Here is a 57,671-nt window from a genome sequence, read left to right as displayed (position 1 = left end):
CGGGCATTGTGCTCGCCGATGCCGGGTACGGCGACGAAACCGCTTTCCGTGAAAGCGTAACTGAACTGGGTTTGTTGTATGCGGTAGGGATCCGGCCGGGCACCTCTGTGTGGGCACCCGGTACGGCGCCGCTTCCGCCCAAGCCCTGGAGCGGGCGCGGCAAACCCCCGACATTGTTACGCCGCGCGCCCGGCCATGAACCGCTCGCAGTGAAGGACCTGGCCATGCAATTACCCGCAAGCGCATGGCAGACCGTAACCTGGCGGGAAGGTAGCAATGCGGCACTTTCCTCACGCTTTGCCGCCGTGCGGGTTCGTCCCGCCCATCGCGACACTTGGCGAAGTACCGTTCGCGACGAAGAATGGCTGCTACTTGAATGGCCTGATGGCGATACGGAGCCGCTCAAATACTTTTTCACTACCGCCCCCGAAGAGGCGACCCTCGAGCAGCTTGTGTTCGTGACCAAAATGCGCTGGCGCATCGAGCGCGACTATCAGGACCTGAAGCAGGAGTTCGGGCTCGGTCACTATGAAGGGCGAGGCTGGCGTGGCTTTCACCATCACGCCACACTGAGTATCGCTGCGTATGGGTTTCTGATGGCTCAGCGACTCAGAATGCAATCAGACGGACGTGGTAAAAAAAACTTCCTTGAATGCGCGCTGCCTGCCCTTCCCTCGGATTACATCCCCCGGGGCAGTCCAGCGCGCTCAACGTCACGTTCCTGATTCCATTACTACGTTGCGCATCCTGCTTGGACAAAGGCTCATGCAACGGTGGCTCTCTTCCTGTACGGCAATAGACTGCGCAACTACTTTTGTGACACAGTAGTACTAGTGGTCTGCGTCAAACGGATTGCATCTTATTCAGCTTGGCGCGGGCGCGCGTGACTTTCGCCAGGATGTCGGAAGCTTTAGCGGTCCAGATGAACGGTTTCGGATGACGATTGTGCTTTTCGATGTACTGCTCGATCGTGCTGACCAAATCGGGTACCGAGCGCAAGGCCGCGCGTCGCAACTGGTTCTCTGACAGGTCACGGAAGAAGCGTTCGACCATGTTTAGCCATGAGGCGCTGGTGGGCGTGAAATGCATGTGGAATCGCGGGTGCTTGGCCAGCCACGCCTTCACCTCGGGGTGCTTGTGGGTGGCATAGTTATCAGCGATCAAATGAAGCTCCTTGTCCTTAGGCGTGCTTCGATCGATCCTGCGCAAGAAACTCAGCCACTCCTGATGACGATGTTGTGTCTGGCACTGGCCAATGACACTGCCATCGAGCGTGTTCAGCGCTGCAAACAATGTCGTCACACCATGGCGCTTGTAGTCGTGGGTCATCGTCTGACAGCGACCTCGCTTCAGCGGCAGTCCCGGCTGGGTCCGGTCAAGCGCCTGGATCTGGGACTTCTCATCGCAGCACAAGACCAATGCGTGTTCCGGCGGATCGAGATACAGCCCGACGATGTCTTCCAACTTCTGCGTGAAGTGTTTGTCGTTCGACACCTTGAAGCTCACCACCCGATGCGGCTTGAGCCCGTGCGCCTGCCAGATCCGCCGCACGCTCGCCGCACTTACGCCGGCCGCCGCCGCCATGCTGCGCGTGCTCCAATGCGTCGCGTTGTCCGGACGCTGCTGCGTCGTCAGCGCCACGATGGCCTTGACCTTGCGAGCGGAGATCTTCGGCGTGCGCCCGGGACGCGTCTCATCCCGCTCGATCCCCGTCACACCGTCCGCAATAAAGCGAGCTCGCCAGCGCGCCACTGTGCCGCGCCAGATACCCAGGTCCGCACCGATCTCTTTGTCCGTCTTGCCCTGCGCGGCAAGCAAAATCATCTTCGCACGCTCGGCCAGTCGAACCGCAGTCGTGCGGCCAGCAGCCCACGTCTCTAACTGTTTGCGCTGGGTTTCGCTTAACTCAACTTTCGCCGCGATTCTCATGGATTCTCCCTCCCTGCAAAGGAGACTCGCGAATCGCAATTAAGTTCCATTATTTGTGACGCACTACACTAGCTTGTTTGTAGCAGGTCTCGCCAGCCTGTCCGCTTTGGGTCCCTCGTGCCCGACATAGGCAGATGGATGGGGAGAGACTTTAAGATTCGAGAGGACCGGGTGCGGCCATGAGCGGTCGTTCGACAGCAAGACCTAGATCGTCAACAATCGACGAGCCGAGACGATGGTCTTGACGCAGTTTCCTTTCCGCCAGGCAGGAGACGTCAATTATGAAATTGCCGGCCGGCCGTGGACAACCCGCGATTCAACCCTATCGGGAGGTGCCACACCGCATTAGACTCAACTGCAAATCCATCCGTCGAACCGGGTCAACCTCAGGGTACAGCACACATCCGAGGCAGCGAACCAGGTTTGACCGCCTCAATTCAGGGACATCAGACGGATGCGGGCGTGAACCCGGCAGCGTAGATGGACGTCTGGCGCTGCCGGGTCATCCCGCTACGCGACGAAACGGCACTCTGACGCTGGTGTCCGTGTATCCATGTTCCTTCCGCGGTTCATATGGTCGTCGATTTCAGCCGCGCAACCGAGCATGCGCGGGTAAAGAAAGATGGTGAAGGCGGCCGTCTCCAATGCGTTGGGCGAATATGTTCCGTCGCGATACGGCTGCCAGAGCATCTTGAGCAGCAACGCGGCAATCACCGCGTCGACGTTGACGCAGTAGACGTTTCGCGAAACCCCGGCGTCGAACAGGCTTTGCACCAGCGTCCGGTAAAAGTCGTGGAAGATGTTGTATTCGTCGCGCGCGGCAAACAACTGCCGAACGAACACTTCACGCGGATCGTGGTTGACCGGCTTATCCTTAAACACCGGATGATTCACGCCAGGAATCTTTTGAATGTCGAGGCTGCCGCTCGTTTTCTTGCTCGATTTGTATTTGGCATAACTTTGCACGTACATCATCGCCAGTGCTTTCAGATCGAGCCCGTGAGCCGGGTCGCCCGGGTCAGTCAGTCCACTATCCCTGAACTGGTCGAGCAAAAATGCAATTCCCTCAAATCCATTTCCGCCGTGTGTATAACCGCTATGCGTCAGGAAGCCGATTAACGCCTTGTTGAGCTGGACGCGCTCGGGGTCTTCTGGACCATCGGCAGAGACCGCACCTTTTGCACCCTGCGCGGAAATCGTCCCGGGCCCATTCGACAGCAGCAGACCGACCAGCAGCTGGAAGGAAAACAGATCACTGGCGCCTGGCGACAGTCCGAACAATGCGCTGAAGGCGGTTTCGCCAAGCGAACGCTGCTCCAGGATTGCTTTCGTTTCGACGCCGCAGAAGCTGTCCGGACCGTGCTGATCCGACGGCACCGACGCTCCGATTAACGAACCGAACAGCTGCATCCACCAGGGAAGGCTCTCGGCCGAAAGGCGCGAAATGCGTTTGCGCATTAGCGGTCCCCATGCAAGCGTCGCGCAAATGGCCGCTATTACTCCGTCGGCAGTCGGCTCGCCAGGGAGGCTTTCGATATATCGCACGAACGTCGACTTCACGTCGCGAGCTTTGAGCCCAGCCAGGATTGCGCGAGCCCGCAAATCGGGTTCGCTGCCGACGAACAGGCTCAGGTCACTGACTTCGGCGCGAGAAAAGTTGAAGTTTTCGTCCGTCGCGTTCTCGAGCCTCACCGCAGCGAAGGCGTCGATGAGAGCGCGGACCGCCTGGCGGGGCGCGACCTGCCCACGCGGCCCGATAATGCTCGCCGCCGCGGCGAGGACAGTGTTAGGCGCGTTCCCGGCATCCCGCGCAGCTTGCGCAGCCGCTAGCGCGGGATGGCCATACAGGTTCAGGAATGCGCTCACAGCGACATTGATGAGCGCACGGTCGCTAACTCCGCCAGGCTCGTGGAGCAGCGCGAGGCTAACGTTCGTCTCGAGGGGAAACTGCGTCGCATCGAGCATCGAAACACTATACAGACTGGTGACCTGTGACTTGGGGTCCATCTGCGACGCGCCAGAGGCATCTTTCATCGATTGTCGCGGTGGAACCGCTCCGACCTGTTTGTCGAGCGCAGCAATCTGGGCATCGTATGGGCCGGTGGCTTGCACAACAGGCAAATCAAGCGCCTTAGGCAGGCTCAATCCACGATGACTGCTGAACCACGGCTTCAATGCGAGGTTACCTTCCGGTTCGAAGTCTGGCCTACAGGCGTTTTCACGCATCACTGCAGTGAGAGCGGCGGGTATGTGCGCGATGTTCGTGACAAGCGCGCCCTTTGCCGACACGACCGGATTGTCCGGTGTGAACATGCTTGACACCCCGAATTTATCGAGGAACCACTGTTCTTTCGATGCAGCGTCGTCCGCGCCTCCAGACATCGCACCTGCGTGTCCCACTGCGCGGGTCAGCTTCGCCTTCCAGCGTCCCACGACACACGCAACCACCGGCTTCGTGAAGTTAGCGTCGAGCTCATAGTAGCCACCCGGTTCGACATAAAGAACGGCCGCCTTGCTTCGCGCGTCGTTTGCCAGCGCTGCAGCAAATTCGGGCGCCGCGAACTGTATATAGACGTCTTTGCCACTGGAGATGGCCGTAGTCGTGCCCCATCCGGCCATGCGCAGGTAGGTCGCGATGGTAGTCGTGAAGTTGCCCGAGTTTGAATACAAGGCAATCGAGCCCCGCCGCAACGCCTCTTCCGGGTGGTCGCCGCCCAGCGCTCCCCCGATACGCACCTGATTCCAGGCGTCGGCCACGCCGAGACTGTTACCGCCAAAAATGTCGACGCCGTTAGCCTGGCCCATCGCGCGGATTTCGCGGGAGTCACTGACAGCCAGCTTTTCGGTGACGATGAAAATTTTCTTCAGTTCCGGGTTGACGCGGATAAGCTCAGCCACGCCGTCTCGTGCTGCCGAAGGAGGCAGGTAAATGACGCCGCAGTTGAACCTATGGCCATCGTTCAGTCCTTCGAGAACGTTGTTGTAGACCGGCACGCTTCCCAGTGCCGTTTCCAGTACCTGGCCGCGCTTTCCCGGAGCCGTGCCAAACACCACATTGCCACCGGAATAGGCATGACCGACCGGGGTAATGTCGCTTGACTCACCACCCAGGATGTTGAGCACACAAACGCGGTCATCCCTTGTGGCAACCTGGGATAACGAACTAACTCCAACGAAGTATTTAAACTCTCCGATGCCCTGCTTGTACATAGTGATTCTCCTCAATCGATCAGACGCTCAGGCAGCCTGTTTGACCGCAATCCCCAGATTCGCGGCAATCTGCTCACGGCCGCCCGCTTTCATCCACTGGTCCACCTGCTTCGCGTGCAGGACCACTTCGCTCATGTCCGAGTCAAAGCCGAAGAAGGTGTACGGCAAGCCCAGCGAATCAAGCGTGTCGCGTAATGCTCCCATTCCACGAACCAGATTCGGGCCGCCACGGCCGACCACGACATAGAGGGGCGTTGAGCCATGCTGACTAAAGTGCTCGCGTAGCGCGTCCGCCATTGCGCGAAAGGTTTCAAAAATATCTGTGTTGTTCGACTTTCCACCAATGATGAACAGCACATTGGTCTGCTCAATCCAGTGCTTGAAACAGATGCGGGCCACTTCCTTCATCTTTTCGTAGGGCGGGTTACCGCCGAAATCTGAAGAGATAATGGCGTCGTCTCCGAGCATTTGCGTGACAAGGGAGTTTGCACCGCCGCCGAAGGTCGGAGCCAATATGCTGCCTTTCGCGTTAATGACGTAGACGTCACTCTGTCCTTGATACGTGCGGAGTTGGTTAATTTCCTGTTCGAAGTCTGAATAATCGACCGCGAAGAGATGCGCTGGCAGGTCAAGGCGTTGCCAGCGCGGGTCGTCACGGTCAAAGCCACACTTGAAGTCACAGGCAATGGGCGTCAGCCGTCCCTTGCTATCCTCGCGCATCCGGATTGGATTGAGTTCGAGGGTCGTCATTCCGAACCCGTGATAGAGCTCCCACAACTTGGGTAGGTGCTGCACAAGCGGCGAGATAATCTGTTTTGGCGCGCCCAGCGTCGAAAGCGCATTGGCCACGACGAACGCCTTGAGGCCCGTAAGTGGGTCGAACGGAATCTGCACAACTTGCGATTTGTCTAGCTCCTCGATGTCGACGCCACCGTGATGTGTGAGCGTCATGGTCGGCGCGCGGAAATGTGTCGAGTCGGTAATCGAGAAATAGACCTCGTACTCGGCAGGCACACCGGCCTCAAAGGTCACGCCGTTGGCTTTTGAAATCGTGTTGGCGACCTGATGTTCAACGAAGTAAAGACGCTCCTTTTCCTTCAACGCGGTCGTCAGGTCAGTCGCGCGACCAATGAGACCTGCCTCGCCCTTCTTGCCGACACCGCCTTTGAAGACCGGCTTAACAAAAATCATGCCGTGCTTTTTCAGCATCGCTCGAATCTGCTCCTCGCTGGCGTCCGGGCCCAAAACCTCGGTCGTCGGAAAGCCCACGAACTGGAGCAGTCTGGCGCCGTGCAACATACCGGTGACTTGCATGATGACCTCAGGAAGTGAGTTGAGAAATGGGTGTCGTCGGGACGATGTCGCTTGCGGGGTCTTTGTCGAATCCGTAAAACGAGTGCGGTGTTGAGCACAGGATTGCATCGACGTGCGAGGGCGCAAGATGTAAGTCCAGAAAAGCGGAAAGCGTCTGACCATAGTCCACAGCGTCTTCAAATTGCGTGTGTGGCCAGTCACTGCCCCACATCAGGCGTTCGGCGCCAAATGCGTTGATGAGCTGGTTGGTGGCATCGCGCATAAAGTCTGACCCGGGCTTCGCGCAGCGGTAAGCGCCCGAAATCTTGACCCACACGCGACCCGATGGGCCAAGATCTAGCAACGTCTTAAAGCCTTGGTCGCCTGTTCCGCTGTCCGGGTCGGGGCGACCAAAATGGTCAACCACGACAGGCAATCCCACATCCAGCAGAGAATGGATGAGCGGCGCCAGATCCGATGCCTCCCTGTGCAACTCAACATGCCAGCCGAGGTTCGACAGCCGTTGCCAGAGCGTCATATATGGTGCTGCGCTGATGTCGGGGAGCGCCTGCCCTACAAGGTTGAGGCGCACTCCGGTAATACCTCGGTCGTTCAGTCGCACAAGGTCGTCTTCCGAAATATCGGGAGAAACGACTGCCACACCCCGCAGCCGGGTTCGGTCCCTGGCCAGTGCTTGCAGGAGATAGCTGTTGTCGGTGCCGAGAAAGCTTGGCTGAACCAGGACGGCATTTCCAATCTCGTTTCCGTCCAGAAGCTTGCGGTAGGCGTCCAGAGTCGCGTCGTAGTCGGGCGCATAACGCCGTTCGTTCGCGAGCGGCAGTGTTCTTGAAAACACGTGTGCGTGTGTGTCGACGCGCGGCGACCATGGCCGCGCAATGGGAGACGCCTGAGTCATCGTTGGCTCCGGGGATGGTCGAGCGCAAATCCGGCGTCGGCGACCGGTTGCGAAGCCTCCTCGACGCCAGTCGGCCGCAACCGCTTGCCACGAGTTTCGGGAAGGAGCAACACGGCACCCATCGCCAGACCATAGGCAATTGCCGCATCTATGCCGATCGCTGCCCCAAGCGACATCGAATGACTCATGTACCCGACCAGCACAGGAAAACCTGCCGAGGCGATGCGGCCAAAGTTGTAGCAAAAGCCGACGCCTGTCCCTCGCATGTCGGCGGGGTAGAGTTCACTGAAAAGTGCGCCCAGACTGGCTGGAATACCTGCGGCAAAGAAGCCGAGCGGGAAGCCCAGGATGAGCATTTCCGTATTGCTCAAGGGCAGCATGACGTAGGCGAGGACAGTGACGATGCATGCGAATGCGAAGAAAGCGATGTTGCGCCGACGACCAATACGGTCGAGCAGGTAGGCGCTCGCAATGCAGCCGCACCAGAAGGCGACGATAACGACCGCAAGATATCCACCCGTGTTCAGGACCGACAGATGTCTCTCCCTGGAAAGGAACGTCGGCAGCCAGGTCATGATGGCGTAATACCCACCGTGGGCACCCGTTCCCAGAATCGCGCCGATGATGGTGGTCTTGATAACGCGCGGCTGGAATACCTGTGCGATTTGTCCCCACACAGAAACAGTCGGTTCAGCACGAGAAGGGGCGACGCGTGCTGGTTCGCGAAGATTGCGGCGGACGTAAAGGACGAGAATCGCAGGCAACAGGCCAAAACCGAACATGACCCTCCACGCCGTGTCTGATGGCAGCCATGAAAAGGCTGCTGCGTACAAAAGCACCGCACCGGCCCAACCGACGGCCCAAGCACTCTGCACGGCACCCATGGCCTTGCCGCGGTGGTCCGTGCGGATAGTCTCTGCCATCAGCACCGCGCCCGCCGCCCACTCTCCACCGAACCCGAAACCCTGTAGGGCCTTCAGGACCAGAAGTTGAGGAAAATTTTGGGCGAATGCACAGAGGAAAGTGAATCCTGCAAACCAGAGAATCGTGATTTGCAGCGTCCGCACACGACCAACCCTGTCCGACAAGGCGCCAGCCAACCAGCCGCCCATCGCCGATGACACCAATGTCACGCCGCTGATTGCGCCTGCCTGTGCAAGGCCGATGCCATAGGCTGCAATGATGGCTGGGATTGCCAACGTGAACATCTGCACGTCAAGGGCATCAAGGCCCCAACCGGCGAAACATCCCCAGAAGGTGTTGCGTTCGAGAGGTGTCCCTTGTTTGTACCAGGTAAACATCGTTGTCTCCACGAGGAATATTCATATATTCATGTATATGACTATATGTTAAGTTTAGGCTCATCCGGAAGGCTGTCATTGCGGATTTACCCTTGTGCGCGGCAGATGTTGTACAGTGACTATTCCTGTGAACAACTATATGAATCATGGATATGCAATCGTTCTCGGGCAAGCCAGACGGTCGATTGCCCCGATACCAGCAGCTGCGCGACGACCTGGTGCGTCGCATCGCGGAGGGCGAGTGGGCGCCTGAAAAGGCCATCGCCACGGAGGCTGAGCTCAGTCAGTTCTATAACGTATCAACGGGGACCCTTCGGAAAGCCATTGATCTACTGGTAGCCGACGGGGTGCTCACCCGCACCCAGGGAAAGGGGACGTTCGTCCGGCGTCCGCGTTTTGATTCGTCCTTGTTCCGCTTCTTCCGCTTCAAGTCGATTGACGGCAAACCGGTCCAGCCGACGGCGAAGGTGCTCAGCCGCGAGGTCGTGAAGCCGAACGAGGCAATTCGTTCATCCCTGCAAATGAAGGCGAGCGAGAAGACCGTTCATCTTTCCCGGGTCCGGTTGATTGAAGGCCAACCGGTTTTGTCGGAAGAAATATGGCTTCCCCGAAGCCGTTTCGAAGCGATGGCGACTCTGCCGCTCGGTGACTTCGAAGATTTGCTGTATCCGCTCTACGAGCGGCTTTGTCGCCAGATCGTGGCGTCTGCCACCGAGATTCTGAACGTCCAACAGGCAACGGAAGCTGATGCAGCGCTGTTGCGTATCGATGTTGGCAGCCCGGTCATCCTTGTGCACCGTGTGGCAGCGGATTTTGCCGGAACACCTATTGAATGGCGCACCACCCGTGGTGCTGCCGCAGCGTTCCAGTATCAGGTCGAGATTCGCTGACAACGCGAGTTCCTCGTCGCGGCTGGTGCTGTCACCCCCCACCAACGAATACAGAGCTACGAGCCCGGTGCCACAGTAGCGCGGTTCCGTGCTCGTTCGGGTTATACCTCATTGCAGCTCGGCCTCAAACATACAAACATATATATAACTATATCAATTTGCTTGTTCTCGTCTGACTGACCGTTTGCGAAAAACCAGTCGAGCGGTAGCGGGCATGGACCTTGGAGTGAACATGTCTACGTCCATAACACGCGAGCAGCAGGTAATGAAGAAGATGGCATGGCGGCTGATGCCCCTGCTGATTGTCATGTTCCTCATCGCGTTTATCGACCGGCAGAATGTCGGCTTCGCGAAACTGGAAATGGTGCAGGCGCTCGGGATGACGGAAGCTGCATACGGCCTCGGCGCATCGCTGTTTTTCATAGGCTACCTGCTGTTCGAGGTGCCCAGCACACTGGCACTACACCGTTTTGGCGCCCGTACGTGGCTTGCTCGCATCATGATTACCTGGGGCATCATTACCGTGCTCATGGCGTTCACGCGGTCACTGCCAGTTTTTTACTCGTTCCGGTTTGCACTTGGCGTTGCTGAAGCGGGGTTTTATCCAGGCGTCATTTACTACCTGACGCAATGGTTTCCTCAAAGCTACCGGACACGTGTGCTCGGTCTCTTTACGCTCGGCAGTTCGCTGGCAAACATGCTTGGTGCGCTGGTTGGAGGCCTGCTGCTTTCATTAGGTGGGACGTTGGGGCTGGCGGGTTGGCAATGGGTCTTCCTCGCCACCGGCATTCCGGCAATACTGATTGCGTTCGTAGCGCTTAAATTCTTGCCAAGCTCGGTCAAGGAAGCGAACTTTCTCTCGAACGAGGAAAAGTACATTGTGGTCGCAGCGCTCGAGCGCGAAGCTTCCCCTGAAGCGAAAGAATCCCGGCCGTGGGGTGCATTGCTTGACCCGAAGGTCCTGATGTTTGCTGCAACCTACATGCTGATGTCGACGTCGCTCTACGGTGTTACGTACTGGATGCCGACGCTGGTTAAAAGCTGGGGCGTTTCGTCGAGCACCAACGGCTTGCTTAACATGGTTCCGTGGGCGCTCGCGACAGTGCTCCTACTGTGGCTACCAGGCAAGCTCAAACGCGAACAGGTGGTGTTGAAAGCAATGGTCGTGGTCGCAGGCATCGGTGTGGTGTGCTTTGCGTCCAGCCTGGTATTGCCGACTGTCTCGTTGCGCTTCATTGCCCTGTGCGTGGGTGGCGCCTGTATTCCTCTGCTGTACCCTTGCTTCTGGTCGCTTCCCCCGCGCTTTTTTTCCGGCGCTCGAGCCGCGGCAAGTGTCGCCGCCATCAACTGCATCGGCAATCTCGGAGGGTTCTTCGCACAAAACCTGATGCCGTACGTCGGCAAAGTTAGTAATAGCCACGTCGCACCAATGCTTGTTCCGACTGCATGCCTGTTAGCTCTCGCAATCGGGACCGCCATTGCGTGGACATTCGGTGGGCATCGCAAGGCGGAACTTGCATCATCAACGGTTCCGCTTTGATGAGAGCGACGACGCTCCTGGGCTCTTTGTCCAGAAGCAATGTGCATTCATTCGAGCCGCATTTTCTGGGTAGTTGCTGACTGGGTGCGGTTCGACATCCCGAAGGGTTAAAGCCATCCGGGGCGGGCTGGCTGGGGGCCGTTCCGGTGCCATGCTCAAATCGAGCGTCATCGCCCTTTTTGCTTCTTCGGATAAAGCGGGTTGTGCGCGTGTAACCGCATCGCTTGTACGCGCTGAATGACCGCTTAGGAGAAGGCTGAATGTCTCTTCGGGGTCGCAAGCGGCTATTCAACGACAGTGCGATTTCTATGCGGCATTACGCGTTTCTGACTAGTGAAGACGAATTCGACCAGGTCTTCTCTCGTATTCGTGACCGATGGCTTATGTACTGGGCCGATCCCGGCAAACAACGTGCCGGCGAACCTATCTGCACAACGATGGCCGGAGAGTGTATTTCGACGATCCCGATGGTCGTTTGCCTGAGGTCATGACCCGCCCTTATAACTTGGCGCCTAAAGGTTTGGCGCCTAAGGGTGCACAAGCGCATTGCTCCTCTAAAGCGATGCAAATCGTTTCGTCGCGACCGCCACATGAAGCGGCGCATCAATGTGGCCTCTCGAGCGGGCTGGCGCGTCGCTCATCGCGCGCCGGCGACGGCGTTTGTCGATGAAACGGCATGGCCAAGCGACAGGTAGCTCCGGTGCAGTAGCGATTCGATGGTTGCCCAATCGGCGTCGGTGACGCTGCCCGCTTCTTCACGGGCGTCGCGAAGCAGCATCGCTTGCGCGCGCAACTGGCCGTGTTCGAGTGTCGAGACCGCGGGCACCCTATACAGCGATGCGGCAGCTTCAGCACACGCGCTGCCCAACGCGCCGGGCGGATAACGTTCACGCTGCCGGTGCACGATCCACCATTCCAGTTCGAGCGAGGTGGTGCGCGAGACATCGAAGTCGCGGTTCCCCGTGTTGCGGATCAGGCTGAAATAGGTTTGCAGCGCCGGCAACGCTTTTTCGTAATCGCGGCGTTCCTTGCCCTCCTTGAAGGTGAATGCGGCTGATGCGCCGTAGTAAGCGCCGACGTACGATCTTAGCCACGGAAAGTGGTATTGCGTGCGCAGGGTTTGCGCCAGTTCAAGAAAGAGCGCCACGTGCTGGCGGTCATAGTAGGAGCGCCATATTTTCGTTTCGAGTGTCCCCGTCGCGATGGGATCGAAGCGGCTCAGGTCACGGTGCAACGGCCAGAAGAGATCGGCGGCGGCATAGCCGATCAGCACGACAAGCAGGGCCAGGATCGTCCGTCGCCAGCGTCCTGGTCCGGCTGCAAGGATCACGCGGTGCCGCAGGCCGTGGCTGCGGGCGCGCCCGGTTGTGTTCATGTCGAATAGCGTCGATATCGAACGTGCGTTGAACCCTCTATTTCACTACGCGCGCCAGCACCTCGCTCAGCTCGGCGTCGTCAAGCACTGGGACGATGTCCAGCTCCATCAGATCGCTCCACTGATAGGCGAACTCGGTGAGTTTCTTCATATCATCTGTTTCGAGCAGATCGAACCCTGCGCCCAGATCGGCTCGCGTCCACCGGCCCACCAACCGGACGCCGTCAGGCGGGAGCCCGCCGGTTCGCTGAAAGCGCGCGATGGCTTCGGCACGCTGTTGGGTATCCGGCGCCCAGTGGAAGGTCATCATGAATTTCATGGCTGTGTCTCCTGACGGTGGCTCGTCCACCTGCTTCAATTTATACGCTCGATGGCGGCATACGGATGCAATTGGGCGTGTGCACTGCAACGCAAGTCGACACAGGGAGCAGATCGGGACGAACGCTTACATCGGCAGGGAAACCGGCGGTCATTCTGTTTGCATGCGTCGCCTCTAAATACCCCTTGCCGCGTATTCCGCCCGTCATAGTGCCGTCATGTTGCTCACGACCGACAGCAGTCGGCCACAAACCGCCGTTCACATGCGTCGTCGGTCGGACGTTCAAGCGTCGGTTCCATGCCGTAAAGGGCGAACGCTCGTTCACAGGCTAAAGCCGTCAAAGTCGGGGGATTTTTTGAGCAGGTTGTGTCGCAGCATACGCTTGCCCCGCCGAACCGCCTATCCTTTGCAGACGTATCGGACCTTGGTCCGATAGAACGAACACGTCCAGCGCGCTAATTTAGAAGTGGCGCCGTGCTTCAATCGAAATAAGTCCCGAATGGCCACCGGGGAGTTCGTAATGAAACGTCATCCTCTCTTAACTGCACGGGCCGTTTCCCTTGCAACGCGGCACCGCTATCCCGTGTGGGCGGTATCAGCTGAGCATCGGGGCGAGGTTACGCGGCGGGCGTTGCCCACGCGACGCGCCCTGGTGGCCGTGGCTTCCGCGATGCTGCTCGGCGGCTGTGGCGGCGGTAATAACAATGCAACTACAACATCCGCACAACCGGTTTCGGTGCCGTTGCAGGCCGCTTTTGCCAATCAGGTCGATAACGGCGACACCGCGAGCTTCTCCGTCTCTGGCACGATAGACAGCGTTCCTGTCACCGGATCGGGGACGCTGACGGACTCCGCACCTGTTGTGGCTACGTTTAATGATGCTGCTGTCCTTGAAACCAAGGAAACCATCACCGACATCGTGCTGGAAAACGGTACGCCCATTACGGTTACAGAGACAAAAGAGATCTTCACCAATCCCGAGACGTCTGCTGAAGTCGGTCAGATCAATGATGACGGGTCGGTCGATGTCATCACTCAAATCGATCCCATTCCAATCTCTGCACCGGTGGGGAGTTCCGGTGTGCTTGGCGAAGGCATAGAGTACTCAAACTCGAGCGAACAGACGATGGTTGGCACTGTCGAGGAAACCTATACCGTGGAATCGGGTGCAGCAAGCTCTGGAGGATCCAGTATGGGGAGCTCTGGAGGGTCCAACACCGGGAGCTCTTTGGGATTCAGCACTGCGAACTGTGATGTGGTGGACGTTGTGAAGGAAGTTAAGGACAAAAACAAGAACCGGATCAGGAAGTCGGACAAGAAAACCTGCGTCGACGATAAAGGAAACTCCAAGTTCGTGTCGGGGGAAGAGCACGACCGCAACAACGGGCACGACGACGATTTCGACGAAAACGAACAATAGGCTGCGAATACAGCAGGGACAAACGATCCGCTAAGATGAATGGCCGATTCCCGATGGTTCCTGTCACCGGTTGCGCTTCAGGTTAAAGGACTGCTTCGGATCGGCTTCGGCCAACCGCATCGGGCAGTAGTCGGCCAAAGCTGCTGACGTTCGGTGTAGCACTCAGGCGGCCATTCAAGCGGCCGCTCCGCCCCTGTACGGACCTTCGTGCGCGGACCATGTCGGTCGCGTCGTCGGCCGGCACGGCCGTTCGCGTTGGTTTCGTTTGCGGGTTTCGGTAGCTTGCCGGCAACGTAAAAGCGAGCTGGGCCCATCGCACGATCAATATACCGCAGGCATGCCCGGTGGACGATGCTTGAAGCGTCGATGCACCCAGTAATACTGGGCTGGGAATTTCAGTATCTGGGTCTCGAGAAACGCATTCATGCGACACGCATCATTCGTGTCGCTTCCCGATGGGAAATCGCTGAGCGGCGCAAAGACGGTCAACCGATACCCTTTGAAATCCGGCAGTACTTCCGTGACGAACGGTACAACGCGCGCGCGCCCCATTCTCGCAAGTCGCGAAACAGAAGTCAGAGTGCACGCAGGGACGCCGAAAAAAGGCACAAAAACAGAGTTTTCGATGCCATGGTCCATGTCCGCAGCAAGCATGACCGGTTTGCCCTCGTGAAGGACTCTCACGATCTTTCTGGCGCTTGTCGAACGTTCGATCATCTCAGCGCCGAATCGGCCGCGCTGCCGTTTGGCGAGGTCGCAAAGACGCGTGTTCGACATGTGCGTGTACAAGGAAGCGGCCGGCATTTTTAGCGAGTAGAGTATGCACCCGATCTCGACTCCTACGAAATGAAACCCCATAAAAATGGTAGGCGGAGCATTCCTGTCTTCGAGATCAATGGCGCTTTCGATCTGGACGAGATTTCTTATCCTTTGCGCGCTACCGAACCATTGAACGCCTCGTTCGAGATAGCTGCGGATGACATGCCGGAAGTGTTCCCTCGCAAGCTCATCGTACTCACGTACCGACTTTTCCGGAAAGCAGAGGCGCAGGTTGACAAGGACTATATGTTTGCGGCGGCTAGGAAGCGTATACAGGGCCGCGCCGAGCGCGCTGCCAAGCCTCGCAACCAATGGGTACGGCAGTATTGAGAGCGCGCGAAGTAAACCTACGACGAGCAAATGACCGAGTTGATCCAAGACCGGCTCCTGTGTGGCGGTCGGCTGTGCCAGGTGGAGAACTTCTGCCAACACCCACTTTGCGACGACTTCGTATTCTTGCCGTACTCGGCAAACTTGACTTCGTTTTCGAAATGGACAACGACCGATCAATACTGCCACTTTTACCGCAAATGGAACAAGTTACTTAACAAGGCGACGAACGTCAACGCACGGGAAGAGTGAGACTTATCAACATGTGACGCAAGCACCGGTCAGCGGACCCGCGGCGCGGACGACCGTTCGCCCCTCAAAGCCGCCAGTAGGCTGGGGCGACGCCGACGGCCGGAGCGGGTCGCGTGCTGCCGTCCGCGGAGCATCCGAGGATCACGCCGAGTATGTGAATCGCATGAGGCAGTGACCGGCCATGATCTGCCGTTCGCTATCTCCGTCACGCGGTCATTCGAGCGGCGGCTACGCTCAAACAGCGGACCTTCACCGTCGGATGGCACCAGGCCAGTCATCTGCCTGTGCCGACGCTCACGTGTCGGCGGGGGGCGCCGCTCCAGTTTCATGATGTCCTCTTCTCTTCGAACAAACGACACGGCACGGCCGGAGGGCTAACGGCCAACGAGCAATGCGATACAGAGGGCCACCCCGAACGCGTAGGTTCCCAACGCCCCGATAGCACGGGCCGGATTGGGCTTCGACATGGTGGGCCAGGCAAGTAGCGAAACCACCAGGAGCAAGCGGCAGGCCGTTGCACCTGCCATGCACCAGAGCTGCCAGTGAGGCGGATTCTGAGAGCCGAGATACAGAAATAGCACCGCAAAGAACGGCGCGTACTCGGCGGTATTGCCGTGAGCGCGAACCAGTTTGGTTAGCAGCTGGTCAGGTTCAGGCGCGTAGCCGCTCAGCAGCCCGACGCGAGTGCGCACGACCGTGATGGTGAGTCCAAGTACGAACAGAAGCAAACCGAGGACACCGGTGCAGGCCAGTGCGATGCTGTTCATTCCATACCCCTTGCTTGACAGTCGAAATCAGTGATTCGGGGACGCCTTGCGGGCGATGGTGAGTGACAGTGCGGACACTCTTCCTTGCTCTTGGTGCTCTTGGGGAGGATGGCGGCACCCGAAAATATATCTCAAAACCGACACCGCACGATACGCGCACTGAACGCCGGTCGCACGGCGTCGTCCGCACGTTTGATATCAGCGCAGCGACCGGAAGCTCGCGCGAACCTCGTTCAAGAACGCTTGTGGCTGCTCCTAGGCGGCGATGTGTCCGCCTTTGGGGAGGCAGTTATAGTGTGAAGGTGGGACATGAGGCTCTTCTCGCGCCAAAGGTGGGACTCAGCCGAACGTAAACGCGTAAGCCAGCACGCCAGGGTCGAGAAACGTGATTTCGAAGGTGCGTTCGCCGCTACCATTGGCCTGCCGCACGAGCTGATAGAGGCGCTGCCCGGTGACCGTGCCGTTGCCATCCGCATCAATGTCCGTGCCGCGGTCGGCGCCCGGCGCCTTGCCGTCGATCAGCACGCGAAAGCGCACGGGCTTGCCGTCGCGACCGGGCCCCAGCACCAGGTGCAGGTCGCGGCCACGGAAGCGATAGACGATACGTCCGTTGGGGCTGTCGAGCCGCGCATTTTCGTCGCCCACCGACCAGCGCCCGTCGAGCGCCCACTGGTTGGCGATCAGTGTCGGGGGCGCATGATACGTCGAGGTCGCGTCCTGCGCCATCTGGCCGCCGGCGAAGTTCTGCGCGTGTGCGTAGCCGACGTAGGTTTCCGGCGAACGATTGGAATCGCCTGAGCCGGCGGCGGCCTGCGCGCCCTGTACGTTCGGTTGCACGTAGCCGCCAGGCAGGTCCTTCCGGCCGGCCTCGGCGAGCAGTCGGCGGATCACGTCCTCGTTTTGCTTGTAGTCGCCTTCGCCAAAGTGGTGGTGACGAATATGCCCCTGCGGATCAATGAAGTAATGCGCAGGCCAGTACTCGTTGCTGAAGGCCTTCCAGATGGTGTAACCGTTGTCGAGTGCGACCGGGTAGTCTAGGCCCAGGTCCTTCACGGCGTGGGCGACGTTGCCCGGATCCTTCTCGAACGCGAACTCGGGCGCGTGCACGCCGATCACCACCAGTCCGTAATCCTTGTACTTGTCAGCCCAGCCCCGCACGTAGGGCAGCGAGCGGATGCAGTTGATGCAGGAGTAGGTCCAGAAATCGACCAGCACCACCTTGCCGCGCAGCGACTGCGCCGTGAGCGGCGGGCTGTTGAGCCACTGGGTGGCGCCATCGAGCGCGGGCAGATCGCCTTCCACCGGCAGCGTGTCGCCGGCCTTCACAGCGAGCCGCACGAGAGGCGAAGGACGCACCGCGTCGATCAGCTTCTGTTCGATGCCGCCCGTGCTGGCCAGCGACACACGTGTCAGCAGTCCGGTATCCAGGCCCTGCGCGATGGCGGCCACACCTGCCAGCACCAGCACGCCCAGGGCGCGGCGCACCCATTCGCCCGCGCCCAGCGAGCGTTTCATCAAGGCGAAGACGCGTCCGCCAATCAGCAGCGCCAGCGCGAGCGATGTCGCCGCGCCCGCCGCGTAGGTGAGCAGCAACAACGTTGTCTGTACGCTGGCGCCGTTTAGGGCCGCACCCGTGAGCAGCAGGCCCAGGATCGGGCCTGCGCAGGGCGCCCACAGCAGCCCCGTGGCCACGCCCAGCCCAGCCGCCGAGAGCACCGAATCATCCTGGCTCCCGGTGTGCTCGGTGAGCTTGTTGCCAAGCGCGACGAACGGACGGGTGATCCATTCGGCGACGCGCTCCGAGAGCAAGGTCAGGCCAAGCACGGCGAGCACGGCCAAGGCGACGAAGCGGCCGTACTGGTTTGCGCGCACGGCCCAGCCGCCGCCGACGGCGGCCAGCGTGGCGACCACGGCGAAGGTCAGCGCCATGCCCGCCAGCATCGGCAGTCCATTGCGTGCGAACGGGCGGTCGGCTCGCGAAAATACGAACGGCAGCACCGGCAGGATGCACGGACTGAGGATGGTCAGTGCACCGCCGAGGTAGGCAAGGATCAGTAGTAGCATGGTGGCAACATCCGTGAAGGTTATGGTTATGTCCCGAACTGAGTGGCATACACCCGCGATTGCCGTGATTTGACAACCAACGTGGATATCTGCGATGGGGGCGGCCCGACTGGCGACGGTGTCGCCCGTCGGCGCCAAGCCGACAGGTGACCCATCGAGACGATTACCGGTCAGTTCGTCGACTTCGCGGCAACCTCGATCACTCGCGCGACCGCGGCCGGCTGAGAGATAAAGACAGCGTGGCTTGCGCTCACCTCTGTCACCTTGGCACCCGAGCGTTGATACATCCAGCGCTGAAGCTGCGGGCTCACCATATGATCCTGGGTGGTCAGGATGGCGTAGCTGGGCTTGGTTCGCCATGCCGCCACAGAGACGGGTGCGCCCAACGCTTTCTCAGCGAGTTGATCCTGCGAATCCGCCAGGAATTGCGCCTCCGGGGGCGAGACGTCCGCTGCAAAGTTCTCACGGAATTTCGCCGGCGGGAGGAAGAAATACTTGTCCGGCGTCGCTCGCATCGCATCGTTGGGCGCGGCGAATTTCTGCAACAGCTGACCGCTGGCTTCGCCAGCGTCGGGTTGCAGTGCGGCCACATAGACGAGCGAGCCGACCTTCGGGTCCGCACCTGCCTCCGTGATCACGGAGCCGCCGTAGCTGTGACCGACCAGCACCACCGGGCCCTGTTGCTGATCAATGACGCGCCTGGCGGCATCGACGTCCTCGGCAAGGCCCGTGAGCGGCTCTTGCACGATCGTCACATGATAGCCATCCTTGACCAGGATGTCGTGGACGGCCCGCCAGCCGGAGCCATCCACCAGTGCGCCGTGGACAATGACCACATCTTTCGCAGCCGCCTTTGCCTCGGCGTGAGCCATCGTGGCGCCCAGGGCAATCAGGGCGGCAATGGCCAGTTTATTTCGCAGTGCAAACATTTTACTCTCCAGAATCGACTGTAGTTGCCCGTCGTTTCGCGCAAGCACGCTTGACGGGCGAGGATTGATCGGTGATAGATAACTGGGAATCAGCCCAGCCTGTTCTTCATGGCCAGGACGTCGATCGGCTCGACCGACGGCGGGCTGGCAAGCATCTCGTCGACCCGCGCCATCAGGGCACCAGCCATACTTCCGTGCAGGTGTGCCTGGCGGTCCTCTTCACGCGCAAAGGCGTCGAAGACGCCGAACGTCGTCGGCGACAGCCTGAGGGCGAACCAGATCGGTGTGGTCGTCTCGCGATTCGTCATTTCCAGGCCGGCGTCGAGGAAGTCTGCTACCGCCTGCTCCTTTCCCGGCTTGGCTTCAAGTCGGACGAATAGTGCTTTCTTGATCATCTTTGCTCTCCAGTTTGCGCGCGACGGGTTCACGCGTTGGTCCAGACTTTACAAACAGAGTGCCCTTGGAGATACTGTCGCAATCGACAATTTTGGTATCGATCCTGCCATGCGGATTTTTGTCCTGGCGCTCGAGGGGGTGTTCGACACCGGCCTCACCACCGTGCTCGATGCGTTGACGACGGCCAACGAACTTGCGCGCGCGACGGGGATGGCCACACCGGGCTTCGAAATCACCGTTGTGGGGATGCGGCCAGAGGTGCGCACCGCGCTTGGGTTGCAGGTTCCCGTCCGCGACACATCAGACGCCCTGGTCCCGGACTGGGTCGTCGTACCGGCGCTCAACAGGACGACGACGGAGCTGCTCGTGCCTTCGCTCGGCCGGGCGGACGTGGTCGATGCGCTCGGTGCATTGCGCTCGTGGCACAGTGCCGGCGCCCGTATCGGAGCCGCTTGTACGGGCACCTTTGTGCTGGCCGAAAGCGGCTTGCTCGATGGGCGCGAAGCCACGACCACCTGGTGGCTTTCCCCGATGTTCCGGCAGCGTTACCCTCGAGTGCACCTGGACGCCCATCGCATTGTCGTGCCCAGCGGCAGCACGGTAACTGCAGGAGCGGCCCTGAGCCATCTCGACCTTGCGCTCTGGTTGATCCGCAACAACAGCCCGGAGCTTGCGGCGCTCGTGGGCAAGTACCTCGTATTCGATTCGCGGCCGTCGCAGTCTGCCTTTGCGATCTCCGATCACCTGGCCCATTCGGACCCGCTCGTCGAGCGTTTCGACCGCTGGGTGCGCGAACACCTCGACACGGCCATCGCGCTCGACGACGCCGCCGAAGAATTGGCGACCAGCAAGCGAACGTTGACGCGACGTCTAAACGAGGTGCTCGGTAAAACGCCCGTCGAGTACATTCAGGATCTGCGGGTCGAGCGCGCCGTTCATCTGCTGAAAACGAGCAAGCTTAGCGTGGATCGCATCGCCGAGCAGGTCGGTTACGCGGACGGCGTGACGCTGCGCACGCTGCTGCGGCGGCGGATAGGTAAGGGGGTCCGTGAGGTGCGGGCGTCGTGAGCCTTATCGACTATTGGAGTATGCCGGCGGCCGTGCTCGACTGATCGCGCGGGAGGACTTGCCAGCTGAAGCGAGGGGGCGAATGACGGCCTCACGCGGGAAACGGCCGCCAAGCCGACGTAAGCAGGGAAGACCGCTTCGCGTCGGGTACTGACGGTGGTGATAGACACCTTAGAGTGCGACTGACTCCTGGCACCACTCAACAGATAGCGAGGTACAGCACAGCGCCCGCGACGTGCTTCCGGGAGCGACCGCGGAATCGCAGTGGTGCGCTACAGGTCAGTGGCAGACAGCGGTATACGTGCACCCATGCCGTGGACTGCTTTCGCCTCCGCAGCCTCCAACAGTCGGCGCTTGCCAAGCTCGAAGGCCAGCATCAATTGCCTTGGGGTACGGTTCGCAGCGCCGAGTTTTTCGCAAACGACTTCACAAGGTAGCGCAAAGGCGCAGTACCCCCAACCGAAGCCGTAGACCGAAAACAAGACTGTAGAGTCGCCGCAGAGGATGGGCGCAGTCAAATTCGTGCCGGGTTGGTCCATTGCTCCTCGCGCTCCTGTCCGATGGCACTGTTCCCGGATTCTTGCACGGGGACCTTACAAAAGTCCACGGAATCGGTTGACGCTCGTCACACCGGTTGCATGCGGCGGCGGACGGCCACGTGGTGTCATTCGCGTGTTCGATCGAGCGGCTGATTAGCCGTCGGTTCCGCACGGGAAACGGTCACTGGCGCGCAAAGCCTCCGCTGTTCAATGATCCTCGTTTGCGATCGGCCTACCCCCTGTTCGTCGCTGGCGTGACCGCTTCGGGATCGGTTACAGTTCATCTATCCCGCTGGCACGGCCGATCGGACCTGCCTCGACGCGATCACTACTCTGGTTGCGTCATCCTGACTATGCCTGCAATGTGATTTCAAGATCGTTCTGCCTGCATGCCAGATTGGCTGCCAGGAGGCCAGATGAACCCTGGGGAAATGCCCGAAAGCGAAACTCGTGACGAAACTGCCGAAACGGCGTTTGCCGGGCTGGCGGTGCCGCTGGTCCAGGAGGCCCTGAAGCAGGCCGAAGGGATTGTCAATGAACCTTCCGCGGAAGGTCTCCATCAGTTGCGCGTGGCACTTCGCCGGATGCGTTCGCTGTGGTGGGCGTATCGCCCCCTGCTCGATAGGGGAGAAAATACGCGGCAGCGTGCGCTCTTCAAGTTCCTGGCCGATGCGGCAGGCAAGACGCGCGACTACGACATCCTCATCGAACTGCTGGCGACGCGGTCCAAGGCCGACGTGCCTGCGGACTTTGCCAAGGCCCGCCAGCGTGCGCTTGAAGTGAGCAGGGAAACACTCTCCAACGCAGATATGAAGACGCTGCTTCACAATGTGCTCGCAGAGACGTCGCGAGCACTGAAGGCAACGGAAAGGCGCCGGCCGTTACACGCGTTCAGTGACGGTCGGGTGGCAGTGTCCGAGAAGGATCTGACCAGGCGAATCCGCCGGGCGGCCAAGGCCAGACGGTCAGACTACACAGCAATTCACGACGTCCGAAAAGCGGGCAAGAGAGTACGGTATCTCCTTGAGCTATTCGGCCCGGTGCTGAGTGGGCAGCATCAGAAGACGCTCAAGCGTCTGAAAAGAATCCAGACGCTCCTGGGCGAGTTGAACGACGTGGTCGCAAGCGAGGCGCTGCTGCGTGAGAACGTCGACTTGCTCAACGCCGTGGGTGATCCCGAACAGACACTGGCGTGGTTTCGCAAGGAGCGAAAGCGTCGCATGCGCGCCGCAGCAACATTGTTACGCAACGGATAAGGCAGGCGCTCGAAGGGTGATTGTCGATGCCTACCTGAGCGACTTCTTGCCCTTTGTGGCATCAAGCGTCCGACAGATGTCCGTGAGCAGCCAGCGTGCGACAACCTCGCTGGCCAAAGGAGGGATGCCTTCACGCGCGGAGGTCAGCGACGCGGCGATCGGCAGCCGTGCCGAGTGCGTGATGCTCAACAAGGGACCATACATTCCTGAAACGTTAGCTATCCTTATGAATGTGCTGGTGCGGATCGAGGAGCACCAGCACAAGAAAACCGCCCGGCTGCGCAAGTTGCGAGTGGCCGGCATCGGCAGCTAGTGTAGTGCGTCACAAATAATGGAACTTAATTGCGATTCGCGAGTCTCCTTTGCAGGGAGGGAGAATCCATGAGAATCGCGGCGAAAGTTGAGTTAAGCGAAACCCAGCGCAAACAGTTAGAGACGTGGGCTGCTGGCCGCACGACTGCGGTTCGACTGGCCGAGCGTGCGAAGATGATTTTGCTTGCCGCGCAGGGCAAGACGGACAAAGAGATCGGTGCGGACCTGGGTATCTGGCGCGGCACAGTGGCGCGCTGGCGAGCTCGCTTTATTGCGGACGGTGTGACGGGGATCGAGCGGGATGAGACGCGTCCCGGGCGCACGCCGAAGATCTCCGCTCGCAAGGTCAAGGCCATCGTGGCGCTGACGACGCAGCAGCGTCCGGACAACGCGACGCATTGGAGCACGCGCAGCATGGCGGCGGCGGCCGGCGTAAGTGCGGCGAGCGTGCGGCGGATCTGGCAGGCGCACGGGCTCAAGCCGCATCGGGTGGTGAGCTTCAAGGTGTCGAACGACAAACACTTCACGCAGAAGTTGGAAGACATCGTCGGGCTGTATCTCGATCCGCCGGAACACGCATTGGTCTTGTGCTGCGATGAGAAGTCCCAGATCCAGGCGCTTGACCGGACCCAGCCGGGACTGCCGCTGAAGCGAGGTCGCTGTCAGACGATGACCCACGACTACAAGCGCCATGGTGTGACGACATTGTTTGCAGCGCTGAACACGCTCGATGGCAGTGTCATTGGCCAGTGCCAGACACAACATCGTCATCAGGAGTGGCTGAGTTTCTTGCGCAGGATCGATCGAAGCACGCCTAAGGACAAGGAGCTTCATTTGATCGCTGATAACTATGCCACCCACAAGCACCCCGAGGTGAAGGCGTGGCTGGCCAAGCACCCGCGATTCCACATGCATTTCACGCCCACCAGCGCCTCATGGCTAAACATGGTCGAACGCTTCTTCCGTGACCTGTCAGAGAACCAGTTGCGACGCGCGGCCTTGCGCTCGGTACCCGATTTGGTCAGCACGATCGAGCAGTACATCGAAAAGCACAATCGTCATCCGAAACCGTTCATCTGGACCGCTAAAGCTTCCGACATCCTGGCGAAAGTCACGCGCGCCCGCGCCAAGCTGAATAAGATGCAATCCGTTTGACGCAGACCACTAGCGTGCGCCAGGCGCCTGGTCGTGTGATTCACGTGCACGGTCACTCAAAAATGGTGATTTGGCTCGGTTAGGTTAGGATTCGACGTCCGAAGAACCCCATAAGCAGCCGTTGGTGTCACACCAGCGCGAGCGGCCGTTTCATGCCCTGAGGTCGTCAGTCAAGGTTTTTCAGTGGGAAGAGTTGGTTTCCAAGACTCCGGTTCGTAAGGATCGGGCAGGCGCCCATGCGCCCCGCCTGGCGAGTTGCCCACCGCTGGCCAGCGTCATGGTCATAACAGGAGACCCGCCGGCCAGCGGTGGACAACTCGCGAGCGTCAAACGGAGGAAAGCCACAGACCAGGAATCCAACTGCGTAACCGCGCCGATTGGAACGGGTTACCCTGGAAGCCCGAGGTTCCTGAGGAGTGGCGAACCGCGCTTCCTCAGGGCGTTGAGGTAGATGCTCTCGTCGTACCGCGTTCCGGTCTGCCAGCAGCGGTAGAGGATCCGTATCCACTTGAACGCCAATGCCCGCACGGCGGCCTGATACGAGCTGCCCTTCGCCCGCTGTTGCCGGTAGTAGGCGCCCGCCCAGAACGATTTGTTGATGGTCTGGCCCGCCCATTCGACGAAGGTCTGGCGCAGGAAGGTCGGGCATTGCCAGCGCCAGTGCACCCAGCACTTCTTGCCGCTGCGCTCGGTGACCGGCGCGATGCCGGAGTACTTCTGCAGTTCATCCGCGCCCTTGAAGCGCTCACGTTGCTCGCCAAACGCAGCCAGCAGGCGCGGTGTCAGATGCGGACCTGCGCCGGGCAAGCTGTCAAACAGGTCGAAGTCGGGCAGCGCCCGTGCGACTGCCGCGATTTCCCTGTCGAACACGTCAATCGCAGCGAGCGCTGTGCGCAGTTGCGTCACCAGCATCAGCGCGAGCAACCGGTGAGGTGCAACGATACCGGGATCATCAGTGAGCGATGCAGCGCAGCGGATTGACTCCAGACGTCCCTCAATCAGTTGGGCCCGGCGACAATTGTGCGCATGGAAGAACGTTTCAAGGGTCTTTCTGTTCGCGCGCCTGGCTGCCGGCAGAGTAGGCCAGCGGGTCAGGAAATCACAGAACAGTACCGTGTCGATGTCGTCGAACCATTCCAGGGTTTGAGGATAATACTGCTTGAGTGCGTTGGTTAGCCGGTTGGTGAACCGGGTCTTGTCGCCGACCAGTTCACGACGCTGTTCGATCAGGCTCAGCAAGGAGCGCATGCCGGCGCTCTGCGGCCTGAGCGGGCTGAAGCGCTCAGGATGGCGCAGCAGCAGGTCGAGTGCCAGTTCGGCATCGGTGGGATCGTCCTTGGCCCGGCTCGGCTTGAATGCCTCACGGTACTTCGCGAGCATTGCAGGGTTGATCGGGAATAGAGTGACGAACGCATGTTTCTGCAACACAGAGACGATCGGCCCTGTGGCCAGCTCGAGCGCGACCGCGATCGGACCACCAAAGCGCTGATGTAACGCCTTTGCCCATTCATCGATGCGTGTCACCTGGTGAGGGATGCAGTCGAACTCGCGCCTGTCGCCGCCAGCCTGCTGCAGGCAGATGTCATGTTTGGTATCGGCCCAGTCGAGGCCGACGAAAGCCTTGAATTGCTGGTTCGATAGCGGTGCCATGTGAACCTCCGCAAGTGATAGATTACCCGGTAGGGACATGCATGCTTGCGTCCAGCGAAGGCAATATAGTGAGCCGGTGCGACGGCGAACCCTGAGTATTCGTTATCGGACGCAGGCGCACCCGTAGACTCGAAGCTAAAACGGTAATCGTCCAGGCGTTTGGGTCGAGTTATTCGTAGTCCACGGGTGCATGTCCCGCCTCGACTGGCAGCGAGCTGCCAGTCCCCCACCAGTATCGATGAAAGCGGGACGGACTATCTATAGAGGGTCGGAGAACGAAACCGCTCGCGCGGTCATCGAAACGGCTGATTGGCATTCAAATGCGGTCGGACCTTGTGTAATAAAGGAAAGGCGCGTCCCGGAGGACCGGGCGGCGACATTCAGTCGCCGCCCGTTGTGCTTACGGCAATGAGATCTGGCGGGTATATTCGGCCGTCACGTTGGGAGCCGTGGCGATGCCGAATAGCGGGTACACGGTCTTGAGTCCGCTAGCAGCCAGGCCCATGTAATCGCCGAGGAAATGGCCACGTGCCACCGGAGCGTTCAGTATGTTGAACGAGGCTGTGGTCAGTCGCTGCTCATTGCCCCAGTTGCCAGGGCTCGTGCACCCGGTAGTGCAGAAGACCGCGAAATAGTCGGTGCCCTCGACGCCGGCGGGTGTGTTCGTGTCGTTACGAAAGTCGTAGTAGGTCACCACGACGGTCTTGCCGTCCCCCGACGCGACCACCGCCGGGATGAAAGCCTGTTGTCGGCACGCATTCGTGGCATTGGTCGGGGTCTTGTTGATCATCACCGGCTTTGACCAGGTTTTCCCGAAGTCATCCGACTCGCTGAAAGCGATCCCGTCGATCGGGATTGTTCCAGTGGGCGTAGTGCAGGTGCCTGTCACAAAGCGATCGTCCTGCCAGGCGAGATAGATTGCTCCCGTGACCGGGTTCACAGCGATACTGTAGAGAATGGCGGCGTCGCGTAACGGCTGGCCGCTGTCGGGACTGACCACTCCGACCACGCTAATATCGCTGGCGAACGCCGGCCCGCTCCAGCTCCCGCCCTTATCCGTGGACTTGATGTAGCCGATGCTGAGACCCGACGGCGTGACATTGATCGCGGTAAAGAAATCGAGCAGGGTCCCATCAGGCAACACCCGCACGATGTTGTCGATCGTCTGTTTGTTCGTGCCAGGCTGGTAGATCGGGGCGGCCGTGTTCCAGGTCACGCCATTGTCCGTGGATCGCGAGAGGAAGCTCGGGCCAGTAAAGTTGAACTTGAAGAACGGGGCACCGCCCCTGCACGGCGGCGTCTTGAACGGCGCACACACCGAAGACGCGCCCACTGTCGAATTAATCAGTTTGCGCGCGATGTCGACACCGTCGTTTCCCGCGAGCAACTGAGCGGACTCCTTGCTTGGCGGGAAAACGCTCAGCTGATCCCACACCGCATAGACGTTACCGTTCGCGGTCGGATCGGCGGTGAGCGAGTTCTTGTCATTCAGCACGTGCGGCGAAGTGTTACGGGTCAGCGTAACCGGAGCTTGCCACGTTGTGCCGTGGTCGACGGAGCGGCTAACCAGCATCCCGCTATTTCGTGCGCCAAACGCAGTCGTCGGCTTCATGGGGTCCAGGACCAGCGACATGACGAAGGCCGTTCCGTCTTGCGCAAAGTCTACCCAGGGATCGGAGGCGCGACCGAATTTGCCACCGGTGCATTCGGTAACGCCGGTCGGAATTGAATTGGTCCAGCTGCCGCCTCCATCCGTGGAGACGACGCCGACGAGCCCGCGCGAGCCACCGTCGTCCCAGCGGTCCTGCTGGTGGCCGACGAGGAGGCGAGCCGTGCTGATGTTGGTCGTGGTCGGATCGGCCGCGATCCATGGCTCGATCGACGTGGCCGGAAAAAGGATGCTCCCGAATGCTGACTCCTGCGCGTGCACCTGGTCGGCAGTGCATCCGCTGAACGGATCGCCCGCCGCCACCTGGACGAGCGAACCAAGCGTTTGCGCGTGGGCGCCTGGGCCGATCGCGCACGCGAGCGCGATGACGCCGCTGCCTGCGAGACTCTGGGAAACAAAACGGGATAAGCGTCTGGAAGTGAATTTCATTCTTGTTCCCTCGCGATATGAATAAAACGCCTTGGCACAACCGGCTGTACGTCACCGGCACCATGACTCTCGCACCGTGATCGGTCGATCATGTGCGAAAACGACTGGCGGCGCCCGCCAAGAAATACACCTGCAGAAACACACTAGGTCGCGGCAGCCGCATTTGTGCGAAAAATTCATTACGGATGCCAGTTCATCACGCGGTGTCCTCACCGTTACTGACGTGGTATAGGACTTGCGGAAGAGCGGCCAGACCATGTATGCGCTTGCAGAAACACGGTGTTGCCCACGCAAGGGAAATGCCGCTCAATATAAAGGATTCCTTTATATGTGGATCAACAGGCGTGTCGGCCGCGCTCTCAGACGCATGGCCGCTCTTGCGTTATTGAGATTCACCTGCCCACGCTGCGCAGGCAGGCGGAATCGATCATGACCCGGCATTTTCAAAGGCGACTTCGCAGAGTGATTACGCAGTTCGCTGCGACATACCGTATCTTTCTACCGCGAGTGGCCGCTGGACTTCGAAAACAGCCGTTGCCGTGGCGCAGACTCGAATGACGGCAAGGGGTCGGCTGCTGACCGACGCAGCTGACCAACGACCCGACCACGCCGGCCGATCTATGTCAGACCGGGTTCGGCCATCTCCGGCCGTTGGCCGGCGCCTTCACACGGACGTTTGGACGTCTGCTCCACCCAGGAAACGGACTTTCCCCCGCCGAACATGTTCGGCGCGTCGCGATGGCGATGGCGATGGCACACGACTATAGCCTCAAGCGATGGGAGGCGCTTACGCACTATCTGGTCGCGTCCGGTACGTAGAAAGTCGCAGGCGCGAACGACCGCAATGCGCCAAATCGATGCTTGTCGCGACATCACGGACATCTGTCGCCTTCTGCCATCAGTGCCACACCAGGCTCGACGCCGGCAGAGAGGCCGATACCGCGGTGCCGTCAGCGTCTCGCTAAAAAACCCACCGGATCATTTTGTTACACCTCTTACCGAGGTGGAACCGACGAGTTACAACAGCCTTTCGGAGGGCCGGTTATACTCGGCGCCGTCCCAAAAACGAAAGCCTTTTTATGTCGAAGAGAATCATCCAGATTGTTGCCATTGCAGCGCTCACCGCTGCGGCGTCGTTGCCGGCAGTGGCCGGCGATATGAACAACGCTCTTGGCGGCGCGCTCGGCGGCGTGGCCGGTGCTGCCGTTGGTGGCGCAGTAGGCGGCAGCACGGGTGCCGTCATTGGCGGTGCAGTCGGCGGCGGTGCCGGCGGCGCAGTCACGTCAAACCGCAGGGAGCGCACAGGCGCCATCGTCGGCGGCGCGCTCGGCGGCGGCGCCGGCACGGCGGCAGGCAATGCCATGGGCGGCCGCGCCGGAGGCCTCGTCGGCGCGGCCGTGGGCGGCGGCGCGGGTTCAGCGCTTGGCGGCAACATCTCGCGGTCCAACTCGTACGCGGACGACTATGCCCGCGGCTACCGACCGGGCAAGCGCCATCACAAACATCACCAATATGACTAAACAGTGAGTAAAAAAAGCGGCGTGGTTCAATCAAAGGTTAAGCTCGAAACGCCGAATACCTTTTGCAGCGCTGCACTCTTGAAACCGCCAAGCGAAAACGACAACAACCCGTCTGGTAACATTCCTTCGTGAGGCAACACGGGCGGACTTTCTAATTGACGCTCTACATGTTCCCTGTGAATCTCTACTTCTTCGTTCTACAGAGCTCGCTCAACGGTTTTTCAGCAGGATGTGATGATTCCTGCTCCGCTAGGGCCGCTTCATGGCGGAGAAAGCCTACCACGGCCGGTCGCGACAAAAGAGGATTGTTAGCGGCTTTCGAGAATCTTCCGCGCGAGCCTGACGTGAGGCTCGTCGATCATCGCTCCATCGAGCGCCCTGGCACCGTCGCCTTCCGCGAAAAATTCCATGAGTCGTAGAGCCCAGTCGATCTGGGCGGGCGTGGGCCGAAACGACTGCTTGATCGTGTCGAGTTGTGCCGGGTGGATCGCCGCCTTTGCATCGAACCCAAGACTGCGATGCATTTCGCTCTCACGTCTGAGTCCGTCGATGTCCCGGAAGGCCGTGTAAACGGCGTCGATGGCCAGTGCGCCGGCGGCGCGGGCCGCCACGAGGCAGCTATCGCGGGCGGTGGCATACGGACCCAGGTAGCTGCCGTCGAGCCCCCGGTTCGAGAATCCTCCGAGATCGCTGCACAGGTCTTCCGCGCCCCACATCAGCGCTTCGAGGCGTGGCAGTGCGTGCAGAAAAGTCGGCAGTAGCTGGACTCCTCTGGCGGTTTCGGTTGCAATGGCGACGATCGAGGCCGGATTGCCACGATTGCAGCGTTGCTCGGCCTCCGACAGCAACTCCGCCAGTCGCATAACGTCCGCTGGCCCTTCGCATTTCGGCAGCACGACGCCCGTTGCTCCTCCCGCCACGGCGACCGGAATATCCAGCCCGATTTCGTGGGATGCGAGCGCATTGAGGCGGACGTAGCAGCGCGTGCGATCGATATCGTTCCGTTCGAGGACACGCGTCAGAATGGTGCGGGCGCCTGCTTTGCGCCCGGGCGCCCGGCCCACACCGTCCTCCAGATCGAGGATCACCGCATCCGCGCTGCTCGCGAGCGCCTTCGCGACCTTCGCTTCGTCGTCGGCAGGCACAAAAAGCCAGGTTCGTTTCATGCGCTTACCTGCGCGGGGCGTTTGCGCATGAAAGCCTGGCGCGTGCATGTCGCGACCACTTCGTTGCGCTGATTGATCGCTGTATGCCGAAATTCCACAATCCCGGCCTCGGGGCGAGATTTGCTCTCGCGTCGGCTGACGACGCGAGTGTGGACCCGGATGGTGTCGCCGTGAAAGACGGGCTTCGGAAAGGTCACGTCGCTCATGCCGAGGTTGGCGATCGTCGTGCCGAGCGTCGTGTCGTTGACGGTCATGCCGATCATCAAACCCAAGGTGAAGAGGCTGTTGACGATTCGTTGTCCCCATTCGGTTTTCTGGCAGAAATGCTCGTCCAGATGTAGCGGCTGGACATTCAGTGTGAGGGTGGAGAAGAGGACGTTGTCCATCTCCGTCACCGTGCGCGACCACGGGTGCTCGAATTCCCTGTCCTGGGTTAGCTCTTCGAAGTACAGACCAGCCATCATTGCCTCCTTACTCTGAAAGGGGGGTTAAGGTGACGAGAATCGTTCCCTTGTTGACCGTCGCGCCCGATGCGAGAGGCAGTGTTTCGACAATACCTTCGCTGGGTGCCTCTAGCGTATGGAACAACTTCATCGCTTCGATCACGGCCACGGGTGTGCCCGCTGCCACCCTGTCACCCTGCTTTACGAGAAGCTCGGACAGCACGCCCGGCATGTCGGCAGTGACCGTGCGGCCGCCGTTGGAAGCGGCGCCTTCGTCGGCGAGGGTCGCGACGTCGGGTACGACGGTCCAGGCGGAATATCCGCCTTCGCACCACAGCCCGAGTTCTTTCGCGTCCGTCCTGCTCGGCTGGTAGCGTCTGCCAGAAGCAGCGATGACACTGCCGTCGGCGCAGCATACGAATGTACGGCTCGCGCCGTCGAGGTGGCATGCCAGGTTGGCGGCGTCGACGCATTCGACGGCGATGGTTTGCAGCTCGCTGGCGGACGGGCCAACTCGCACCGTATAGCGCGCAAGTCTTTTACTGTTCGCATCGCTGCCAAGCCTGAAACCCACCAGGCGATCAAGCGGAAGGTCCGACCTGGGCTGCATCCGGCCTGCGACCCATGAGGCGGCCGCGGCACTTCGTTGTTCCTCCGGGACGTCCGGCTGCGGCTGCCAACCTTGCGGGAAAGCGTCCAGCAGGAATCGCGTCGTCAATACGCCGGCGAACGACGGGTGCAAGAGAATTTCGTCGAGCATGCGCTGACTGGTGTGCACGCCTTCGATACGCAGCGACCGCACGCCTTCGAGCAGGCGGCGTCGTGCTACTTCGCGCGTGCCGCCGAATGCGATCGCCTTCGCGAGCATCGAGTCGTAGTGCGGCGTGATTTCGCTACGTTCGTCGATGCCGCTGTCGATCCGCAGACCTTCGATGACCGGCTCATGGTAGCCATGGACGCGGCCAAAGGAAGCGGCGAATCCCTCCTCGGGAATTTCTGCATTGATTCGCGCTTCGATGGCCCAGCCATGACGCTTGATATCCTGCTGCCGGAAAGTCAGCGGTTCTCCCAGCGCGCTGCGGATCTGCTGTTCGACGAGATCGAGGCCGGTGGTCAATTCCGTGACGGGATGCTCGACCTGCAGTCGGGTGTTCATCTCGAGGAAATACGGGCGGTCTTCGTCGTCAGCGTCGAGCACGAATTCGACAGTGCCGGTGGAGTCGTAGCCGATGCTTCGACCCAGTGCAGTGGCGGCGCCGTACAGCGTTTCGCGCACCGCGTCCGGCAGGTGGTTGGCCGGCGCCTCCTCGATGATCTTCTGGTAGTTTCGCTGGATCGAGCATTCGCGCTCGAACAGATGCACGAGTCCCCCATGCCTATCGCCAAGCAACTGAACCTCGAGGTGGCGCGGCCGCTGAATATACCGTTCCATCAGCACCTTGTCGTCGCCGAACGCGGCGAGTGCTTCGCGGCGCGCCGCCTCGATCTGGCGAGCGAGCGCCGGGGCGTCGTCGACCCGCTTCATGCCCTTGCCGCCGCCGCCGGCGCTCGCCTTGATGAGCAGGGGGAAACCGATGCGATGCCCTTCGTCGAACAGACGCGCGTCGCTCTGATCATCGCCGTCGTAGCCCGGCACACAGGATACGCCCGCGCCGCGCGCAATGCGCTTGCTTTCGATCTTCGAGCCCATGCTCGCGATGGCATTGCGATGGGGGCCGACGAAGACGATCCCGGCCTGGGCACAGGCATCGATCAGTTCGAGCTTTTCCGAGAGGAAGCCGTAGCCGGGGTGGATGGCCTGCGCACCGTGTTCGACTGCTGCCTTCATGATTGCTTCGACATTCAGATACGAGTCGCGCGCGGGTGGCGCACCGATCCGTACCGCGATATCCGCCTCGCGCACATGTCGGGCACAGGCGTCGGCATCGGAATAAACCGCAACGACCTCGATACCAAGGCGTCTGCAGGTGCGCGCGACACGGCAGGCAATTTCGCCACGATTGGCGATCAAAAGTCGGGTGAACATGGAATCACATCCGGTAGACAGGACTGGGGCCGTCGAAGCGGGGCGTACTTGCGTCGGCAAGCTGGAGGCAGATGCCGAGGACGTCACGCGTCTGGGACGGTTCGATGATGCCGTCGTCCCACAATCGTGCTGTCGCGTAGTACGGATCGCTCTGCATTTCGAACTGTCGTCGCGTCCGTTCGCTGAGTTCCGCGAGTTCCTCCTCGCTGGCGTCACCCTTGAGCGAGGCGAGCCGAAGTTCGGTCAGCACGGTGGTCGCCACTTCGGGGCTCATCGTGCAGACGCGGCTGTTGGGCCAGGCGAACAGGAACCGGGGGGCGAATCCGCGGCCGCACATGCCATAGTTGCCAGCTCCGTAGCTGCCGCCGATCAGTACGGTGATGCGCGGCACGCGAGCAGTCGCCATCGCGTAGACCAGTTTGGCTGAGTGCCTGGCAATGCCACCGCGCTCCGCCTCGGTTCCTACCATGAAACCCGGGATGTTCTGCAGGAAGAGCAATGGAATGCGTCGCTGGCTGCAGAGTTCGATGAAATGCGCACCCTTGACGGAAGACTCCGAAAACAGCACACCGTTGTTGGCCAGGACACCGACCGGGTACCCGTGAATGTGTGCGGTAGCACATACCAGGGTGGCGCCGTATTCGGGCTTGAACTCCTGTAGCGCGCTATCGTCGACCATGCGCATGATGACTTCACGAACGTCGTAAGGCCGTTTGAGGTCCGTGCCGATGATGCCGCCGATTTCCTCCGCAGCGAAGCGCGGGGGCACGACGGGTAGTCGGGTCGCGTGTGCGCGCACCGGCCAGTTCAGATTGGAGACGATGTCTCGCAGACGCTGGAGCGCTTCCCGCTCCGACATCGCCAGATAGTCGGTCACGCCGGAGACCCGTGCGTGCATGCTGGCACCGCCCAGGGTCTCTCCGTCGACTATCTCGCCGATTGCCGCCTTGACGATGGGGGGGCCACCGAGATGAATCCGGCCCGTTCCATCGACCATGACCGATTCGTCCGACAGCGCTGGAATATATGCGCCTCCAGCGGTGCAGCCACCAAAGACCGCCGAGAGCTGTGGTAGACCGTCCGCGCTCATGCGGCACTGGTGGAAGAATGTCGTGCCGAAGTGGCCGTAGTCCGGAAACACGCGATCCTGCTCGGGCAGATACGCGCCGCCGCAATCCACCAGGTAGATGCACGGCAGGCGGTTTTCCCAGGCGATCTCCTGCGCACGGATATGTTTGCGCGTGGTCTCGGGGAAGAAGCTGCCGCCTTTTACTGTCGCGTCATTGGCAACTATCATGCATGTCACGCCGTTGATCGAGCCGACGCCCGTGACGATGCCGGCGGACTGCACGTCGTTGTGGTGCAGCCCCCAGGCGGCAAGGGCCGAAAGCTCGAGAAAGGGGCTGCCCGGGTCCAGAAGGAGATCGATGCGATCGCGAACGGGAATCTTGCCGCGTTCAATGTGCCGCGCACTGAGCTTTTCGCCGCCACCTGCGAGTGCCCATCTCTGACGCTCATGCAACTGATCGAGCAGTTTCCCGTACCCCGCTGCATTCTGCTTGTACGTATCGGAATGGATATCGATGCGAGACTTCATATGCGTTTAGATGTCCGGATGACAATGGGGAGAGTGATGTTCCGATAAGTCTCAGCGCCTGGATCTTGCCTCGAGTCCATCGAGAAATAGCTCGGTCAATTCGTGTGTCAGTTTTTGGATGGAAGCGATTTCAGGTCTGTACCATTCGAGCGAGCCGTTCAGTGCGTTGATGAGAAACAGGCGCGTCAGACGGAGGTCGCGAGCCGGGTTAAAGGTGCCCTGCGACGCACATCGTTGTAACAACTTGTGCCAGAACGTCTCATAGGCATCCCGAACAACGATATGTTTTTCGCGGATCGAAGGCGGTACCTGTCCGAAGATGCGCACGTTGGCGGACGTGTAGTCCTGCAGTTCGAGCATGCCGTGCAGGTGCGCGAACACGGCCGCGTGCAGGATGGTTCGGGCGTCGCTTGCGGGATTGAGTGACATGACAGCACGCCGCACTTCTTCGGCCACACGCACCACGCCAATGCGCAGCACTTCGGTGACAATTTCTTCCTTTGATCCAAAGTGATGGTAAATGCTACCGGTTGTTACGCCGCACTCCGCGGCAATGTCGCGTAGCGAGGTGCTCGCGTACCCTTCGTGCCGGAAGAGTCGTGCTGCAGTATCCAGAATCAGCTGCCGTCCTTCCGCTGGTGCGATATCGTCAGCGCTGACGGATGCTCTTGCCGTTGTTCTGGTCTGGGAAGCCTGTTTTTTTGCCATTCTGCTACTCCCTGTGGAACGTTATGGCGGGCTTGGGGGCGTTGTGCTCAAACGCCACGGCGCCATCCCGATGCGAGCGTGCCTCCTTCCATGTCAGGACTGGCGTGGCGCACGCATCGCCTTGTGCAAACACCGTATCCCATTCGTCCCGCGTGCGGGCCGCGATCCGTTGTGACAGTATCTGTGTCAACGTTGGCCAGTATGAACGGTCATACTGGCGCGCGGCGTCGACTTCGACGTCGAGCTCGCTCACTAGCTCAGCAAAGAATTTAGGCTCAATTGCACCGATCGCGAGCCAGTGATCGTCGGATGTCCTGTAGCAGCGATAGAAGGGGGCCCCGCCATCGAGCAGATTCGATTGTCTGTCATCGATCCAGAGCCCCGAATCCAACATCCCGTGAAGATGCGCGGTGAGCGAGACACTCGCGCCGAAGATGCTCGTCTGCACGACGGCTCCCTTGCCGTCGCGTTTCGCTTGCAACAGGGCGGCAACAACGCCCAGCGCGAGATGCATACCTCCGCCGCCGAAGTCGCCTAGCAGATTGATTGGGGGGGAAGGGCATTCTTTCGGTCCGATCGCGCCCAGAATGCCAGCAAGCGCAAGAAAGTTGATGTCGTGTCCCGCAGAAGATGCTCGCGCACCGGTGGCAGCCCAACCGGCGCAGCGTCCAATAACCAGTGCGGGCTGCACGGAATGCAGATAGGCCGGCGCCAATTCCAGCCTTTCGAGTGTACCGGGCCGGAAGCCCTCGATCAACACGTCACTTTCACGAACAAGTGTTCCCAAGGCGTCTCGCCCAGCCGCTGTCTTGAGGTCAATGACGACCCGATGTTTGCCACTCTCCAGCGGATCGTCCGACATAGGTATGCCGAGATCGCGATGTCGTGGGGCGCAGACCACCGTGACTTCAGCGCCCAGTTGGTGCAGCATGCGGCCGGTAAAAGGGACGGGTCCGATCGCTGCCAGTTCGACGACACTCACACCGTCTAGAGGAAGGGCATTGTTCATATGCTGCAATTCTTTAAATATCCGATTGCGCCAATAGTACATAACGAGGGTTATGGTCGGCAAGAGGATTTGGCACGTTGTTGGACGACACGCGGCCGGATCATCCAGAACTCACAGGGCCAGGCGAAGGTGCCAAACATGTAGCGGTTTTAAAGGATGTATGTGACGTATTTAGATGCTCTAGGGGTTTCTCCCACCTCGACACGGAGAGATCACTGAACTTTAATGAACATAACGACTGTTACGGAACAATTCTAATTGAGCGAATCGCCATGAACTCTTCTGAACCCCTCCAGCTATCCGTTACGGCATCGATGCCGTACTTCACTGATGAACACAACATGCTTCGCGAAACCGTCCGCCGGTTTGTCGACCAGCGGGTAAAGCCGTATGCCGACGAATGGGAGGAGCAAGGGTTTGTGCCTCGCGATGTTCTGCGGGAGATGGGGGCGCTGGGGCTGCTGGGTATGCGGTATGCCGAGAAGCACGGAGGCAACGAGTTCGACACGCTGGCTACCGCTATCCTCGCAGAGGAGCTGGGTCGGTCCACCTACGGGGGCTTTGCAATTACGGTTCTGGTGCACACAGATATGGCGAGCCCGCACCTCTTTCACGCGGGCAACGCGGCGCAGCAGGACCGGTATATGCCGGACATCATTGCCGGTCGGCGCATCGCGGCGGTTGCGATGACAGAGGCGGATGCAGGATCGGACCTGGCGAGCATGCGGACAACTGCCCGGCGCGATGGCGAAGAGTGGGTGCTCAACGGCTCCAAGATGTTCATCACCAACGGCGTGTACGGCGACATATTCTTTGTCGCGGCCAAGACCGGTGAATCGAGGCGTAACCGTGATATCTCGATGTTTATCGTCGAAAAGGGCGCGCCGGGGTTTCGCGTCGAGCGACCGCTCAAGAAACACGGCTGGCTTTCGAGCGACACCGCGGAGCTTGTATTTGAGAACTGTCGAATTCCGTCGGAAAATCTGCTCGGTGAGGAAAGCAAAGGGTTCTACGCGCTCGTCAAAAACCTTCAGAACGAACGCATCGTGCTGGGCGCGCAAGCGATCGGAGAAGCCGCGAAGGCGATCGAACTCGCACTAGAATGGGTCACACAGCGTCGCGCATTCGGCGCAACGCTATGGGACAAGCAGGTCATCCGTCACCGGTTGGCAATGCGCAGCGCTCAGGTAGAAGCTGCCCGTACGTTTCTTTACAACACCGCGTGGCGTGTTTCCCAAGGGCAGGAGGTGATCAAGGAGGTCTCCATGATCAAGGCATTGTGTGGGACGCTCGTGAACGAGGTGATGTACGACTGCCTCCAGTTCCACGGCGGGATGGGGTTCATCCGGGAGACGGCCATCGAGCGCATGACGCGGGACGCGCGGGTGCAGTCCATTGGGGGCGGCGCCACCGAAGTGATGCTGGAAGAGATCGCAAAGCGTCTGGTCTAAACGCAATTCCTATCCCTATGAGGCCTTTAGACATTCCGCTTCGCGAAGTCTAAAGCGCGAGTTCGGTGCGGGGATGCTGTACGTGTTCCGGGCGCTATCCATGTGGCGTCGCTGGCGCAATACGGTGCTGGACCCGTTCTCGCGAACGCCGGAGCGGCGCGACGAGCTTGCGTTGATAGACTTGTACGAACAGTATGCCGACCACGTCGTTGCCGAGCTCGGCGACACCAACCTGGATGCATGCGTTAAGTTGCTGGAGCTTCCTGATCGAATCCGCGGATACGGGCATGTCCGTCAACACTCGATGCAACCTGCCCGCGAGGAGGGAGCGAGACTTGTAGAGGCGATCAGCCATGCAGGCGCTGCGCCGGCAACCGGACGTTCGGACTTGAGCCGATCATCGGTCTGATGCCTGTCGCGAGCGGGGTCCGGCATCTGCTCGCGTCGCCGCGCGAAGGTACCTGTAACTCACTATTCAGATCGATCCGGGGCAGCGCGCCGGATCGGGTTTGACCATATACCGAACAGAAGCTCTGGAGACGATATGACCGACATTCTTGCCGAACTCACCTCGACACCCCTGACGGATCTTCGTCCGGAATGGCGAGTGGAGAGCCAACAAAGGCTGCTCACGGAGGCGCGCGCGATCGAATCACAAGGGTCGGACAGGTACTGGGGATGGGTCGCCGACAGGATGCGCTGGAGCAGATCGTGGGATGTGATCCGCAAGGGCGGCTTCGACTCGCTGCGCTACTACGTCGGCGGTACGTTGAATGTCGCGGACAACTGCGTCGACCGGTACGCCGAGGATCCCGTCAGCTCGACGCGGGATGCCGTGATCTGGGAAGGGGAGGACGGTGCGGTCAGACGCCTCAGCTATCTCGACCTGCGCGACCAAGTCGTGCGTTTCGCTAGTGCGTTGCGTGGACTTGGCGTGCGCCGGGGTGACGTGGTAGCGATTCACCTGCCCAACGTACCGGAGGCGTTCGTTGCGATTCATGCATGCAACCGCATCGGCGCGATTTATACCGTGCTTTTCAGTGGTTTCTCGTCCGAGGCGATTTCGTTGCGCCTTCAGGCATCGCGCGCGGCGGTCGTCGTCACCGCCGACGCGGCGCTCAGACGCGGCCGGAAGGTGCCCTTGCTGCAGAACATGCGTGCGGGTCGTGCCGCATCGGTCCATGTAAGGCATACGGTTGTCGTGAACCGGACCGGCGATCCGCTTTCATTGGAACAGAACGAAATCGAGTGGAACGGGCTTCTCGAAAGACAGGATTCGCATTGTCCATGTGAGCCCATGGAGGCTAACGATCCCGCTTTTCTGATCTTCACGTCGGGCACGGAGAGCAGGCCGAAGGGGGTGGTTCACAGCGTGGCCGGCTTTCTGGTGGGCACCTGGGCCAACGTTCAATGGCAGGTGGGCCCGCAGCCCGACGACGTGTACTGGTGCGCCGCGGACGTCGGCTGGCTGACGTTCCCGATTCAGGCTGTCATTGGCGGCCTCGCACATGGATTGACGCTCGTCTGCTACGAGGGGGCACTCGACTTTCCCGACAAGACGCGCATGCTCGACATCGCGAAGCGGCATGGCGTGACGAAGCTCCTCGTTGCACCGACCGGCTTGCGCATGCTGCGGGCAGCCGGTGAGGCGGCGATACGGGATAGTCTTCCGCCTGACCTCAGGCTCGTAACCACCCAGGGGGAGACGCTAGACACAGCAACAGCGGAATGGACCTGCCGCACGCTGGACGTCCCCGTCGTGAACGCTTACGGACAGACCGAGACGGGCTCGACCTGGACGATGCCCGTCTACGGGGTCGACCCGATCAAGCATGGAAGCTGCGGGCGTCCGGTTCCGGGTCATTGCTTCGCAGTTGTGGATGACGGCGGCAAACCCGTCGGCGCGGGTGTGCGCGGCAATCTCGTTCTCACCGAACCGTTTCCCACACTGGCCCGAACCATCTGGGACGACCCCGGGCGCTATGTCGAGTCCTATTTCAAGCGGTTCCCGGGAAGCTATGCGACCTCCGACGAAGCCGTGGTGGACAACGACGGCCAGATCTGGGTGCTCGGGCGGGCGGACGACGTCATCAACGTTGCCGCACATCGGATCAGCACCATGGAGATTGAAAGTGCCGTAGCGAGCTGCGAAGGTGTCGTCGAAGCGGCGGTCGTCGGGGTGAACGATGCCCTACGAGGCACGCTTCCCGTAGCCTTCGTCACCCTGAAGCAGGGTGTCGATTCCAGCGATGCTTTGGCCGCAGTGTCCGCCGCAGCGGAGCGGGCAGTGGGAACGTTCGCGCGCCTTGGCTCTGTCTATGTCGTGACGGCTTTGCCGAAGACACGGGCAGGGAAGATCATGCGACGATTGCTGCGCGAGGCAGTGGAAACCGGGGCAATCGAGGGCGATTTGACCGGGCTCGAAGATCCGGCTTCGCTCGATGTAGTGCTTGAAGCAGTGCGCAAGGACGCCAAGCGATAGCGATGGTCCGGATGCCTGACGCCGGCGAGGCGCTGGCCGGTGGGTTATTTCTTCTGACAGGAGTGGTGTCGGATGACTACGCAATCTATTAACCGTGACGTGGAGGTTCTGCAGCGTCTGTCGGCAGGGCGGTTCACGTGCCGGGCTTATCAGGACACGTCGGTACCGCGCGAAGTCATCGAGAGCATCGTGACTTTGGCGGGAAGATGCGCGTCCTGGTGCAACGTTCAGCCCTGGCACCTTGTAGTTACAACGCCGGATACCACTGCAAAGTTCCGCGATGCCCTCGTGAGTCATGCGAGCGGGACATCTGAAGTGGATTCGGACATTCCGTTTCCGGAACAATACTGCGGTGTATATGCGGAACGCCGGCGCGAAGTGGCTTACAGGTTGTACGGCGCGCTGGGAATCGAACGAAGCGAGAAGGGACGCCAGGCCGCGCAGAGTTTCGAGAATTTCCGAATGTTCGGCGCGCCGCACGTGGCGATAGTCACGATGTCGGCCGAGCTTGGCGCGTACGCGGGCATCGATTGCGGCGCGTTCATCGGCGCATTCATGTGGGCAGCACAGGCGCACGGCGTGGCGACGACGCCTCAGGGGGCGCTCGCCCGACACGCGAAGTTTATTCGGTCGTACTTCGGAATCGGTGACGAGCGGAAGATGGTTTGTGGTATCGCATTTGGCTATGCCGACGCCGATCATCCTGCCAATGGTTTCAGAACAAGCCGCGCTTCTCTCGACGATGTGATGCAGCTGATATAGGGGACCGCATGGCGGTGGCCAAGGCAAATCGTTTCGTTTGCCGTCGCCTGGGATAGCGGCCGTAGTCCGGGTGCTCTATCCAGGTTATCCAGACGTATCGCATTCCTGATCAGATTTTCATCGGCCTTGATTCGAAGTCGATGCCGTGGACCGGGCTCGTGGCTGATACGTCGAGCCGGCGAAGCGGTTAGCGGAATCGTGACGAACGTGACGAACGCCGCATCGCGATCATCTCAGAAGCGATTTACGCCGCGAGTGAACAGGCCCGCGCCGTCATCCGCGAAGTGAACTGTGCGGCAATGGCGCGATAAACGAGCGGCGGCGCCGCGCCCTCATAGAGACGCGGCGAAAACGGATAGGGTTTGAAGGGGCGGCTCATGCGTGTCTCCTGAATCTTCGCTGCCGGGGTTCGCACGCCGGGGCTGGTCAGCTCTCCGAGGCGGTGCGAATCGATAGCGAAGCGCTGCTTACGGCGATCCGAAAGCTCGCTAACGGTGGACGAATCGTTGATTCTACGCTTGTCGATGCAATGGTATTTGGAAATCTTCGCGGTGATATACCGCCCCATGACGTCCTTTCTGAGCGGCAGTGTCAGGTGCTGCAAATGCTGGCAAAAGGAAAGAAGATAAACGAGATTGCCAATACTTGTGAAGTGAGTGCGAAGACGATCAGTTCGCACAAGTTGAGGATAATGCGCAAGCTCGGCTTTGAAAATAACGCCGATATGATCCGATATGCATACCGACATGGGCTCGGGTCCTCGGAAGTTAGCAGGCTGTTGAAATATCCGTCGTTGATGCACTCAGGTGCATTGCGACGGATGCTGAGTTCGCACTTCTGAAACGCGGAACACATTTTCCGGGCGTTCGAGGCTGCTAACGGTTTCACCATATCGATGTTATCCATTGCATCCCGGCCCTCAACGGGCAAGTGTGCGCATACGCGTCAAGTTGTAGCCGACCTGCGTCAGCACGAAGAGCTGGTCCACGCGTTCAAGTCCTCGATACATCGCCTGTCGAATTCGTCCGACTGTCTTGCCCCATCCGAACACCTGCTCAATCCGCTTACGTTTTTGCTGGCTGACCGCGTAACCCGGCCAACGCGTGGTTCGCTCGTCAATCGCTGAGCCTCCTGGACGCCCATCGTTTTGCGCGACATGAGGCGTGACGCGATTTGCTCGACAGGTGGCGACAAAGCCGGCCGTGTCGTAGTTCTTGTCTGCCCCGACCGTAATGCCGCCCGGGGCCACCTTCGCGGCGTCAGCAAGCATTTGCGCGGCGCAGTCGCGCTCGGCGGTGCCCGTCGCCAGCGTCACCTGCGCGTTGACTACCAGGCCGTGCCGGTTGTCAGTCAGTACATGGCCCATGTAGCAAAGCATCGCACCGGTTCCTTTGCTCTTGCGAAACAGGCGCGCCTGCTCGTCGGTCGTGGACTGATGCGTCGCGTTACTGCGCTTCTGACCGTGCCAGTTGTCATTGGGCGCCCGCGGTTCGTCGGGCGGCGTATCGTCTTTGTCCGGACTTGCCTTCGGCACAAAGCTCTTGTGTCCCGCCCATGCCTGAATCAGCGTGCCGTCAACGCTAAAGTGCTCACCCGACAGATGCCCACGCTCGCGCGCAGTCTCAACCGTCTCGTTGAAGAGCAATACCAGCACATCGTGCTCAAGCAGTCGGTCGCGGTTCTTGCTGAATGTCGAGTGGTCCCACACCGTCCCATCCATCGGCAAGCCGACGAACCAGCGAAAGAGCATGTTGTAGGAAATCTGTTCCATCAACATGCGCTCGCTGCGAATCGAGTACAGCACCTGAAGCAGTAACGCTCGCACCAGCTTCTCCGGTGCAATGCTCGGCCGCCCACCTTTCGCATCAGCCTCGTACATCCGGGCAAACACGTCGTCCATGCGTTTGAGCGCATCGTTGAGCCAAGTGCGAATCGGACGCAACGGATGGTCTTTCGGCACAAAATCATCCAGCTTCAACACCGTGAACATCGACTCCGTAAAACCATCGGCACCGCGCATCCGTTTCATCCCGCTCACATTCATGACATTACCTTCAACGTTTACCCCTTCGTCCCGGATGACGGAGAAACGAGGTATTTCAACAGCCTGTTAGTATATGAAACCGCAGAGGTTACAAAAAAGAAATTGCCGGAATGTTTTTCGGGCACGGTCATAAATTGCGGTGCGTGCTTCCCCCTTAGTCAGGCGGTCCGACGGTGGAAGTTTTCACCGCGGGCCGAACGAATCAGGCGGAACTCCCGCGGGTAGTGTTAGCAATTGAAGGTGAAAGATCATGGATATCGAAAGGATAGCGAGCGACTCGGGAATGCAGGTAGTTCTCGACGGTCGGATCGGCAGCGCAGAATACAAAAGCGTGTATGGATCCCTTCAGGCCCTTCAGCGCTTTGCAAACAGTATTCGCGAGTTGGGTGCCAGCGAAACAAACTCTGAGGGCATCGATCGGGCTCACGAGCGCGTGATGGGTTTGTCGGACGTAATCTGACAAGTATCAGGCCAAGCTTCTGCGAATCAGAAAAGCTCATGAATGTGGCAGCGTTCCAGCACGTCGGACCTAAATGTTCGACATTTCGCAAAGCTAGGTTCAATGTAGATGAGGTGTTGCATGAACTGGTTTTATGGACTGACAACTGCGAATGTACCGGCTCCGGTTGTCTGGACACGCTTTTGCAGCTCAGGCGGCCAGCTTCATCAGCCGTTCCTGACGGGCTTCGAGGGGTGATTTGAAGCCCAACTTTTCAAGACGCCAGTCGCGATTGTATCGATCCTTGAACGCGATGGCGGCGGCACGAACTTCCTCCAGGTTTTTGAAGATGCGTCCATGAATAGCCTGTTCCTTCATTGTCCGGTTGAATCGCTCGGCGACGCCGTTGGTCTGGGGTTCGGCGACGAAGGCATAGCTCGGCGCGATGCCCCAGAACCGGATCTGGTTACGGAAGTCGTCCGACGTGTACTGCGAACCGTGATCCATACGCAGCGACAGCCCGCGGCCCGCATCGGCGAGCACGGAACCGAATTCGTCCAGCAGCCCCTGGGAGATCGGCTCGAGGGCAGCAAAGCGGTCGCCAATCTTCGCGGCATGAATGCCGGTACACATGCCGTCGCAATGATCAACGGCCGAGAAGATCCACACCATGCCGTCGTCCACGGTCGCGATGCGCACGCCGTCGGTGCCCCACATCTCATTCGGGCAATCGGTTGTGATCCGGCCATCGTGAAGGTTGGGTTCGCCTCGCGCTTGCCGGTGCGGCGACAGCAGGCTGTGCTCGCGCATCAGTCGCAGCACGCGGGTCCGGGAGACCCGGATGTCGTGCAGGATACGCAAGCGCGCCCAGACCTTGCGATGCCCCTCGCCGATGAAGGGGGAAGCCACCAGATCGTCGCGGATGGCCTTCAGCAGGTCAGCATCGGGCATCTTCGGTTTCGGGCCGCGGCGGCCCGGGATGATCGGCACCACGTTGTCCGCTGTCCTCGCGCGGACAGCATAGATCGTCGAGCGGGGGAATCCGAGCACCTGGCAAACCCGTTGCAATCCAAAGGGCTTGTTCGCACTAACGGAGATCGCGCGGCTCATGTCGACGATCTCCGAGCGGTCAAAGGGCGACGGGCCTGCAGTTCACGTTCCTTGCGCAGGATCTCGTTTTCCATAGACAACTCGCCGACGCGCCGCACGGCGTCATTGAGCCGGGCTTCCAGGGGATCGCTGGTGCGTGCCTTCAGGCCGGCCTCCATGCCGGCCAGTGCCAGCTCACGCCATTGCTCGAGCACGGCGATCGTCACACCGACTTCACGGGACACGGCGTCGACGGGTTCGCCACGCAGCAACCGAAGCACCACGCCGCGTTTGCGACCGGTCGACCAACGCTTGACTTCGGCGGCGCCAGAGGCGCTTCCAGTCGCGCTACGCGCTCCTTCCAGCGCCTCTGGCGCAACCCCGTTTACATCTGTTTTCTTCAACATCAACAACTCCAGTTTGGGACCCACGTTTTACCCCAAATCTGTGTCCAGAAAAACAGGAGGCGCGGCACTGACAACTGCGAAGCGCCGCAAGGTTTTCGTCTTGAAGGTGGTGTGCGGTCTCACGTTAATCGCTGTGGCCGTCTACGAAATAAGACCGGTTGACGAACCAGTTACAAATCCAAGTGGTAAAGCGGCTCCCGGTCTTGTCGTTCTCGACAACACCCAAGCAAGTTTCGATGCAATGCGAGCACTGACTTATCAGCAGTTGTTTCGTAACCTGAAGACTTTCTGACGGTAAAACATTTACTGACTCACTCGGCGCTCTCGAAAGTTCACGAGGGTATCGATCGCGTCGGTAGCCCGCTCGATCTGCGTGTCCGTTGTGAGATAACTCACCAATACGCCAGCTAGCTTTGAAAGCCGTCGGTGCAAGTAATTTTGGGGTCTTCGCGGAAAAGTGTGATGGTTTTTCATGATGAAAATGTCGGAGAGCCAATCTGGGCAAGGGTTTGCGCGTCTTGATGGCCTCTCGAAATCGGGCATGATTTCGCGATGGCTACTTCACGCAAACTCAAGCGTCTTTCCGACGCATACCGGTTCGACGGGTTCCGTCCTTGCGAAGCGCTGCGCGGTGTCTTCGGTGATCGCATGGCACGCGTCGTCACGCTGTTTCGGCGCTCAAAAAAACGGCCTGCAAGGGATGTGGTCGGCGGTGCTCGATCCACGATCGCAGGGTGCGTCGCGTTCGAGATCTGCCGAACGGCGATGTACGGATTTACCTGGAACTCGAAGCTCGTCGGGTCCGCTGTCGATGCGATGGCAGCGTGAAAGGCGAACGACTGAGCTTTCTGGCGGACAACCCTCACTACACGAAGCGCTTCGCGTGGTACGTCGGTCGCCGCTGTCGCGACAGCACGATCAAGGACGTGGCTGACGAACTGCAATTGCACTGGCACACGGTCAAGGACCTCGAGATGCAGTACATGCGGGCGCAACTGGAGCGGTTCGGCACGCCCGGGCCGAAGGTCATCGGCATCGACGAGATTTCGATTGGCAAGGGACAGACGTACCGCATTGTTGTGAGCGACCTGATACGGGGCCGTGCAATCTGGTTTGGTGGCGAAGATCGAAAGGAGGCCAGCATGCATCAGTTCTATGACTGGCTGGGCGAGAAAAAGGCCCGCGGCATCCGGCTTGTCGTGATGGACATGTGGCGGCCGTTTTACAACGTCGCGCAGGAACGCGTGCCGCATGCGGCCATCCTGTACGACAAATTCCACGTCATAAAGCAGCTCAACGAAGCCCTGGATGAAGTGCGCAAGAGCGAATACGCTCGCCTGCAAGGCGAGCAGCGGCGCTACATCAAAGGCCAGAAGTACGTTCTGCTCAGTCATCGCGAGAACCTGTCGATGGAAGGCAGGAACTCGTTGAAGACGCTGCTCGCAGCGAACCGACGTCTGAATACCGCGTACCTGCTCAAGGAGTCGTTCGGGCAGTTGTGGGACTACGAGCGCGAAGGCTGGGCACGTCGCTTCTTCGAGAACTGGAAATCCAGCTTGAAGTGGCAGCGTTTGAAGCCCTACGAGAAGTTTGCCGCGATGGTCGAGCGTCATTGGGACGGGATTGCTTCCTATTGCAAGCCAGAAAACAAGGTGCCGCTCGGATTCGTTGAGGGACTCAACAACAAGGTTCGGGTTATCCAGCGACGCGCGTACGGATTGCGAGATGAGGAATATCTGCGCCTGAAGATCCTCACTTGCATGCTGCCTCGAATCTGAAAAATGGCGATTTTTCATCACACCTTTCCGCGAAGATCCTAATTTTGTTACTACTGGACCGCCGGAAATTAGCGGCTGCCACGACCATCGAGAACAAAATTGCTTGCAAAAAGTTCAAGCAAAATTGTGCCTTCGGCCGACAGTACAAGCAATTTCGTATCCTTTTCAACACGTTGTCGCTCATTCGGTGGGTCAAAAGCCCGAAGGGCTGGGCCTTCTGCAGGCGTTTCGCGACGGACCGGCTGGACCAGGGAACAGAATAACGACGTGGAGCCCAACAAAAATGCTTCGACGTGAGCTGCTCACTGCGGACCAGTGGCGATCATGACCCGCTCGGCGTAGCCGTGCTCATGATCTGTCTGCGTTGTCCTGCAGAGTGGATGTACGGGCTGCTCGCCGAGCCGCTGACCGACGAGCACGACGCGCCGGAAAGCTCACCCTTGGTCGCTCGCCTTGGGGGTTGGGAACAAAATTACTTGCAAAACGGAAACAAAATTACTTGAACCAACGCGAGGCTGTATGGAACAACAACGATCCACTCAATTTGACATAAAAGAAATGATCAACATTTATAGGTAGTCCTAATATATAACACTGGTGCTCAAGTGTTCAACGACGTTAGCGCTCCGCCTTGCGCGTGTCGGAACGTGGTGAGCGTGGCTTCGCGCTGCTAGAGATCACCGCTCACATCCAAGGATGTCGTAGCTTGAACTCATACACCCACAAGCTAGTGCAGCGGTGCGAGAGTTACTCCTCCACGACGATAGGCGAGCTTTCCGTTCCTGCGAGAAAATCCCTGAGTTGCGCTTCGGCGTGAAATACCGCATGCAGTGGTGCGCGGGCAAGTTGCGCGTCATACAGAGCTATCAGTTCTTCAAAGTCGACGATGACGTCCGGCGTCAGACGCCACTCACCCGTCTCATGCGCGTGCGCCAGCGTCACCTCCACAGCACACTCGGCGACCTTGAAGTGCTCGGCGGGATGCCTTCCGTAGCCCGCGCGTTGCAGAAAATAAGCAAGGTAGACGGCGCGCATCAGTTCGTTGATCAGGTGACTATTGGCCTGGCACTCACGACAAGCGACAAGCGCCAGATGCAGCCTCAGGGACTGTTCGCTAGCGGACGCACGATCCATCGGTAATAACAGCGCCTTTGTCAGCGGCCGGCGTGGCTGACCGGCCCGAGACCGGTTACGTTTGACGGACATCTACTGGAAGCAGGGTGGTGTGGGAAGATAGCCCGATTATAGCGAAGCTGTTTGCCGGATCAGTTTCGGTGGTCACACCACCGGCTTATGCGTCCAGGTATTGGAAAGGGAGTGTATCCGCAAAAAGTTGTGAAAAAGCCGTGCTCCTGGACGTCAATAGGTCGGCAGCAGCTCAATTAATCCTGATTTCTCGCAAATCATCCCGCGCTTCCGTAGACCGCCATGAATCTGTCACGGTTGCGACAATAAATCCGTTACCGGCCACGCCTCTTGTCCCCCTAGGCAACCACGCCGGCCCCGTGTCATCGAAGAGGTGCCGGTCGGCCAGAACGATACCGTCAGAAGGAACAAGCCGATCGACCGCCTCGGCTGATTTCGGCCGACCGCATCAGGCAGTAGCCGGCCAACAGCGGACCTTGAGGTTGCCCTTTCATTTTTCTCATGAACAGCCATTCAAGGACTCGCTTGCTGCCGGCCAGCATACATCGCAGCGAGGAAGGCTGTCGCGGCAACCTAGCAGTCTTTTGACAACCATGCCCCGTGAAATCCAGAGGGAATTCGCCTGGGCAGTCGTACTGTCGCGATCGGAGCGGCCTCTATACTCTGGCCGTCGAGAATGACCAGATCGCTGGTGTCGGTCGCGTGACGATAGACACAGACGAGCAGCCAGCCATCGTCTTCGGCCGAGGACAGAGGACGCGCTACGAACACCGGTTCACTGTTTTGGTCCCCTTCCGGAACCCTATATCGCTGTATTGAACCGGATTCGAAATCATAGCGAACGACGCCACGAATTTCCGTATTTGTAGGTTGCTCAGCGGCGTAGAGAAATCGATAGGGGCGGCCAGTTCGTCCTTCGTTGATGCGAGGCAGCTCGATACAAACATCCGTCATTTGCTTTTCAGTCACGATTCCTCTACCGAGGTCAATGACATAGCGCCACAAGACTCCCAGCGGCGGGTCTTCAAAAGTCAAACCCTCCTCATGCAGCCGCAAATACCGGGGATATCGAATCGCGTCGAGCACCACTGTAGCCTCGTCTGCGTCGTATGCGTTCACAACGTGCAGGATAAAGCACGGCGCTATTTCAAACCAGCGCACCTCGCCGCCATGGCGCGGAATGATCCCCAACTTTGCCTTATGGTCGTCGCGCCAACGTAGCGGCATCCGATGACCACGAGATAGCATCGAAAAGTCATAACCGACATTAAGATCTAGAAAGATACTTCGGGTGGCGGTGATTGCCATATCGTGCATCATTGAGGGCGATGACATCTCAATGTCGAGCTCAACGCTTGGCATGCCGTTCGCGTCCGTCACGGCATAGCGCAAATACGGCTTTTTCCAATCCGCGCGAAAGCTCATCAGTTCGCCCGTCTGGGGGTCAACTTTCGGATGGGCGGTCATGCCGTTTGCGAGTCCCGGATGAGAACGTGTCGCGCCGAGTGTCTCGAGCTCGGCTGTTATGGCGAGCGGGACACCGCCTTCAGCCAATGCCAAAATTTCGCCTGCGTGGTAAAGCACATTCACGTTCGGATTCGTATCAAGCAGCATCGGCGAGGCATCCGGGTCGTGTACGTGTGCCCATCTCTTTGTGCGAGCCCAGCGATTTCTGTAGCTCGTTGCACGGTCGCCCTGCAGAGAGATGCCATGCAGCATCGCATCTTCCGGCCACCAATCCAACACGTCGTGTCCGTTGAAATGCCCGCGCAATGGATTGGGCCCATTGCGTACCAGTACACCATTGAGATCTTGCGGGATTGTTCCCGTAACGGGAAGATCGACAAGATGGACTTCGTTAAAGACGGCCGCTGTTGCGCCTGAATTTAAGTCGATTGTGGTCATTTTTTGTCTTTCTATCTAGGCGTTAAACGGCACCATCATGGTTGGTACCGAAAGCGAGCGCGATGGCGTGATCGCGCACGTCCCCGGGCCACGCAGCAACAAGATCGCGGAAGCGTTGCTGATCGTTCGCAAAAAGCACGCGCGCAGCCTCTTCGAAAAAGGGCATGTCTCCGGCCATCGCAGACATGAAATGGTAGGTACGCTCCTGCGCTCTGCGACGTCTGTCTTTCTCGCCGTGCGTTCGCTTGGCTTCATCGACCAGTTTTCGCAAAACTACGGAAGCACCGCCGGGCTGTGCAGTTAGCCATTCCCAGTGACGCGGCAGCAGAGTAACTTCGCGAGCTACTACGCCTAGCTTGGGACGCCCCCGCCCGCGACGTTGATCTACCGGCTCCCCAGTTTCGGGCGAGTTGATAGCGGCGTCGAATGGGTTGCCAGGTTGCGCCGACCCGGCACGATCATCGGCTTTAGCCGGGTGCGTGGCGAGACGCGCCAACATCTCGTGATCCGAACCTCTCGTATCGATGTCGATCGAACGCCCGGTTGTGTCATCGAAAATCAGGACGGGGCCGTGGGCCCCGGTCTCGACTGCCTGTTTAACCGCTAGGGCGACCGTTTCCAATGGACCCGACGCAATACGCCGATGACCGTCGAAGGATGTATATAGAGAGGGGAAATCGTGTGACATCGCGCGGATCTCGGATCGGGAACGGCCACCAATTTATACCCGGGTAAAAATGTTGTCAATAACACCCGGATAAAAATCCTGCGATTCGAGTCACTCGACCGTGCGCTCCGTGCGGTCGGGGTGATCGCGAGTGCGCTGCACAAACTCCGGCTTGTTGCGGCTTCTGGAAGCGGGAATAGCCGACAGTGAGCGTCGGTTTCTGCGCGTTGGAACGGCCGGTTTCGGGAAGTGCGTAAGGCAGAAACGGGTCGACATGAGTCCGTCGCTCCACACACGCTCAGGATTCGAAATTTTGCGATGCAACAAAGAACGCAAGCATCAGCCAGAAATGCGAATACCTTCCCCGCTTACGCGCATCAAAATGCAGCACGTTGCTGCGCCCGAATTCTTCCTGCTACCCGCGCGGCAAGGCTCCCAGGGTTCGGCGTCGGCTGCATCAAAACCCCAAGCGGAGCGGGCAGGCGGCGAGGGGACTGCATTTTCAGCAGGTCAGGACGAGTCCGGCCGTTCGCCAGCAGAGCCAGGCGACTTCCCCGCCAGGTCCTTCGGTCGACTGTCTGTCTGGAGGCATTTTTTTTGCTTTCATCGATAGTCGGAATCACCGGCGGATCGCTGGCGGGTCTATAACAGTATCGGCAGCCCGAGACGGACGTCTGTCCATCTGCGAGGCATGGAAGCGGCGAACTTTTGACGTTGGAGGTTTAGCGATTGCGACCGGACGAATCCATGCTTTGTCGTTTCGAATCCCGATTAGGCTGAGTATCGGAGGTGATCATGGAATGCGGATACCGTGGGTGGATCATCGATGCGACCCCGAATTTCTCCATTGGGAAATTTTTCGCCCATGCGAGGCTGGTCCACGCATCGACTGATGATGATGCTGCTGACTGTGAAATGCACATCGAGCGTAACCTTGCCTGGTGCGACACCGAGGAAGAGGCGACCGAAGTTGCCCAACAATGGGCATTTGAGTGGATCAATGAGCGCGACGGCAACGTCGCTAGCAGGCAGGGCGACACACTGACATCCTGAAGCAGTATCCCGGCCGAAACATCAGCCAAACGAAAAGCCTGATACGCCATGCCGGGATGGATTAATCGCACAACTAACAATGGCACCGGTTAATCCGAACGTTCGGCCCGTCCTGCCGGATGGGCCGCTTTTATCAACAATGGAGCGGCACCATTTCATACGTTCTGTGCTTCACACACCCGGTTACGGCCCGTTGATTTGGCTTCGTACAGGGCCGAATCAGCCATCTTCACCAGCACCGCTCCATCGTGAGCCGCGCGGTCCTGGGTCGTGACCACGCCGATGCTCACGGTCACGCGGCCATACCGGCTCTGGACATGTTCGATATCCAGGTCGTAGACCGCGTGCCGGATGGTTTCGGCCATTCCCATCGCGCCTGCCGGATCGGTATCGGGAAGGGTCACCACGAATTCCTCGCCACCATAGCGCGCCACCTCGTCGGCGGGGCGACGAACGCACAGGGCCAGACATTGAGCGATGATCCTTAACACTTCGTCGCCCGCCTGATGACCATAGTAGTCGTTGTATGCCTTGAACTGATCGATGTCGACGAACAGCAGTGAGAGTGGACGCCCCGTTCGGTGGGCCCGCTGCCATTCCTTCTGCAGCGTTTCATCGAAGGTGCCCCGGTTACAGAGTCCAGTGAGTGCGTCCGTACGCGCGAGACGCGTCAGTCTTGACTCGGCAAGCTGCCGCCGCTGGAGTTCCCGCGACAGTACCAACGAGCCGCCGACAATGATCGCACTGAATACGGCCATCAGGATCGCAAGCCGGCGGGCGCGCTGTTGCCATCCAGCGTAAATGTCCGCTTCCGCAGGTGCTACATCGACAATGAGTGGAAGCCCTGCCAGGCGCCTGTACACGTAGAGTCGGCGAATCCCGTCGATCGATGCAGTACCGGTGAATGCACCATCGTTCCTCGACATCGCCTGAATGAATACGGGAGCGTTCCGGATGTCGCGTCCGACTACGTTCCGGTCGTACGGTAATCGCGTGATCATGGTGCCGTTTGTCTCGACCACCGCAGCTGTTCCGTGCTCCCCCACGGACAGCCCGTCCAGTAAAGCGCGGAAATAGTCGATGCTCAATGTTCCGACCACGACCCCACCGAACGAGCCGTCCGCGCGCGTGATCCGGCGACTCAGCGCAATTGTGAGCGCCCCATCGCGCAGCCGTGAAGCGTAGGGTTTGCCGATGTAGAGGCCGGTGTTGCGGTGATCACGGTGGACGGTGAAATAGTCACGGTCAGCGAAGTTCCCCACGCGCGCGGGCATGAATCGGGAGTCAATGATGATGTCGCCGCGTTCATTCATCACGAAGATGGATCCCAGGTACTTGCCGGAGGCAGCCCGGTCGAACAACACTTCGCTCCGGATCTTCGGCGAAAGTGCCATGACCTGCGGATCAGCTACTCCGTCCACGGCCGCCTGTAACGAAAGATCGTAAAGTTCGACGTTGCGGGCAATGTCGCGCTCGATGACCAGCATCAGATTCCGCGCGTTCTCCTCGGCGTGTTCGTAGGCATCGTTACGTGACTCGTACAGGACCCACGCGCACAGCCCGCATGCGAACACTAGCAGCAGGACCCCGCATACGATTACACCAGACGGCGACAACGCCCGGGCGGCGGCCGACCGTACATATCGGAGCAGAAAAGGAGTCAACCGCAATCGCATGGAGCCTCTGGAAACAAATCATCCGCGCGTCCCAAAGGAATGTCGGCGCATTTCGGCGATGCCAGCGCGCGTTTTCGCCAAATCGGGTCGTTATTTTTCACGGCGCGCCATTATCGATGCAGCCCGGATTATCGCCGCCTTGCACCTGTCAGAATCATTACTTGAGTATTTTAGTAGCACGCCAACGGTCATTTATCGCAGCCTCGTGCCCGAGACGGGCCCCTGCGGTGTTCAGTCAGCAGCGACCGTTATGTCTAGGAAGTAGCCACGCGCCGGTTGACGCGGCGACGCGCTGGGTAGGGCCGCGGGGTTGCCGCGACCGCGTCCTAGTCCGCGAGCGCCTCCCGCACTTCGTCGAGGGCTGCCGGATGCGGTTCGAGCAGCCGCTCGAGCGGCGCGACGGCACGCTTCACGCGACTACGCGCACTGGTAGGGAGCGCTTCGCACGCATCCGCAATACTGCCGGGATGATGCTCGCCGAGAAAGCCGATGACAACGGCAGCCTGCTGCAGATCCTTGAGGGACTTCGTGCTGTCGTTCGTGCGCAACTGGGAGACGAGCAGCTTGTGCACGGCAAATCGGTTGGCATCGGGCACGCGTACCGGCACTGCACCGTGGCGCGAGAGCAGCACGCCGTTCTGTGAGGTCCCAAGGACGTAGGCGAGGTACGGAAGGCCAGCGGCGTGCGCGTTGAGTTCGGGTACTGGCCGGATTGTAAAACTCTCGTCGGCCGACGGCACAAGCAGGTCAACATGAAAACGCGACGCTCCCGCCTCCTTGAAGGACGTTGCTGGCGCCGATCGGTCAAGCCCTGGCACCTCGACAAACCGGATGCCCGTCTGCTTGAGGATTTCGAGAAGACCGCCGGCCGGGATATCGGAGAGCGCGAGCTGCTCGCGTCGCGCGATGTCGATGTCCTCGGTGTGATAGCTCGCGGCGCGGATGCCGAGCCGGTTCAGGATCACGCCGTACGCGTGCGAACCGACCAGCGTGCCGCCCGCGACGAACACGCCGTGGTTGAACAGTGCGCCGACCGTCGCATAGGTCTTCGCATCGGCCACACCGAAGTTGAGCTTGGCGAGTTCGCGCACCGTCTTGATCACCGCCTTGACCTCGTCGATACGGTCCTGCACCGACTGTTTCAGCGCATCCGCCTCTGGCGAGCCGACAGGCCCCGCGAGATACGCCTGCCGCTGTCGGCCGTCGCCATCCAGATACTGGCGCGCGTAGTACTCAGCCTCGCCTTTGCGGTGCTGGACGATGGTCCCGGGCGCGCCGATGAAAACCTTGTCCTGCATTTGCGCGACGCGTTCGAGGTCGGCGTACATCGCGTGCAGCGCGGTCTCGTGAAGGGTGTAGAGGGATCCGGTTGGCGAGGTGATCACGGTTTTCTCAGTAGTTTTTCATAAATCACTGAGAATGATACTCCATACCATGCAATCGGGTATCAGTAGTTTTTTAAAAACTACTGATGCCCGAACAGACCGTTCGTCGACTACCAACTGGTGGTATATGAACGCGTCCCGATTGCGCCAGTGTTTCGTGCGTTCCGACATTGACAGGATGGGTTGCAGCTGTATATCCGGCCTTGTTGCAGCCGATACTGTCGCTGCGGGCCCCGATGAAATCCGCTGACTCACGCCTCATTGCGGGTACGAGCTCGAAGCTCGGCAACCAGTTCAAGTTTAGTGAGTCCCGGTCCGACCTGTCTTGTCATCTCACGCGATTGCCAACGCAACTTTTCGACATCCACCCTGTGTTAAACGTTAATCCTCTACGTTTCGGCCGCCGCTCAGACGGGCTTCATGCTCACGTACCCTTTTTCATACGATCGGTCATGAGCGAGCACCGCCCAGATCGTCCGTGCCATCTTGTTCGCCAAAGCAGTCACCACCACGTTTGGTGGTCGCCGTTTTTTCATCTGCTCAACCCACGGACCAGGGTCCTTCGCGCGTCAGCACGGCCCGCGCGCCGTGGATCAGTAGCGTGCGCAGGTAGGTGTCGCCCCTCTTGCTGATCCCGTGCAGGTTCACCTTGCCGCCCGAACCGGTCTGCTTCGGCACAATTCCGACCCAGGCCGCAAACTCACGCCCCGATCTGAACGCCTTCGGATCTCCGATCATCGCGACCGCAGCCGTCGCCGTCAGCAGGCCCACGCCCGGAATCTCGATGATCGCCTTCACTGCCTTGTCTTCCTTCTTCCACTCGCGCAACCGCCTCTCGATCGTCGCGATTTCTTCGTCCAACTTTTCAATCCGCGTCCACTGTTCGCGTAGCGTATCAATCAGCACCTTCGGCAGACACTCTTCGACACGCATGAGCGCATCGGGAATTGCTTTGCCCAGCGCACTGCGGCCTTTGCCCATCGCTTCGCCGAACTCGGCCAGCATCCCGCGCAGGCCGTTGATCTGCATCGTGCGGAACTTCACCAGTTGCTCTCGCTGCCGGTGCATCATCAGCACCGCCTGTTGCATCTCCGTCTTTACCGCCACCGCCTTGCACGGCTGCTGTACTGCCAGCCAGATTGCCTTCGCGTCTGCCGCATCGCTCTTGTTGCGAATGTTGAATGCCTTCACGAACTGCGCGGGCATCAGCCTGACCTCGTGGCCCATCTTCGTCAGTTGCCGAGCCCAGTGATGCGCACTGCCGCATGCTTCCATGCCAATCAGGCACGGCGCGCAATTCGCGAAGTGCTCGAGAAACTGAGCGCGTTTGATCGGCCTGTTCATGATCTCACCTGTCTGCGCGTCGACGTAGTGCACCTGCGCGTCGACGTAGTGCACCTGAAACACATTCTTCGCAATGTCGATTCCAACTGGCGTAGCATTCATCTGTGGATCCTCCGGTTGCTGGGAAATGCGTGCATTTTCCACTTGGGCACATCGATGCCGTTGGCCCGTGAGGATCCACCTTACTTCGCTTTCGTTCACGGGTGGGACGCGTTCATTTCATTGCGGGTTTTTTCCAGCTGGCGGAATCGGTTGAAAGGCCCCCGGGCTTGGGTTCTACCCGCCTGGCACGAATCGGCTAGAATCCCGATGCTTTGAAGGTCGAAATGGCCGAAAGTCAATCGTGGCAAGAGATTCCAACGAAATTGAGCGTCGGAGAGTTTCGAGCAATTTGTCTGGCCTCATCTGAGCAAGGGCCGTCGCGGACCAGCGCGAAAGCTCAGCGCGCATGCGATTTTCAACTACATCCTGAAGGCGCTCTATCTCGGCTGCCAGTGGAAGGAGTTGCCCATCGAGAAGGATTGGCACGGCCGTCCCGAGATCGATTACACACGCATTTATCGCGCCTTCCGGCGCTGGGAATCGGACGGATGCCTTGATGCCATTTTCGAGGCTTCGGTGTTCAGGCTTCATGGCGATCACCGCCTGGACACGCGCATCATCCATGGCGATGGCACCACAACCGCCGCGAAGAAAGGCGGCGACAATCTCGGCTTCAGCGGCCACAAGAAGCTCAAGGGCTGCAAGGTGGTTGCCCTGTGTGACCGGAATTGCAACGTCATCGCGCCGTTCGTCAGAGCACCGGGCAATCGCAATGAATCACCGCTGTTACGAGAAGCGCTGCCGCGCCTCACGAGCATCGCCCGTGCGGTGGGGCTGGATCTGCGGGGCACGGTCATGAGCCTGGATGGCGTGTACGATTGCCGGCCCAACCGCAAAGCCATTTTCAATCGCGGCATGGTGCCTAACATCAACCCTAATTCGCGCGGCAGAAAAGGACCGAAGCGCGGGCGCAAGCCGCTGTTCGATCCGGCCATCTTTAAAGAACGGTTCAGGACAATCGAGCGGGTGTTCGCGTGGGAAGATAAGTTCCGGCGCCTGCTGCTGCGCTTCGAGCGACTCAGCCACCTGCACTACGCATTGAAAACCCTCGCGTACACGATGATCAATATTCGGCACTACTGCCGAAGCTGATCACTTGCTTCGAGACCTTTGTTTCATCGCCGGCCATCGCGCCGTGGTCACGCTCGCCCGCAAGATGCCGATACCTTCGCACAACGACACACATGGTCGCATCGCACGCCTGGCCGCCGCGATTCCTTCCCATCCCATGGGCTTGTCCAACCGCGCTGCGCCGAGCCTGCTCGAAGCGCGCAACCAGTTGATAGTCTGCCACTGTGTTTTAAATCTCATCAAGGCGACGCCGCCAACCTTCATCGCCGCTCCAATTACCGGACAAGGTGCAATGTGAAACCTATTCCTTGCTCTGCGGACTTCTCACGGGCGTCGTGACCGATTTCAGACCGATGCCTTTCGAGAACATCAGCATTTGCTCGGCAATGTAGCAGGAACCGTTGTCACTGAGCCATTCGATTTCGCTGTCAGCCTTCAGTGCACCGGCGAAGCGGTTCTCGACGGCCTGCAGCATGACGTCGCGCACCAGGTCGCCGGTATAGCCTCCGGTGGTCGCGGCGACGCAGACGGTCAATCCGTTCATGACCGCTTCCTGAAGTGTGCCCAAACTGT

The 57,671-nt window shown here is 59.7% G+C and carries 47 protein-coding genes and 5 pseudogenes (1 of these 52 only partly in view); 21 read left to right on the top strand and 31 right to left on the bottom strand.

What is annotated here, in order from left to right; genetic code table 11:
• Positions 1-725 carry the 3' portion of an IS701 family transposase gene (locus tag B0G77_RS23760; protein ID WP_133662055.1) on the top strand. Its footprint begins 592 nt before the window's first position, so the window shows 725 of its 1,317 coding nt (coding positions 593-1,317); the start codon falls outside the window, past its left edge; it ends in the stop codon at positions 723-725.
• A gap of 118 nt (positions 726-843) precedes the next feature.
• Here B0G77_RS23760 and B0G77_RS23755 read toward each other — a convergent pair whose 3' ends face one another.
• The 5 genes from B0G77_RS23755 to B0G77_RS23735 all read right to left on the bottom strand — a co-directional run bounded on the left by B0G77_RS23755 (position 844) and on the right by B0G77_RS23735 (position 8,649).
• Entirely contained in the window at positions 844-1,929 is a 1,086-nt protein-coding gene (locus B0G77_RS23755; RefSeq protein ID WP_133664515.1) for an IS630 family transposase, read from the bottom strand.
• Between the two features lie 510 nt (positions 1,930-2,439).
• Positions 2,440-5,139 carry a CoA-binding protein gene (locus tag B0G77_RS23750; RefSeq protein WP_133664528.1) on the bottom strand — a complete coding sequence of 900 codons (2,700 nt, stop codon included), beginning with the start codon at positions 5,137-5,139 and terminating at the stop codon, positions 2,440-2,442.
• Positions 5,140-5,166: 27 nt separating this feature from the next.
• Positions 5,167-6,453: an ATP citrate lyase citrate-binding domain-containing protein gene (locus tag B0G77_RS23745; protein ID WP_133664527.1), complete on the bottom strand. Its 1,287-nt coding sequence runs from the start codon at positions 6,451-6,453 to the stop codon at positions 5,167-5,169.
• Positions 6,454-6,460: 7 nt separating this feature from the next.
• Positions 6,461-7,348, bottom strand: a complete 888-nt coding sequence (locus B0G77_RS23740) for an amidohydrolase family protein (protein WP_133664526.1) — start codon at positions 7,346-7,348, stop codon at positions 6,461-6,463.
• On the bottom strand, positions 7,345-8,649 hold the full coding sequence (locus B0G77_RS23735; RefSeq protein ID WP_133664525.1) for an MFS transporter: 1,305 nt from the start codon (positions 8,647-8,649) through the stop codon (positions 7,345-7,347). The genes B0G77_RS23740 and B0G77_RS23735 overlap by 4 nt, the downstream gene beginning before the upstream one ends.
• Before the next feature lie 146 nt (positions 8,650-8,795).
• On the opposite strand from B0G77_RS23735, the gene B0G77_RS23730 reads away from it, so the two are divergent.
• From B0G77_RS23730 to B0G77_RS44490, 3 genes and pseudogenes are all read left to right on the top strand, one after another.
• Positions 8,796-9,539 carry a GntR family transcriptional regulator gene (locus B0G77_RS23730; protein ID WP_133664524.1) on the top strand — a complete coding sequence of 248 codons (744 nt, stop codon included), beginning with the start codon at positions 8,796-8,798 and terminating at the stop codon, positions 9,537-9,539.
• A gap of 232 nt (positions 9,540-9,771) precedes the next feature.
• A complete protein-coding gene (locus B0G77_RS23725) occupies positions 9,772-11,079 on the top strand; it encodes an MFS transporter (RefSeq protein WP_133666841.1) in 1,308 nt (435 codons plus the stop codon).
• 302 nt (positions 11,080-11,381) lie between these two features.
• Positions 11,382-11,587 (top strand): annotated as a pseudogene (locus B0G77_RS44490) (VOC family protein); the annotation flags it as partial.
• A gap of 129 nt (positions 11,588-11,716) precedes the next feature.
• Here the strand turns inward: B0G77_RS44490 and B0G77_RS23720 are convergent.
• Both B0G77_RS23720 and B0G77_RS23715 read right to left on the bottom strand, forming a co-directional pair.
• Positions 11,717-12,454: a hypothetical protein gene (locus B0G77_RS23720; RefSeq protein WP_243751187.1), complete on the bottom strand. Its 738-nt coding sequence runs from the start codon at positions 12,452-12,454 to the stop codon at positions 11,717-11,719.
• Between the two features lie 37 nt (positions 12,455-12,491).
• Positions 12,492-12,773, bottom strand: a complete 282-nt coding sequence (locus B0G77_RS23715; protein ID WP_133664523.1) for a DUF3303 family protein — start codon at positions 12,771-12,773, stop codon at positions 12,492-12,494.
• Between the two features lie 520 nt (positions 12,774-13,293).
• Between B0G77_RS23715 and B0G77_RS23710 the strand changes: the two genes are divergently transcribed.
• Positions 13,294-14,193, top strand: a complete 900-nt coding sequence (locus B0G77_RS23710; RefSeq protein WP_133664522.1) for a hypothetical protein — start codon at positions 13,294-13,296, stop codon at positions 14,191-14,193.
• A gap of 321 nt (positions 14,194-14,514) precedes the next feature.
• On the opposite strand, the gene B0G77_RS23705 is transcribed toward B0G77_RS23710, so the two are convergent.
• The 5 genes from B0G77_RS23705 to B0G77_RS23685 form a co-directional block, all read right to left on the bottom strand.
• Positions 14,515-15,390: a lipid A biosynthesis lauroyl acyltransferase gene (locus B0G77_RS23705; protein WP_133664521.1), complete on the bottom strand. Its 876-nt coding sequence runs from the start codon at positions 15,388-15,390 to the stop codon at positions 14,515-14,517.
• A gap of 578 nt (positions 15,391-15,968) precedes the next feature.
• Entirely contained in the window at positions 15,969-16,361 is a 393-nt protein-coding gene (locus B0G77_RS23700) for an MAPEG family protein (protein WP_133664520.1), read from the bottom strand.
• A 339-nt stretch (positions 16,362-16,700) separates the two neighbouring features.
• A complete protein-coding gene (locus B0G77_RS23695) occupies positions 16,701-18,425 on the bottom strand; it encodes a cytochrome c biogenesis protein DipZ (RefSeq protein WP_133664519.1) in 1,725 nt (574 codons plus the stop codon).
• A 170-nt stretch (positions 18,426-18,595) separates the two neighbouring features.
• Complete coding sequence (locus B0G77_RS23690; protein WP_243751186.1) at positions 18,596-19,402, bottom strand: alpha/beta hydrolase; 807 nt, start codon at positions 19,400-19,402, stop codon at positions 18,596-18,598.
• 41 nt (positions 19,403-19,443) lie between these two features.
• Positions 19,444-19,749, bottom strand: a complete 306-nt coding sequence (locus B0G77_RS23685; protein ID WP_133664518.1) for an antibiotic biosynthesis monooxygenase — start codon at positions 19,747-19,749, stop codon at positions 19,444-19,446.
• A gap of 109 nt (positions 19,750-19,858) precedes the next feature.
• Between B0G77_RS23685 and B0G77_RS23680 the strand changes: the two genes are divergently transcribed.
• The gene (locus B0G77_RS23680; RefSeq protein WP_133664517.1) at positions 19,859-20,818 is read left to right on the top strand and encodes a helix-turn-helix domain-containing protein; all 960 of its coding nucleotides are present in this window, start codon (positions 19,859-19,861) and stop codon (positions 20,816-20,818) included.
• A 272-nt stretch (positions 20,819-21,090) separates the two neighbouring features.
• Here the strand turns inward: B0G77_RS23680 and B0G77_RS23675 are convergent, their stop codons facing one another.
• Positions 21,091-21,357 carry a hypothetical protein gene (locus B0G77_RS23675; protein WP_133664516.1) on the bottom strand — a complete coding sequence of 89 codons (267 nt, stop codon included), beginning with the start codon at positions 21,355-21,357 and terminating at the stop codon, positions 21,091-21,093.
• 431 nt (positions 21,358-21,788) lie between these two features.
• Here B0G77_RS23675 and B0G77_RS23670 point away from each other — a divergent pair, with 431 nt between their 5' ends.
• The 3 genes from B0G77_RS23670 (at position 21,789) to B0G77_RS23660 (ending at position 24,080) form a co-directional block, all read left to right on the top strand.
• On the top strand, positions 21,789-22,613 hold the full coding sequence (locus B0G77_RS23670) for a CHAD domain-containing protein (protein WP_243751185.1): 825 nt from the start codon (positions 21,789-21,791) through the stop codon (positions 22,611-22,613).
• A 16-nt stretch (positions 22,614-22,629) separates the two neighbouring features.
• On the top strand, positions 22,630-22,926 hold the full coding sequence (locus B0G77_RS23665; RefSeq protein ID WP_208116485.1) for a hypothetical protein: 297 nt from the start codon (positions 22,630-22,632) through the stop codon (positions 22,924-22,926).
• A 68-nt stretch (positions 22,927-22,994) separates the two neighbouring features.
• Positions 22,995-24,080: an IS630 family transposase gene (locus B0G77_RS23660; protein WP_133664515.1), complete on the top strand. Its 1,086-nt coding sequence runs from the start codon at positions 22,995-22,997 to the stop codon at positions 24,078-24,080.
• A 387-nt stretch (positions 24,081-24,467) separates the two neighbouring features.
• Here B0G77_RS23660 and B0G77_RS23655 read toward each other — a convergent pair whose 3' ends face one another.
• Positions 24,468-25,730, bottom strand: a complete 1,263-nt coding sequence (locus B0G77_RS23655) for an IS110 family transposase (protein WP_133660721.1) — start codon at positions 25,728-25,730, stop codon at positions 24,468-24,470.
• A gap of 400 nt (positions 25,731-26,130) precedes the next feature.
• Positions 26,131-27,828 (bottom strand): sialidase family protein, encoded by a 1,698-nt coding sequence (locus B0G77_RS23650; RefSeq protein WP_133664514.1) that lies wholly within the window; start codon positions 27,826-27,828, stop codon positions 26,131-26,133.
• A 1,079-nt stretch (positions 27,829-28,907) separates the two neighbouring features.
• On the opposite strand from B0G77_RS23650, the gene B0G77_RS23645 reads away from it, so the two are divergent.
• Positions 28,908-29,348, top strand: a complete 441-nt coding sequence (locus B0G77_RS23645) for a hypothetical protein (protein ID WP_133660518.1) — start codon at positions 28,908-28,910, stop codon at positions 29,346-29,348.
• A 308-nt stretch (positions 29,349-29,656) separates the two neighbouring features.
• Here the strand turns inward: B0G77_RS23645 and B0G77_RS23640 are convergent, their stop codons facing one another.
• Genes B0G77_RS23640 through B0G77_RS23615 form a run of 6 tightly spaced genes read right to left on the bottom strand, consistent with a single transcriptional unit; the run spans position 29,657 to position 36,360 of the window.
• Complete coding sequence (locus B0G77_RS23640) at positions 29,657-30,514, bottom strand: CoA ester lyase (protein ID WP_166656259.1); 858 nt, start codon at positions 30,512-30,514, stop codon at positions 29,657-29,659.
• Positions 30,511-30,975: a MaoC family dehydratase gene (locus B0G77_RS23635; protein WP_133664512.1), complete on the bottom strand. Its 465-nt coding sequence runs from the start codon at positions 30,973-30,975 to the stop codon at positions 30,511-30,513. Before B0G77_RS23635 ends, B0G77_RS23640 begins: the two co-directional genes overlap by 4 nt.
• A 10-nt stretch (positions 30,976-30,985) precedes the next feature.
• Entirely contained in the window at positions 30,986-32,983 is a 1,998-nt protein-coding gene (locus B0G77_RS23630; protein ID WP_133664511.1) for a biotin carboxylase N-terminal domain-containing protein, read from the bottom strand.
• 4 nt (positions 32,984-32,987) lie between these two features.
• A complete protein-coding gene (locus B0G77_RS23625) occupies positions 32,988-34,580 on the bottom strand; it encodes a carboxyl transferase domain-containing protein (RefSeq protein WP_133664510.1) in 1,593 nt (530 codons plus the stop codon).
• Between the two features lie 51 nt (positions 34,581-34,631).
• Positions 34,632-35,288 (bottom strand): TetR/AcrR family transcriptional regulator, encoded by a 657-nt coding sequence (locus tag B0G77_RS23620; protein ID WP_133664509.1) that lies wholly within the window; start codon positions 35,286-35,288, stop codon positions 34,632-34,634.
• A gap of 4 nt (positions 35,289-35,292) precedes the next feature.
• Positions 35,293-36,360, bottom strand: a complete 1,068-nt coding sequence (locus B0G77_RS23615; RefSeq protein ID WP_133664508.1) for a CaiB/BaiF CoA-transferase family protein — start codon at positions 36,358-36,360, stop codon at positions 35,293-35,295.
• A gap of 209 nt (positions 36,361-36,569) precedes the next feature.
• On the opposite strand from B0G77_RS23615, the gene B0G77_RS23610 reads away from it, so the two are divergent.
• The 5 genes and pseudogenes from B0G77_RS23610 to B0G77_RS44485 all read left to right on the top strand — a co-directional run.
• Positions 36,570-37,748 (top strand): acyl-CoA dehydrogenase family protein, encoded by a 1,179-nt coding sequence (locus B0G77_RS23610; protein ID WP_208116484.1) that lies wholly within the window; start codon positions 36,570-36,572, stop codon positions 37,746-37,748.
• Positions 37,749-37,791: 43 nt separating this feature from the next.
• Positions 37,792-38,157, top strand: a pseudogene (locus tag B0G77_RS23605) (DUF6537 domain-containing protein); the annotation flags it as partial.
• 135 nt (positions 38,158-38,292) lie between these two features.
• Positions 38,293-40,230: an AMP-binding protein gene (locus B0G77_RS23600; protein WP_133664506.1), complete on the top strand. Its 1,938-nt coding sequence runs from the start codon at positions 38,293-38,295 to the stop codon at positions 40,228-40,230.
• 72 nt (positions 40,231-40,302) lie between these two features.
• On the top strand, positions 40,303-40,992 hold the full coding sequence (locus B0G77_RS23595) for a nitroreductase (protein ID WP_133664505.1): 690 nt from the start codon (positions 40,303-40,305) through the stop codon (positions 40,990-40,992).
• A gap of 415 nt (positions 40,993-41,407) precedes the next feature.
• Positions 41,408-41,746, top strand: a pseudogene (locus tag B0G77_RS44485) (response regulator transcription factor); the annotation flags it as partial.
• A 165-nt stretch (positions 41,747-41,911) separates the two neighbouring features.
• Here the strand turns inward: B0G77_RS44485 and B0G77_RS23585 are convergent.
• Entirely contained in the window at positions 41,912-43,012 is a 1,101-nt protein-coding gene (locus tag B0G77_RS23585; RefSeq protein WP_133666835.1) for an IS5 family transposase, read from the bottom strand.
• 274 nt (positions 43,013-43,286) lie between these two features.
• On the opposite strand from B0G77_RS23585, the gene B0G77_RS23580 reads away from it, so the two are divergent.
• On the top strand, positions 43,287-43,496 hold the full coding sequence (locus tag B0G77_RS23580; RefSeq protein ID WP_133664504.1) for a hypothetical protein: 210 nt from the start codon (positions 43,287-43,289) through the stop codon (positions 43,494-43,496).
• A 189-nt stretch (positions 43,497-43,685) separates the two neighbouring features.
• Here B0G77_RS23580 and B0G77_RS23575 read toward each other — a convergent pair whose 3' ends face one another.
• Together B0G77_RS23575 and B0G77_RS23570 are read right to left on the bottom strand one after the other, a co-directional pair.
• Entirely contained in the window at positions 43,686-44,585 is a 900-nt protein-coding gene (locus B0G77_RS23575) for an integrase core domain-containing protein (RefSeq protein ID WP_133661607.1), read from the bottom strand.
• A complete protein-coding gene (locus tag B0G77_RS23570) occupies positions 44,582-44,971 on the bottom strand; it encodes a transposase (protein WP_133661086.1) in 390 nt (129 codons plus the stop codon). Before B0G77_RS23570 ends, B0G77_RS23575 begins: the two co-directional genes overlap by 4 nt.
• 552 nt (positions 44,972-45,523) lie before the next feature.
• Here B0G77_RS23570 and B0G77_RS23565 point away from each other — a divergent pair.
• Together B0G77_RS23565 and B0G77_RS23560 are read left to right on the top strand one after the other, a co-directional pair.
• Positions 45,524-45,799 carry a hypothetical protein gene (locus B0G77_RS23565; RefSeq protein WP_133662905.1) on the top strand — a complete coding sequence of 92 codons (276 nt, stop codon included), beginning with the start codon at positions 45,524-45,526 and terminating at the stop codon, positions 45,797-45,799.
• On the top strand, positions 45,706-46,749 hold the full coding sequence (locus B0G77_RS23560) for an ISL3 family transposase (RefSeq protein ID WP_243751184.1): 1,044 nt from the start codon (positions 45,706-45,708) through the stop codon (positions 46,747-46,749). Before B0G77_RS23565 ends, B0G77_RS23560 begins: the two co-directional genes overlap by 94 nt.
• Positions 46,750-47,496: 747 nt before the next feature.
• On the opposite strand, the gene B0G77_RS23555 is transcribed toward B0G77_RS23560, so the two are convergent.
• The 3 genes from B0G77_RS23555 to B0G77_RS23545 form a co-directional block, all read right to left on the bottom strand.
• Positions 47,497-47,955: a hypothetical protein gene (locus tag B0G77_RS23555; protein ID WP_243751183.1), complete on the bottom strand. Its 459-nt coding sequence runs from the start codon at positions 47,953-47,955 to the stop codon at positions 47,497-47,499.
• Positions 47,956-48,468: 513 nt separating this feature from the next.
• The gene (locus B0G77_RS23550; protein ID WP_133664502.1) at positions 48,469-49,800 is read right to left on the bottom strand and encodes a carotenoid oxygenase family protein; all 1,332 of its coding nucleotides are present in this window, start codon (positions 49,798-49,800) and stop codon (positions 48,469-48,471) included.
• Between the two features lie 22 nt (positions 49,801-49,822).
• Positions 49,823-50,488: a DUF2239 family protein gene (locus tag B0G77_RS23545; RefSeq protein ID WP_133664501.1), complete on the bottom strand. Its 666-nt coding sequence runs from the start codon at positions 50,486-50,488 to the stop codon at positions 49,823-49,825.
• Positions 50,489-51,262: 774 nt separating this feature from the next.
• On the opposite strand from B0G77_RS23545, the gene B0G77_RS23540 reads away from it, so the two are divergent.
• Positions 51,263-51,520 (top strand): hypothetical protein, encoded by a 258-nt coding sequence (locus B0G77_RS23540; RefSeq protein WP_133664500.1) that lies wholly within the window; start codon positions 51,263-51,265, stop codon positions 51,518-51,520.
• Positions 51,521-51,675: 155 nt separating this feature from the next.
• On the opposite strand, the gene B0G77_RS23535 is transcribed toward B0G77_RS23540, so the two are convergent.
• The 3 genes and pseudogenes from B0G77_RS23535 to B0G77_RS23525 all read right to left on the bottom strand — a co-directional run bounded on the left by B0G77_RS23535 (position 51,676) and on the right by B0G77_RS23525 (position 56,027).
• Entirely contained in the window at positions 51,676-53,196 is a 1,521-nt protein-coding gene (locus B0G77_RS23535) for a sensor domain-containing diguanylate cyclase (RefSeq protein ID WP_133664499.1), read from the bottom strand.
• A gap of 326 nt (positions 53,197-53,522) precedes the next feature.
• Positions 53,523-54,581, bottom strand: a complete 1,059-nt coding sequence (locus B0G77_RS23530) for a GSU2403 family nucleotidyltransferase fold protein (RefSeq protein WP_243751182.1) — start codon at positions 54,579-54,581, stop codon at positions 53,523-53,525.
• Between the two features lie 407 nt (positions 54,582-54,988).
• A pseudogene (locus B0G77_RS23525) lies at positions 54,989-56,027 on the bottom strand (IS110 family transposase).
• Between the two features lie 402 nt (positions 56,028-56,429).
• Between B0G77_RS23525 and B0G77_RS43865 the strand changes: the two are divergent.
• On the top strand, positions 56,430-57,119 hold the full coding sequence (locus B0G77_RS43865) for a transposase (protein WP_243751181.1): 690 nt from the start codon (positions 56,430-56,432) through the stop codon (positions 57,117-57,119).
• A gap of 43 nt (positions 57,120-57,162) precedes the next feature.
• Positions 57,163-57,396, top strand: a complete 234-nt coding sequence (locus B0G77_RS23515) for a hypothetical protein (protein ID WP_133664498.1) — start codon at positions 57,163-57,165, stop codon at positions 57,394-57,396.
• A gap of 12 nt (positions 57,397-57,408) precedes the next feature.
• On the opposite strand, the pseudogene B0G77_RS23510 reads toward B0G77_RS23515, so the two are convergent.
• Positions 57,409-57,618: pseudogene (locus tag B0G77_RS23510) on the bottom strand (IS3 family transposase); the annotation flags it as partial.
• Between the last annotated feature and the right edge of the window lie 53 nt (positions 57,619-57,671).

This window comes from Paraburkholderia sp. BL10I2N1 (assembly GCF_004361815.1).
Lineage (GTDB): Bacteria > Pseudomonadota > Gammaproteobacteria > Burkholderiales > Burkholderiaceae > Paraburkholderia.
The sequence above is the reverse complement of the archived record's forward strand: the minus strand, read 5'-3'. Positions and strand labels throughout refer to the sequence as shown.

Excerpts from the sequence above, each read along its gene's own strand:
- B0G77_RS23755 (WP_133664515.1), bottom strand. The coding sequence starts at position 1,929 with ATGAGAATCGCGGCGAAAGTTGAGTTAAGCGAAACCCAGCGCAAACAG.
- B0G77_RS23750 (WP_133664528.1), bottom strand. The coding sequence starts at position 5,139 with ATGTACAAGCAGGGCATCGGAGAGTTTAAATACTTCGTTGGAGTTAGT.
- B0G77_RS23745 (WP_133664527.1), bottom strand. The coding sequence starts at position 6,453 with ATGCAAGTCACCGGTATGTTGCACGGCGCCAGACTGCTCCAGTTCGTG.
- B0G77_RS23740 (WP_133664526.1), bottom strand. The coding sequence starts at position 7,348 with ATGACTCAGGCGTCTCCCATTGCGCGGCCATGGTCGCCGCGCGTCGAC.
- B0G77_RS23735 (WP_133664525.1), bottom strand. The coding sequence starts at position 8,649 with ATGTTTACCTGGTACAAACAAGGGACACCTCTCGAACGCAACACCTTC.
- B0G77_RS23730 (WP_133664524.1), top strand. The coding sequence starts at position 8,796 with ATGGATATGCAATCGTTCTCGGGCAAGCCAGACGGTCGATTGCCCCGA.
- B0G77_RS23725 (WP_133666841.1), top strand. The coding sequence starts at position 9,772 with ATGTCTACGTCCATAACACGCGAGCAGCAGGTAATGAAGAAGATGGCA.
- B0G77_RS23720 (WP_243751187.1), bottom strand. The coding sequence starts at position 12,454 with ATGAACACAACCGGGCGCGCCCGCAGCCACGGCCTGCGGCACCGCGTG.
- B0G77_RS23715 (WP_133664523.1), bottom strand. The coding sequence starts at position 12,773 with ATGAAATTCATGATGACCTTCCACTGGGCGCCGGATACCCAACAGCGT.
- B0G77_RS23710 (WP_133664522.1), top strand. The coding sequence starts at position 13,294 with ATGAAACGTCATCCTCTCTTAACTGCACGGGCCGTTTCCCTTGCAACG.
- B0G77_RS23700 (WP_133664520.1), bottom strand. The coding sequence starts at position 16,361 with ATGAACAGCATCGCACTGGCCTGCACCGGTGTCCTCGGTTTGCTTCTG.
- B0G77_RS23695 (WP_133664519.1), bottom strand. The coding sequence starts at position 18,425 with ATGCTACTACTGATCCTTGCCTACCTCGGCGGTGCACTGACCATCCTC.
- B0G77_RS23685 (WP_133664518.1), bottom strand. The coding sequence starts at position 19,749 with ATGATCAAGAAAGCACTATTCGTCCGACTTGAAGCCAAGCCGGGAAAG.
- B0G77_RS23680 (WP_133664517.1), top strand. The coding sequence starts at position 19,859 with ATGCGGATTTTTGTCCTGGCGCTCGAGGGGGTGTTCGACACCGGCCTC.
- B0G77_RS23675 (WP_133664516.1), bottom strand. The coding sequence starts at position 21,357 with ATGGACCAACCCGGCACGAATTTGACTGCGCCCATCCTCTGCGGCGAC.
- B0G77_RS23670 (WP_243751185.1), top strand. The coding sequence starts at position 21,789 with ATGCCCGAAAGCGAAACTCGTGACGAAACTGCCGAAACGGCGTTTGCC.
- B0G77_RS23660 (WP_133664515.1), top strand. The coding sequence starts at position 22,995 with ATGAGAATCGCGGCGAAAGTTGAGTTAAGCGAAACCCAGCGCAAACAG.
- B0G77_RS23655 (WP_133660721.1), bottom strand. The coding sequence starts at position 25,730 with ATGGCACCGCTATCGAACCAGCAATTCAAGGCTTTCGTCGGCCTCGAC.
- B0G77_RS23650 (WP_133664514.1), bottom strand. The coding sequence starts at position 27,828 with ATGAAATTCACTTCCAGACGCTTATCCCGTTTTGTTTCCCAGAGTCTC.
- B0G77_RS23645 (WP_133660518.1), top strand. The coding sequence starts at position 28,908 with ATGTCGAAGAGAATCATCCAGATTGTTGCCATTGCAGCGCTCACCGCT.
- B0G77_RS23640 (WP_166656259.1), bottom strand. The coding sequence starts at position 30,514 with ATGAAACGAACCTGGCTTTTTGTGCCTGCCGACGACGAAGCGAAGGTC.
- B0G77_RS23635 (WP_133664512.1), bottom strand. The coding sequence starts at position 30,975 with ATGGCTGGTCTGTACTTCGAAGAGCTAACCCAGGACAGGGAATTCGAG.
- B0G77_RS23630 (WP_133664511.1), bottom strand. The coding sequence starts at position 32,983 with ATGTTCACCCGACTTTTGATCGCCAATCGTGGCGAAATTGCCTGCCGT.
- B0G77_RS23625 (WP_133664510.1), bottom strand. The coding sequence starts at position 34,580 with ATGAAGTCTCGCATCGATATCCATTCCGATACGTACAAGCAGAATGCA.
- B0G77_RS23620 (WP_133664509.1), bottom strand. The coding sequence starts at position 35,288 with ATGGCAAAAAAACAGGCTTCCCAGACCAGAACAACGGCAAGAGCATCC.
- B0G77_RS23610 (WP_208116484.1), top strand. The coding sequence starts at position 36,570 with ATGAACTCTTCTGAACCCCTCCAGCTATCCGTTACGGCATCGATGCCG.
- B0G77_RS23600 (WP_133664506.1), top strand. The coding sequence starts at position 38,293 with ATGACCGACATTCTTGCCGAACTCACCTCGACACCCCTGACGGATCTT.
- B0G77_RS23595 (WP_133664505.1), top strand. The coding sequence starts at position 40,303 with ATGACTACGCAATCTATTAACCGTGACGTGGAGGTTCTGCAGCGTCTG.
- B0G77_RS23585 (WP_133666835.1), bottom strand. The coding sequence starts at position 43,012 with ATGCGCGGTGCCGATGGTTTTACGGAGTCGATGTTCACGGTGTTGAAG.
- B0G77_RS23580 (WP_133664504.1), top strand. The coding sequence starts at position 43,287 with ATGGATATCGAAAGGATAGCGAGCGACTCGGGAATGCAGGTAGTTCTC.
- B0G77_RS23575 (WP_133661607.1), bottom strand. The coding sequence starts at position 44,585 with ATGAGCCGCGCGATCTCCGTTAGTGCGAACAAGCCCTTTGGATTGCAA.
- B0G77_RS23570 (WP_133661086.1), bottom strand. The coding sequence starts at position 44,971 with ATGTTGAAGAAAACAGATGTAAACGGGGTTGCGCCAGAGGCGCTGGAA.
- B0G77_RS23565 (WP_133662905.1), top strand. The coding sequence starts at position 45,524 with ATGGCTACTTCACGCAAACTCAAGCGTCTTTCCGACGCATACCGGTTC.
- B0G77_RS23555 (WP_243751183.1), bottom strand. The coding sequence starts at position 47,955 with ATGTCCGTCAAACGTAACCGGTCTCGGGCCGGTCAGCCACGCCGGCCG.
- B0G77_RS23550 (WP_133664502.1), bottom strand. The coding sequence starts at position 49,800 with ATGACCACAATCGACTTAAATTCAGGCGCAACAGCGGCCGTCTTTAAC.
- B0G77_RS23545 (WP_133664501.1), bottom strand. The coding sequence starts at position 50,488 with ATGTCACACGATTTCCCCTCTCTATATACATCCTTCGACGGTCATCGG.
- B0G77_RS23540 (WP_133664500.1), top strand. The coding sequence starts at position 51,263 with ATGGAATGCGGATACCGTGGGTGGATCATCGATGCGACCCCGAATTTC.
- B0G77_RS23535 (WP_133664499.1), bottom strand. The coding sequence starts at position 53,196 with ATGCGATTGCGGTTGACTCCTTTTCTGCTCCGATATGTACGGTCGGCC.